Source organism: Bacillus sp. 7_6_55CFAA_CT2 (genome assembly GCF_000238655.1).
GTDB classification, from domain to species: domain Bacteria; phylum Bacillota; class Bacilli; order Bacillales; family Bacillaceae_G; genus Bacillus_A; species Bacillus_A cereus.
Genome location: NZ_JH414711.1, coordinates 375,249 through 432,919, shown reverse-complemented (window position 1 = coordinate 432,919; position 57,671 = coordinate 375,249). Strand labels below are relative to the sequence as shown.

Sequence of the window (57,671 nt, the reverse complement as noted above, 5' to 3'; positions counted from 1 at the left end):
TCTGCTCAAACTTATTCTCTTTTACCTCTTCTAATTTCCCACCTTTATTTTCTTCCAAAGGCGCCGCATACCCGTTCGATGCTTCGAAAGCTACTGGCGATAATAATGTAGATATACATATTCCAGCTACTAATACCCTACTCGTCTTTTTCTTCGACATAATCTGTGTCCCCTGTTCCTTTATTTAGATAAACTACCCTATATATTCATCTAATAAGTAATCCTATTATTTATATAAAAACATTTTATGAATGGACTAACACCTCGCGCACCTGTATATATTACTACCGCATTTCTCTCCATGCATTCGCTTTCTTACATTGTAAAATTTTTATGTAATATGCCCTCCTCACTTCTCTCTATTTGTGATGAGTTCTCTTGCTACATAAAAAAGAGAATAGTAAAAGATATTTTTCAGTATTGTCATCTATACATCTAAAAATAAAAATAGCAATAAAAAATTACATTTTCTTCATATATGACCATCTATAGGTAGTTTTTCCAAATGAATTTTACACGCTTTTACCTTCATTTAATAGCCTCCCTCCAAGAATAATATTACAATTTTGTGAATTTAATCTATTAATCGTAACGTCAGGATTTTATTATATTTATATTATTTTTAAATATAATTTAACCTTTAAAAACACTATTTCTATCCATTTTATTTTTTTCAATATAACTTTTATCCTCACATACAAAAAGCATTGGCATATGCCAATGCTTTTTCATTATCTCTTTTGATTCGGTTTATGCGGTTCATTTGGAGTATATGGCTTATTTGGTTTATTTGGAGCCTCAGCCTTTTTCCAACTTACCGCTAACTCTGGACTTGTTTTTTCTTCACTACGCTCAAGTAATACTACTGCATTTTGAATAGTCGGTGTACCTTTATGCGCAATCCCTTGTAATTTCGTTAAATTTCCTGATACTTTAAAGCTAAATCCACCAGCTGGTGTTTGTTTCGGAATTAAAATGCGGAACTTTTCTCCTACATTAAATTCTGTTTTTGTTTCGCCTTTTTCATTTGCAAATTTCACGCCCGCTGGCGCACCTGTTGCTTGCACTTTATACGTTCCGCTTTTTGCATTTGTTTCTACTGTATATAAACCTGTTTCAAAGAAATCATTTTTTAATACTGCTTCTTGTTCTTCTGTAGGAGTTACACTCATCGTAATTTCTTGTAACTCTTCACTAGCGCTTGCTTTTGCAACGATGTCTTTCGTTACTTTCTCTACATTTTTATTTCGGAAATCTAAATCATTAATATCGATTTGTTTTAACGCATTCCACACTGCAAGCTGCGTTGCGTAATGTGCTTCTCTCCAATCAGAAACACCTAATTCTTGTGGACTCTTTTGTGGATATCCATTCAATAGTACACGGTATACGTTAATATCCACTTTCCCCATTTCCGGTAAATCTTGACCGCTTGGAGATTTCAAATCTACATTTAAGCAAAAAGCAATTTTGCCATCTGCGGTTTTAATAAGCTCTGTTCGAATTGGTTTCTTCTTTGACTTACTATAACTCCAATTCATTTCATACTTTGTATGGTCCATAACTTCTGCAAATGCTTTTTGAAGCGGGAATAACACAAATAAAACACTTAAAAACATAGCTAAAATCTTGAACGATTGCTTTATATTCATGTTTACAGCCCCTTATCACAAACTTAATACTAAGTAGTATTTATTTAGAAACTATTTTTATGCACAAAAAAAGAGTGCTTTTACGCACTCTTCTTTCTTACTTTAATCTTAGAAATCGAAGTTATCAGGATCTGGACCAACGCGGTGATTTTGATTTAACGCATCGATTTTTTCCATATCTTCTTTCGTTAATTCGAAATTAAATATATCGGCATTTGCAATAATGCGGTGTTCTTTCGTTGATTTTGGAATAGTGATTACTCCATTTTGCAGATCCCAACGTAAAATAACTTGCGCTGTTGTTTTATCGTGTTTCTCAGCAATTTCTTGTAATGTTTCATTATCTAATAATTGACCTTGCATAAGTGGTGACCATGCTTCCATTTGAATACCTTGTTCTTTACAGAAAGCTTGTAATTCTTTTTGTGTTAAACGAGGGTGGTATTCTACTTGGTTAATCATTGGTTTAATTTCTGCATCTTTCATTACATCTTGTAAGTGATGAATTTGGAAATTACTTACCCCAATTGCACGTACGCGTTTTTCTTTATAAAGTGTTTCTAACGCTCTCCACGTATCTTTGTATTTCCCTTCTACAGGCCAATGAACAAGGTATAAATCTAAATAATCCAGCTCTAATTTTTTTAAGCTTTCTTCATATGCAGCAAGTGTCGTTTCATATCCTTGATCCGAATTCCACACTTTTGAAGTAATGAATAAATCTTCACGAGAAATGCCTGCTTCTTTTATACCTGCGCGAATTCCTTCACCTACAGCTTTTTCATTTCCGTAAATTGCAGCTGTATCAATGCTGCGGTATCCTGCTTTAATTGCCGATTTCACTGCTTCTACAAGTTCTGGTCCATCCTCTACTTTAAATACACCTAAACCGAACCAAGGCATTTCTACACCATTATTTAATACTGTTTTACTTTGTAAGTTTTTCATTTTATTTTCTCTCCTTTTATTTTACTTGATCTCTTTTTTCTAATGTCATACTCCACGCAGTTAAAACAACAGCACCTACTACCATAATTCCACCTACCCAAGCCGTATGAATTAATCCTAACGAGTTCGTTACAATACCGCCCAAGTAAGCACCAAGAGCAATTCCTGCGTTAAATGCTGCAATGTTAATCGCCGATGCTACATCAACAGCGCTAGGTACAAACCTCTCAGCTAATATAACAACATACACTTGTAGCCCTGGAACATTCATAAATGCGAATAGTCCCATGAAAATAATTGTGATGAATCCAGCGACTTTAAATGGCGCTGTAAATGTTAAAACAAATAATCCAATCGCTTGAATAAAGAACATGTAAAATAACGCTCGAATCGGATTATGATTTGATAATTTTCCCCCGACCATATTCCCAATCGCAATTGCAATTCCGTATACTAACAAAATAATTGTAACGGTACTTGCTTTAAATCCTGTTACTTCTTGTAATAACGGAGATAAATACGTAAATGTTACGAACGTTCCCCCGTATCCTAATGCAGTAATAATAAATACAAGTAACAGTCTTCCATTCGTAATCAGCTTAAATTGATCGCGAAATGATACAGACGTACCTTTTTTTAAATTAGAAGGAATTAGCATACTATTGGCGATTAAAGCAACGATTCCAATGGCCACAATAACAATAAACGAGGCCCTCCAGCCAAATTGTTGACCGATAAATGTTCCAATTGGTACACCTGTAATAGTCGCAACAGTTAAACCAGTAAACATAAATGCTATTGCACTTGCACGTTTATTCTCAGGTACAAGCGCAGCCGCAATTGTAGATCCAATTGACATAAAAATACCATGCGCAAATGCAGATACAACCCTCGCAATAAGTAACACAGTAAAACTTGTTGCTACCGCCGCAATTCCATTACCAATAATGAAAATAATCATAATCCACATTAATAACGTCTTTCGCGACATACTAGCTGTTAATGACGTTAATACTGGAGCACCAAACGCTACTCCTAATGCATATAAAGAAACAGTTAACCCCGCTGTTGTAACAGAAACATGTAAATCCTCTGAGATAGATGGTAATAAGCCGACACTAATAAATTCAGTTGTACCAATTCCAAACGCACTAATTGCTAGTGCTAATAAAGCAAACATACTTCTCCGATTCGTCTGCATAACCGAAGAAGATACTGTATATGAATTCAATTGAACTCCTCCTTAATGCGAGAAATCCAATCATAATAGTATGATAAAAAGGCCTTTTTATCTTCTACAAAAATAACTTTACTGTTGATATACGCTATTATGAATGGCTTTACTCTTTTTTTGAAGAACGCACTTAAAAGTACGATAGGTACCTAAAAGTAACATAGGCACTTTTTAGTACCGTACTACTCATTTCCCTCTTACGTATGCTATTATGGAACATATTCAACATGATAAAAAGTACGTACTTTAAAGTGCTATAGGCACTTTTTAGTAACATTTAATTATTTAGCTTCTTTTGTTGGAGAACTTAAATCTACATTCATCAAAGGAGATTTTTATATGAAGAAATATAATATTCCCGTTGAAGCGACTTTAGAGGTTATCGGTGGAAAATGGAAGGTTGTTATCCTTTGTCATCTAACGAAAGGCACAAAAAGAACGAGTGAACTAAAACGTTTAATGCCTGGGATTACACAAAAAATGTTAACTCAGCAATTACGTGAATTAGAAGACGATGGGGTTATTCAAAGAAAGGTATACAATCAAGTACCACCAAAAGTAGAATATTCACTTACAGAATACGGTTGGTCTTTAGAGTCCATTCTTGATTCTCTTTGTACTTGGGGCGAATGCCATCTTGAAAAAAGCGGTAACACATCGATGCTAATTGTAGAAGGTGAATAATAGGAAAAAGGAAAAAACGAACATGAATTTGTTCATTTTTTCCTTTTTTTCTTTATATGTATATACATTTCTAACTGGAACAAAATATTTTATACGCTTTCATACCTTGTCAGCACTACGTTATACACTTAATATCAAATAATTAGGAATCATTTTTATGTTAACATAGGTGTATATAGTATATAATATAGGATATATATTATATACACTTTCCGGTAACGGAGCTTTTCCATTATGCGGACAAGCCATGTATCGGACAGTTCATAAATAATAAGTAAGACGTTATGGTTTTAGATTTATGTTTGCAGCTTACTTGCTTTCATAAATTTAAAGGCATTTTATTGTGTTTTGTGAAACTTTGTATAAAGTTTCGTAAACGTTTACTATCTTACTTATAAAAAATAAGAGTATTGCTATCGTAAAGGAGAATTGGAGATGCCAGAAACTATGACTCAAACAAAGCCAGAACAAGAAACTGTACAAATTTCTGCTAGCCAAGGACAACTTGATGTACTTGATCAGTTGTTAAAACCTGAGGTACAAGAATCATTAACAACACTAGTAGAACAGCTTCCAAAATTAACTGAGCTTGTTAACATTTTAACTAAGTCTTATGACTTCGCTCAAACTGTTGCTACTGATGAAGTATTAAAAAGCGACACTGTTGGTGCAATTACAGAGCTTGTAGAACCTGTAAAAGATACAGTGAAAAGCATGGCTGCAACTGCAATCGAAGCGAAAGATCGTGCTGAAGAAAGCAACGAAGTTATCGGCCTATTCGGTCTGTTAAAATTACTAAAAGATCCACAAGCACAAAAAATGTTCCGCTTTGTGAACGCATATCTTCAAATTAGTGCAGAACGTAACAATAAATAATTTAACTTATAACAACAATTAGTAAAGACGGGGGATATCATACTATGTCAAAACAAATTGTCATCTTAGGCGCTGGTTATGGCGGTCTTCTTGCCGCTTTAAACGTACGTAAATATTACAGCAAATCAGAAGCACAAGTTACAGTGATTAACCAATACCCAACACACCAAATCATCACTGAACTACACCGCCTTGCAGCTGGTAACGTGTCTGAGCAAGCAGTTGCAATGCCACTTACAAAGCTTTTCAAAGGGAAAGACATCGATCTTAAAATCGCAACAGTTGAGTCATTCTCAGTTGATAGCAAAGAAATCAAACTAGCTGATGGCACTACTTTATCTTACGATGCACTTGTAGTTGCTTTAGGAAGTAAAACTGCTTACTTCGGTATTCCAGGACTAGAAGAAAACAGCATGGTATTAAAATCTGCTGCTGATGCAAACAAAATCTACAAACACGTTGAAGACCGCATTCGTGAATACGCGAAAACGAAAAACGAAGCTGATGCTACAATCGTAATCGGTGGTGGCGGATTAACTGGCGTTGAGCTAGTTGGTGAGCTTGCTGACATTATGCCTAAACTTGCAAAAAGCCACGGCGTAAATCCAAAAGAAGTGAAACTTCTTCTTGTTGAAGCAGGTCCAAAAATCCTTCCAGTATTACCAGACCACTTAATCGAACGTGCAACTACTAGCCTAGAAGCACGCGGTGTTACATTCTTAACTGGTCTTCCTGTAACAAACGTTGCTGGCAATGAAATCGACTTAAAAGACGGTCAAAAACTTGTTGCTAACACATTCGTTTGGACAGGCGGCGTACAAGGTAACCCATTAATCGGTGAATCAGGTCTTGAAGTTAACCGTGGACGTGCAACAGTTGATGCATACCTACAATCTACTTCTCACAAAGACGTATTCGTTGCTGGAGACAGCGCAGTTGTCTTCGCTCCAGACGGACGTCCATACCCACCAACTGCACAAATCGCTTGGCAAATGGGTGAGTTAATTGGATACAACTTATACGCAGCACTAGAAGGCAAAGCATTCGAAGAGTTCGCACCTGTAAACTCTGGAACACTTGCTAGTCTAGGACGTAAAGATGCGGTTGCTACAATTGGAGCAAGCAATACTCCACTTAAAGGCTTACCAGCATCATTAATGAAAGAAGCAAGTAACGTTCGTTACTTATCACACATTAAAGGTCTATTCAGCTTAGCTTACTAATCTGAATATAAGCCCGAATCATGCCCAGCATGGTTCGGGCTATTTTTATCCGTAATTTTCTCTAACTTATTTATTCGGCAGAAGAATAATATAACCCTTTTAATTATCTAAATTTACTGATTATTTTATGTCCAAATTGTGTATACGAAAAGATGGAAGTATTCTTCCTACTCCCATCCTTTCACACAAACTATTCGCCTAACTTCACAAGGCTGTAGTTCTTCTTCCCTTTACGAATAATAATAAATCTTCCATCAAATGAATTTTCTACAGTAACATCCGTACCCACATCTGTTACTTTCTCACCATTCATAGAAATCGCACCATTATTAATGTCCTCGCGTGCTTGTCGTCTAGATGGTTCAATCCCTAAATCGACTAGCCACTCTACGATGTTTTTCGTCTCTTTTGAAGACTGGAATGTTGGCATTTCTTTAAAGCCTTGTTCAATTTCATCAGCTGTTAACGATTTAATATCTCCGCTAAATAACGCTGCTGTAATTTTCTCAGCTTGCAGGAACGCCTCTTCTCCATGAACAAATTTCGTCATTTCTTCCGCTAACACTTTTTGCGCTTCACGTTTATGAGGTTCCGCTTCTACCTTCGTTGCTAATTCATTAATACGCTCTTTCGTTAAGAACGTAAAGTATTTCAAGTATTTAATTACGTCACGGTCATCTGTATTTACCCAGAACTGGTAAAATTCAAACGGTGTCGTTTTTTCAGGATCAAGCCAAACCGCACCACCCGCTGATTTACCAAACTTCGTACCGTCCGATTTTAATAATAACGGAATCGTTAATCCGAATACTTTCGCCTCATGACCTTCTAACTTACGAATTAAATCTAAACCACTCGTAATATTTCCCCATTGGTCACTACCACCAATTTGCAGCTGAACATCCTCTTTCGTGTATAAATGGTGGAAATCCATCGCTTGCAAAATTTGGTACGTGAATTCTGTGAAAGAAATACCTGTATCTAAACGGCTTGCTACAATATCCTTCGCTAACATGCTATTGATGCTAAAGTTTTTCCCGTAATCACGTAAAAACTCAATAATATTTATTTCATGTGTCCAATCATAGTTATTTACCATCTTCACTTCGCTATTTCCACCAAAATCAAATAGCTTTTTCATTTGTGCTGTTAACGCATCTACATTATGCTGAACCACTTCTAACGTTTGAAGCTGACGCTCTGATTGTCGTCCACTCGGATCACCAATTGTTCCTGTTGCCCCGCCAATTAAAATAACAGGATGATGGCCAGCTAATTGGAATCTCTTCATCATCATAAACGGAATCAAATGTCCGATATGCATACTATCACCAGTTGGATCAACTCCGCAATATAGTGAAATCTTTTTCTCTTCTACTAGCTTACGTAAGCCTTCTTCGTCAGTCTGCTGATTAACGGCGCCGCGCCATTCTAATTCATCAATAATATTCATCTTTTGTCATCCCCTTTATTTTTAAAAAACAAAAAAGCCCCTATGTCTACGATAGACATAGGGACGATTATTCACCGTGTTACCACCCAGTTTGCATAAATAGCATAGCTACTCATACCACTCTTAGCAATAATATCGATTGCTAGTCCGCTTAGCATTACCTAAGATACTCCAGAGTGTAATTCGCAAGTTTGTTTGTGCTAGGTTCCAGCAACCCCTAGCTCTCTCGTTAACAGTGACAAACTGCTACTGGGCTCTTTCAACGTATGTTATTTGTTAAATTATTAGCCATTATATTGAATTGAAAACAAATTGTCAACAATACCCAAATGTTATTTTAAAATAATTCATATCTTCATACGTATTTCGTTATTCTTTATCCTCTCCAATAATCCTTACTTCTCGCTCCAACTTCACGCCAAATTTCTCTTCAACTGTCTTTTGTACAAAGTGAATTAAATCGATGTAATCTTGTGCTGTTCCGTTATCAACATTCACCATAAATCCAGCGTGTTTTAAAGAAACTTCTACTCCACCAATTCGCTTACCTTGTAGTCCTGAGTCTTGAATTAACTTACCAGCAAAGTTATTTGGTGGACGCTTAAATACGCTACCACATGAAGGATATTCTAGAGGCTGTTTTGACTCACGTTTAAACGTTAAATCATCCATTTTGGCTTTAATTTCTTCATGTACACCTTCTTCAAGTTCAAATCTCGCTTCAAGAATAATGTAATGGTTGTTCGCAAATACACTCTTACGATATCCAAATTCAAATGCTTCTTTCGTCAAAGTACGTAGCTCTCCATCACCTGTCATTACGACAGCTTCTGTTAATACAAACGAAATTTCACCGCCGTATGCACCAGCATTCATATATAATGCTCCGCCAACTGAACCTGGAATACCACAAGCAAACTCAAGACCCGTTAAGTTATGGTCTAAGGCAATACGTGATACGTCAATAATTGCTGCACCACACTGTGCTACAATCGTCGTTCCTATTACAGTAACACCTGTAATATGAATTAAACTTACTGTAATCCCGCGAATTCCACCATCTTTAATAATGACATTCGATCCATTTCCTAAAAACGTAACTGGAATATTATATTCGTTCGCATATTTAATAACTTCTTGAATTTCATCATAATTTGTAGGCGCAACAAAAACATCTGCTTTTCCGCCAACTTTAATATGCGTATGATTCTTTAACATTTCATCTTGTTTAACATGTCCTTCAGGCAATACCGTACTTAAATATTTATAAACCTCTTGCATATTCATTTTACGATTCCTCTATTTCTATATTCATTTTATCCCGTTATACGGGCCCATAATATCCCCACGTACATGAAAGAACCTAAAGTGGTGGATACAGTGTACCCAAAATCAATTCGAGACACCTATAAACCTCTTAATTTATAAGAGGTGCCAATCATATTAAAATATATATTGCATAATAAAGCAACCCAAATGGACTACTAAACTTGACATGTCATCAGAAAGACAACAATTTGTAAAATATGTGACTTTTTCAAAACACTATCCCTCAGTATCTTACTATACCATATAAAAAGAAAGTGGTATTTTTTTGTACTTTTTACTTTATTTACATCAATAAAAAAGAGCACATCCCACAGAATGTGCTCTTTCTATACTCTTTATATTACTTTTCGTTCTCTTCTTTTTCTTTATCAAACCATAACAGCTCATCGTTATCAACTTCACCATTATAATTGATTAAAATTTCTTCTCCTGCTTTTATATCTTTATAAGCATAGAAGTTAAATGTATGATTCTCAAAAACGATGTCATACGTTGCATTCGGTGTATATGAATGATTAAATAACATACCATATCCTAAAAGGATTGCCGTATGATTGATTCCATACTCAAATGCGTAATCAGCAAGTAACGTTTTCTCAATATGTTCATGCTGTTCATTCGGATAAGAGATAACTGGTGCTGCGTGTATCAACTCACCCTTTTTAATATCACGAGTTGCAAATACACCTCTATTAAATTCTCCATCACTAAGTTCAGAAGTCTTAACTTCGATCATATGCGTCACCTATATAATTCTTTCTTTGAAGTATTTTATTCCGCTATTTGCGGATAGCTTGATTGGTGAGGGCTAATAATCAGTATGTACTAGTCTCACTTTATCTCCTTAAGCTTGGCAGAAAACGCGCAGAAAAGCAATTAAATTCCTATCAAGTATTCGTTTCAATGAAAAAAGAGCACATCACTCGTGCTCTTTCTAAGCAATATTACTTTTCTAAAATATCTTCTAACAACTTCACTTGCTCGCTAACAGTTTGTAACGTCTTCACTGACGTATCATTTCGATGTTTTTCTTCTTCCACACTCGCTAGCACTTCTTCTGTAGCTGTAGAAGTTTGCTGAATTACGTTAGAAGCATGCGTAACATCCTTTACGATATTCGTCGTTTTAACTTGGAAACTTTCTTGTTGAACAACAACCTCTCGCATTACTTCATTAATCGCATCAATAAACTTCCCTAAATCAGTTACATTTGTTAAAACGCTTGCTAACATCTCGTTACATTCTTCTTGTACTCTTTCTGACTTCTCTACTTGCACTTCTACCTTACTTGCTTGATTACTAAACTCCTTCAAAATCCCTTGAATTCTTCCCGCAGAACGATTTGATTCTTCAGCAAGCTTTAACACTTCACTCGCTACAATAGCAAAACCTTTTCCATGCTCGCCTGCCCTCGCAGCTTCAATATTTGCATTTAAAGCTAGCAAACTCGTCTGACTTGAAATATTCGTTATTACATCTACAATTTCATTAATTTGTTTCGATTGCATCATTAAATCTCTAAATATAATTCCAGACTGTGAAACAACATCATTTAAACTTCTCATGTTAGTTTCAAAATTTCTTAGAGTATGTACACTACCTTTTGAAATTTCTAAGCTTTCATCCACATGAGCCGATGCAGTTCTTACTTGAGAGATGATTTTTTCAATATTTCCCTCCATATCATTCAATACTTCTACCGAACGATACATCATCTCTGATTGTGATTGTGTACCAACTGCCACCTCTTCAAAGGCAAAATTAATTTCACTCATCGATTCCATCGACGTGTTCATATTTTGTCTTAAATGATTGAAATTACTATCTAGTTTCACAACTGTTTCTTCAATAAGTCTTTGCGTCTCTTCTAACTCCTGAGCTTTTCTCATTACTTCTTGCTTCTCATCACTTAAACGAAGGAGCAGATTAGAACCGATTTTCGTGACGCCCCACATAGCGATTGTTACAATCGCTAACAAACTTGCGAAATTAGCAGCTTCAGACGAGGCTGTATAAGCAAAAAATTGCTCCGGCCAATAGCTACAAAGGATAAATGTGATCACAACAGCTATCCCGCCAAGAATTAAAATGAGGCGCTCACTTAAGTAAATAAGTGAAACAGCTAATGTAAAATAGACCATTTGAAATACAGCCGGGCTTTCATTAAAAGCTTGTACCATAATGTAAGACATTGTAAGCAACATAAATGTCATGATATATTTATACACTGATTCCATACTTTTTATAAAAGTAAAAAGCGTTCCAAATGCAACGACAGAAATACCACAAATCCAAAATGCTATTGCTCTCTCTGTAAAAATATATCCATAATACCCAATCGCGATTATCCCAAGGAAGAAACTACAAATCGTTATAAACAGTAATAAATGATTTTTCTGTGATTCTTTCTCAAGGTTAGAAAAACAAGTCCTCTTTAACCACTCCATATGAAGCCCCACCTTCTACTTATACATATCAATTACTTCAGTTTAAATACCGCACTTACTGGGTTATGATCGCTATTTTCAAACTTTAAATCTTTCCCTTGTACATTTACAATCTCTACATTCGGTGAAACGATAAAGCCATCAATAATAGTGACGAAATTTTCACCTTCTACATATTTCTTTACATCATCTCTTACAGTCATAACAGACGGATCTACAGCCCACTTAAAGCCACCGTCTGTAAAGTCCTTCGGTAACTCTACTAACCACTCAGGACGCTCTTTCACGAACTTCGGATCACTTAATTGAGCGTTCGAAACCAATTGATTCCAATCTCCACCCATTATTACGTAATCACCATTTTCATAATGCTTGTTCATATATTCTTTTAAATACTCTACTTGCTGTTTTCTAATTTTCCCGCCTTCATCATAAGCAGACAAATGTAAATTTACGAGTCTAACATGTTTTCCATTATTAACAGGAATTTTATATTCCACAATTGCTCGATCTAAATCAAACAAACGCTTTGGCCAAGGCTCCATTCCAGGCAGCTGGAACCTCTTCGCTTCTTGAACAGTGTATTTAGAAAACGTACTTAATCCAGCCTCCGCATATCCCATTGGATTTGTTATTGGCACTGGAACCCATTTCGTATCGTAGTTCTTGCCAAATGACGAAACATAATCAGGTAATCCTTTTTTCAAAAATTCATGTCCATTTACATCAAATGAACGAAGTGACTTTATATCAACTTCTTGTAATAGCGCAAAATCACTATTCTCATTTTGTAAAAACGAAAGCATATTCTTTAAATTAGTTTCCGTTTGCTCTTTACTACTTGAACCAGATCCCTTTCCACCATCCATAAAGAAATCTTGATCCTTATCTAACCCAGCATATCCAATATTAAATGTTGTAACTTTAAACTCATTTCCAGTCGCTAATACGCGCTCCTTATTATTCTCTACCTTCAAGCTTATAACATCAGCAGGCTGTTCTTTAGTAAGTGTCATATAAGCTAGAAATCCTCCTACAATGCCCGCTACTACTAAAACACATGTAAATACGATTTTTAAAAATTTCTTCAAATAAATGACTCCTTTTCACGCAAATTTATTTTTCTTTATTTTCAGTCAAATAAAACAAAACGACACACATAAGAAACATTTTATCATAATTAAAACCGTATATCACTATATTTAGTTGATAAGTAATCGATCCCATTTTAATTACTTAAAAAGCCTTCAGACATCAAAAAAAGAAAAGTTACACCCTCCTCCTCACTGGAAATTAAACGGTATATTTAGTACACTATATGTAATAATCATAGGCGATGGAGTTCGCCATAAACGCTGCTTAGCTAATGACTCCTACCAGTATGGATACTGGTAGGAGTCTATTTTTTTGAGCAAGCTATTTAAAGAGGTGAGAAAATTGATTTATATTATCGTCGGCATTGCTGGTATATTAGGAGCTCTTTCTCGTTATTATTTAGGTCTTAATATCAACACATTTTGGCATCATTCATTTCCATTGGCAACATTACTCATTAACTTAATCGGTTGCTTTTTCTTAGCGTGGCTAACTACTTATATCGCTCGGCTAAACATCTTACCTTCAGAGGTTATCACAGGCATCGGAACTGGATTCATCGGTTCCTTTACGACTTTTTCAACATTTAGTGTAGAAACTGTGCAATTGATCAATCATTCTGAGTGGAGCATAGCCTTCTTATATGTATCATGTAGCATACTTGGTGGCCTCATTATGTCTGGCCTTGGCTATACACTTGGAGATTTCTTAATTAAGAAATCTCTTACGGAAGGTGATTACTCATGATAGAAGCTTTATTAGTCGCAACAGGAGGATTTTTCGGTGCGATTACACGATTTGCAATTAGCAATTGGTTTAAGAAAAGAAATAAAACACAATTTCCAATTGCTACATTCCTTATTAATATAACAGGGGCATTTTTACTTGGATATATAATCGGCAACGGAGTTACTACAGGCTGGCAACTATTATTAGGTACTGGATTTATGGGCGCATTCACTACATTTTCTACGCTTAAATTAGAATCTGTTCAGCTTCTCAATCGTAAAAAGCTATACATCTTCCTTTTATATTTAAGTGCTACTTACATAATTGGTATCCTCTTCGCCTTCCTTGGAATGAAGCTAGGCGGAATATAAAAAAAGCGACTCTATTGAGTCGCTTTCTTTCATAAGAAATATGTCCCGCCATATGGAATGGAAAATAAACCAGCTGGATGTACATCGTAATGTACAATTTGCATCGGAAGTTGTGAATAGGGCATATACTGACTTTGCATCATTTGTGCAAAATATGCTTGTTGCTGCATTTGAATAGTTTGATTCACAGCATGAATTGTCCCTTGTGCCCCAGCCAGCGTAATAGCTGCCCCTACTTGTCTACCATTATAAAAATAATGATTCATCATGATTCATCTCACTTATTCTTTTTCTTCCATATGGTATGTTTCTATTTCATAGTGAGTGTTTTGTCCCTATCTATTGCCCTTTTTCAGCTTTGAAGTAATAAATCCAAATAGCAATATACCAATACCACTAAGGAACAATATATAACTTATCGGTACTAGGAAAAAGAAAGGTTCTTCAAGAAATCCATCCGCTCCTACTTTACTGTTTGAAGCATGTATCGTTAAAGAAATAATCGCTAAAATCATGAAAGAAATAGCTACTACGTATTTATTTTTCATTTCACATTCTCCTCTACTTATGTAATTCTTCTTAAATCGTTAACATCATATTATCTAAAATAACATTAATAGTCAATAATTATTTATTGTTTAACAATAAATAATTATTGACTAGACTAATAAAAAAAGGTTTGCGAAGCATCTTAAATTCCTTCACAAACCTTCTAAATTATAAATATTTACACTTCAAACCTCTTGCTTAATACAATATACATTGCGCAAAATAGCACGAATATCCCAGCATAAATTAACAAAATCTCTACACTAAACATATCCGACAACGGACCAAATATTATCATTCCTAAAGGAAGCGCGCATGAATTCGCAATTTGTACAAGGCTGAACATCCGTCCGTGCATCGATGGTTCTACTTTCTCCTGCAATAACACAGTAACTGGTGTATTGAAGCACGGCATTGTTATACCAGTTAAAAAATTAAATACTAAATACATAATAAATATCGGTGCTATTCCGAGTCCAATCATAAGCAGTCCATATAATGCACAAGCTAGCGCTGTTGTATGCATACGATTACGAAAACCACCCCACGCTGCAATCAATACGCCACCAGCTGCCGCACCCGCACTAAAGGTCATCTCACTAGCAGTAAGTCTCCACATTTCGGCCCCGAAAGAACGAGTTACCATTAAAGGTGTTAAAAAAGCAGCTGGACTTATTAAAATCATGACGATAATCAATAAAACGATTAGCCTTTTAATAAATACATTTTCTTTTAAATAAGTGAACCCTTCTTTAATTCCTTGTAGATTAGATTTTTGCTTACTTTCTACATTCACATGTCCTTCCACATGAATGACAAACATAATACTAATTCCAATCATAGCTGTAATAACATCAATAAAAAATGTTGTTTCAATGCTGGCAATAGAAAGAATCGCAGCACTTGCTGCTGGAGAAAGAAACATAATTAAAGATGTAATACTGCTATTTATTCCATTTACTTTCATAAGATACTCTTTCGGAACGATTTGCGGAATTAATGCATTCACAGCTGGCGTTTGTACTCCTGTTCCAGCTGAACGAATGAGTAACACAATAAAAAGTAACCAAATACTTTTATATCCTGTTAAAAATAAAATTGCTAAGACTAACGTCGCAATCGCTATAATTCCATCCGATAACATAATCATCTTTTTACGGTCATAACGATCAATCCAAACACCTGCAAACAAAGATATCGCAATTTGTGGTAGAAAACCGCAAACAGTTGAAATAGTCAACATCACTCCTGATGATGTTGTAAGGGTGATATACCATATAATCGCGTATTGCACGAGAGAGGAACCGAACAACGAAATAGTTTGAGCGGTCAAAAATAATATAATTTTCGTTTTCCAATTGTTTTCACTCATATGTTTCACACCCCCTTAACTAATCCCGTCTCTATATGAAAGATGCTATCTGCCCAATCAAGATAAAAACTTGCTTCGTGAGATACGAGTATAATGCTGCCCTTAAACTTAATTAACGCCTTTTGCAAAGCTTCCTTCGCTTCTGCATCCAAATGATTTGTCGGCTCATCTAAAATTAAGAAGTTACAAGGTGATAGTAATAATCCACACAGTTTCACCTTCGATTGTTCACCACCACTTAACGTACGAATTTCTTGCGAAACGTGCGTATCCTTCACTCCACACGCAGCTAAATGATGGCGTATTTCCTTCATATTCAGTTTAGGAAACTGTTCTGAAATAATTTGAAGCGGCGTTAAAGAATCATTGCTCCAATTTAAATCTTGCTCATAATATCCAATCTTTATTTGCTCTGAAAAGTGAAACTCTCCAGAAATACTAGCAATATTTCCAACGATTGTTTTTAATAAAGTAGATTTCCCTACTCCATTGAAACCTGTAATAACAAGTTTTTGCCCACCCATTACTGAAAAATTCAACTTTGGTAAGAGAGCGAAGTCGTAACCAACTTCAAGATTATTTACTTCAAGAACTGTCTGAACTGAAATGGGAAGTTCCTGAAAATGAATAGACGGTTTATGATTAAAACTTGGTGGCGCAATTCTTTCCATACGCTGTAATTGTTTTCTACGACCTTGCGCTATTTTTGAATTCACCCCAGCAATATTTCTACGAATATACTCTTCCGTTTTTTCAATTTTCTTTTGCTGTGCATAATATTGGCGAATATAATCTTTTCGCAAATGCTCCTTTTGTCTTACAAAATCTGAGTATTTGCCGTAATACTTCTTAACTGTTCCGAACTCTACATCACATATGCAAGAAGTTACCTTTTCCAGAAAATCAAAATCATGTGATACGACAATAAACGCTCCTTCAAAATTCATTAAATAATTAGCAAGCCACTCCACATGCTCCTTATCGAGAAAATTCGTCGGTTCATCTAGCAATAAAATATTAGGCTCTTCTAATAAGAGCTTTGCTAAAATTACCTTTGCACGCTGCCCTCCGCTTAATTCACCAATCACACGATCCATCCCAATCACATCAATACCTAAACCGGCTGCCACCTTATTCGTAATACTATCTACTGAATAAAAATCACGGGCCTCGAGCAGTTCTTGAATTTCTGCCGCTTTCAATAGTTGATTTTCATCTCCAGTCATCGCACTTTCTTCATATAACTTGTTCATTCTCTTTTCCATTGCATACAAATCATAAAAGGCTCTCTTTAAATATTGTGAAATGGTATAACCCTCATCAATTTCTGCGTATTGATCAAGATGTCCAATTTGAATATTAGGTTGCCACTTTATGTCTCCCTTATCAGGAATAATTTCCCCCACCAATATTTTCATTAATGTGCTTTTTCCTGCACCATTCTGCCCAACAATTCCCATATGCTCCCCTTTATGCAAATCAAAAGAAGCATTCTCGTATAATACTTTATCTATAAAACTATGTGATAAACTTTCAACTTTAAGTAAACTCATTTTTATTCCTCTTTTCCTGAAATTAAAAAAAGCAGAGAGATAGCGTCATTCGACACTAGCCCTCTGCTTCGTGGTTTTTCCTATACTACTCCAATTTACGGTAAAGACTCATCGGAATAATATACACAAAGGGCCATAGACAAAGCATTGTCTATGGCCCCTTAATCTATTTTATACACCAGCTGAAAAACCATAACGAAATAAGCATAGATAAACTATACTTTTTTAGAAAAGTTATTCAGCCGATGAATATAGGGGATTTATACCCCTTGATTAAGCTCCGTACAACGCTTCACCGTATACATTTGTGCGGAGCAAAGTTTTCTAATGAGTTTTACAAATTTTATATAAAGCATATTCTGCACCTTCCTTAATACTTAAAAGGGATTTTAGCATACGGTTTTACGAAGCGTCAACATTACTTCCGAATCTTTCAACTACTTGTTTTCAAAATATTGCTTCTGAAACATACACATTCTTATCGCATTATGATAGTTACCATCAACGAAAAACTCATCGATAAGTTCGCCTTCTACCATAAATCCAACCTTTTTATAAACATGTACTGCTTTTTCATTTTCCTTATCCACAACTAAATAAATCTTATGCATATTTAATACAGCGAAAGCATAATCCATTGCTAAACGCGTCGCCTCTACTGCATAACCATATCCTTGATAATTCGGATCAATAATAATTTGGAATTCTGTTCTACGATGAATATAATCGATTTCTACTAACTCAACTAATCCAACCATTTCATTGTCTTTCTCAACGATAAATCGGCGTTCGCTTTGATCATGTATATGTTTATCGTATAAGTCTTGCAGCTCCACAAATGCCTCATATGGCTCTTCAAACCAATACGACATAATATGCGCATTATTATTCAGTTCGTGTACGAACTTTAAATCTTCTCGTTCCAATGGACGTAACTTCAATTCCTGATTCATTCCTATAACCTCCAAGTATAAGAAACCTCTTCACTTAATTTCTCAATTTTTTTCGATTTCAAACGCCCTAATTTCATTGTAAACTTTCAAGCAACTTGAAGGTCAAGATGTAACAATATTATGCCGAAATTTATAACCAATTAATAAAAAATGTAGGTATTTACAGTAACTTAACGAAAAAAGAACAGTCTTTTTGCTTTCCAAAAAGCTCAGTAAGATAAAATAAAATTATAAATATATCATCGCTAAAAATTAAGAAAAGGAGATGAACCTATGAGAATACAATATAGAAAGTATGCATTACCTGTAATCTCGTTAGTCTTATTTACTCTTATTGGTTGTACTAATAATGAGCAAAAAAACGATAAAAACGAGACATATACTTTTGAGGTTTCCAAAAAACGTGGTGATATTATTGAGAAAAACAATGAAGTTTATAACATAGAAAAATTAGATACTTTCGTAAAAAACTATAATTCAAATAAAGACGATTCAGTTAGAATTACTAAATTTAATAATAAGAACGAGCCTGTTATTATTGATTTGACTGTAAAAAAAGAAAAGGGATCTACCTCCGTCTATTATGACGTTGACTACACAAAAACACATGAGAAACATAATGAAAATCAAGAGATTCAATATTCGAATAACACATGTCAAAAGATAAAGAAAGATATTGAAGACAACAAAGTAACTTATAAATTAGAATGTCCTGACACTATTCATTTGATTACATCCCCAAAATCATAGGGTGGAAAATTACAAATAAAAAAGTAGTGCAAACTTATGTCTGCACTACTACTCTTTTCTCAAATCTCTCATATTTGATATGTATAAAGCAATAACTAAAACAAGAATTGCTCCTGCGTATAATAACGTCTCCATCGGTTCCTCATGAGACACAATAATTAATCGAATTAAGGCCGTAATTCCGATATAAATAAAATAACGTAACGGGAAATGATAATTCGATTTAAAATACTTAATAATTAATGCAATGAACTCGAAGTATAAGAAATAGACGATGATACTTTCAACCAATTTATAAGACGTATACTCTTTTGCTGAAAAAATATACTGCACGAACGTAATTGTCTCATTCACTAAGAAAATTGATAACACAATGGATAATATAATTAAGGCTATATTTAATATCCATTGCAAAACACTAGCTATAACATGATCGATATTAAATGACTTCATTTTCTCTTTAGACTCCCCTTCGTATAAGTACTTATTTATTATAGCAAAATTACGATTGGAAAGAAGTTAAATCATATATTCGTCCTTTGTTGTTGCCAGTGTAGGGGAGATTTAGTGTGTGGAGAATTCTGTTTACAACCATACCCGACGAAACATGGAGAAACTCTTTCAAATTACCGTTCGTACATGTCGTACTAATGAGCAATGCATAATCTCGTATAGCATCCTCATGTGCCACTTTTGAAAAATCTTTACAACTTGTACAACGCCAGCCCTTCTTCACTTTAACCATTGGAATAACTAAGCATTTCTCACATTGTACTCCATTTAACAACTCCTCTTTTTCTATTTTATATTGCTCAAGTATATTTTGTTGAAGTGGAGAATGCTCCGTTATTATTTGATGAATGAGCCTATCTACATTATCTATAACTTTTCTCTTATATTTACTTTCAAACCACTTTATTTTATGAGGTAAATTTGCACTATGAATAATTGTATGAAGAAGATTGTCATCTGAAGATTTTATAATGGTACGAGGCGAGCTAATAACAACGAGAGACTCGATTGGAAGACTAGAGGAAAATCCATGTAAGCTTAACCATTTCTTTAATTGTATTTCTTGCCTTTTTATTTGTAAAACCGGATCTGGAAATCCCTCTGAATTTCCTTCTGTTATTCGGATAAGTTGATTAAACTTTGCATCAAACATTAATGTACCTGCTATATTTTTTATCTCAAGAAAAAGAAGAAACTTTGTGGAAATGATAATAGTATCAATTTGAAAGTATTGATCATGATTAGATAAGCGAACATCATGTAAAACACTATACTCTTTCTCAGAAATAAAACTAAGTGGATAATCAATTGCTTGCTCCCCTTTATACCCCGCCATGTGTTTTGCCAAGTTTTCTCCAATTAAATTTCGTTTTGGATGATGTACAGGTAACCTTCTAAGCAGTGCTTCTAACTGTCTTATATAAATCGGCATTTTTCTTTCTTTCACAATCACCTCAAACACCCCTTTACAAATATATCAACGATTTTTTCAATATATCTATCATAACTCACAATATATCAACGATTTTTCCAATATATCTATCACAACTCACAATATATCAACGATTTTTCCAATATATCGATCGGTCGACAATATCTGACACTACCTCACTCCAATCACTCACAGCATATCCTAGAAAAACACCTTCAGCAAAAACTTAAAATCGTATTTCCTCATAAAAAAACCATAACCCGCTCCTCCAGCAAAGTTATGGTTTTTAACCCTGCAATGCCACTCTATCTATAACTTTGCCGTGAAGTCCACAAAATCCATTTGTACTTATAGCAACTTTCACTTTTTTCACACTGAAACTATATACCCCAAAATCGTTTCACAACGTTATTACTTCCGCATAGCTACAATTTATATAATAACGGTACAGTACAAATAACGTGCTGAATCACTAAGTATGAGGGCATAACGATGAACGAAGCGTTGCTATTAGTAGACATACAAAATGATTACTTTGAAGGTGGCAATATGGAATTACATCAACCTGAAAAAGCCGCACAAAAAGCGAAAGAAGTTTTGAAAGCATTTCGTGAAAAACATAAAACAGTTATTCACGTACAACATATTGCGAACAATGAAGGGGCTACTTTCTTCTTACCCGATACAGTAGGTGTTCAAATTTATGATGATGTACAACCGATTGCTAACGAAAGAATCCTACAAAAACACCACCCCTACAGTTTTTCTCAAAAGTTTTGTACTACAATCGATTAGCTATATTAGCAATTACATTATTATTAGCGGCTTTCCTTCTTCTTTACAATGTATTTTTTGGATTACTCGTAGGCACTACAGCAAACTAGCGATTTTTTATAAGTATGAAAAAATTTTAGGAATTAGTTTATCTTTTTTTAATGTTTTATTTAGAGGCAGTTTATAGTCGAGTATTAACATAAGAAACGTAGCAACTAAGTTCGTATATGACGCACTGCTACTATAATCGCTAACCGTACTACCTAAAATCATAAAATAAGGAGACGATAAAACATGAACAAAAAAACAAAAACACTATCATCCATACTGCTCGGATTCACATTAGCATTAACAGGGTGTGCTGGTACTAAAGCTGAAGAAAATCATGGGAAACAAAAGCAAGAACAAGTTGCTAAAGAAACAAAAAAGGAAAATAAATTAACTAAAGGGCAAAAAATGGCTAATATTCTTAGCGAGACAAATTGGCAAGGTACACGAGTGTATGACAAAGATAAGAATGACTTAACAAAAGAGAATGCAAACTTCATCGGTCTTGCAAAATATGATGCGAAGTCAGGCAGATATGAATTTTTTGATGCTAAAACAGGTGCAAGTCGTGGCGATAAAGGAACTTTCTTTATCACAAATGATGGAAAAAAAGAATATTAATTTCAGAATCAATGAAGTATCAAGCTGTCGTTGACATGACAAAACTAAATAAAAATGTATTTACTTATAAACGAATGGGGAAAGACGCTAACGGTAAAGATGTAGAAGTTTTCGTTGAACATGTTCCATATAAAGAAAAAGAACTTTCTTTCACTGATCCGGACAAGCAGCTGAACACGACTACAGGAGATATTGTTAAAAACGTTGATGGAGATAAAATTTTAGGCGGTACCCTTTGGCACGGAACAAAGGTATTAGACGAAACTGGTAACGATGTAACACAGTTTAATTCGAATTTTATAAGTCTAGCAAAATTTGATGACAAATCTAATAAATATGAGTTCTTCAATAGCGAAACAGGTCAAAGCCGCGGTGATTATGGCTACTTCGATGTTGTACACGAAAATAAAATAAGAGCCCATGTTTCAATTGGAAATAACAAATACGGTGCTGCTCTTGAACTTACTGAACTAAATAAAAATAAATTTACGTATAAAAGAACTGGTAAAGACCAAGCTGGTAACGATATAACTATATTCGTTGAACATGAACCTTATAAAGGTGATATGAAACCACAATTTAGCTTTTAAAAACGTTTGATTAAAGATCCTGTACTGAGTTACAGGATCTTTCTTATTAAGCAAGAGAACGAAAAGACGAAAAACATATAGCTTTTCGTCTGCACAATATTCCCACCTTATAGTTGATGATTTACAAAACTTAAAAACATACCGATACAAAATAAAATTTGTGACCAAGTAAAAAGCGCCCTACTTATAGGACGCTTTTTTTATACTTAATGACTAATACTAGCTGTTGGGTATAATGTTGTTCCTCCAATTGAAACTTTTATTTCATTTGTTAATGGAACATTTTGTTCATTAATAATTGTTCTCCACCATTCCCATGCAAGACCTGTACATTCTCTTGCTACAATTTTTATATTTTTTGAGTTCGGTGGAAGAGGGATAACTGTAGAGTAATGAGCCGTTTTGTCTTTTCCGCTACCATCCCACGTTTTATGTGTTAATACTTCGTTACCCTTTTGGTCAAATGTGAATTCATCCCAAGATACATCAAATTGAGCAACGTAAGCACCGTAATGATCAAGTGTCATTTTAGCACTTGAATATTCTGTAGTTGTCGTCTCAATATAATCTGTATTGTTATGAACAGCAGCAGTTGCATTATCTTTTAAGAAAGTACTTGTATATGAAATTGGGTATGCTGGATTTTTAAGACTTAATTCAGCATTATCTTTAATGATATTTCGGATTTCATTGAAATCTTTAGTAACAACCTTGTTATGCTCTTTCGCATCTCCGCCTAATACTACAGCAGTAAAGGTACTTTCTTCAAAAATATCTTTATACTGTCCACTCGTTTCAACGCTGTTATTCTTAAGTAAGGCTTTAAAAGCAGCTTGTACATCTTTGCTCTTAGATGTTGTTTCTAATTTTACATAAATCGTTCTACCATAAGCTACATTTGAAACCATAACAGGTGGAGCCGAATTACTTACGCCTTTTCGAGTTAACTCGTCAAAAGTAACGCTATTATCAAAAAGGTCGGATGGATTGTTAGGTAGTTCAGCACTTACCGTATAAAATATTTGCTTATACGCCGCTACCATCACTTTTTTCTCTCCATTTGCAACCGCATTAAAATCAATGTTTAGACTGTTATCAAGATATTTAGCGTTAACATTAAGAGCACTTGCTATTTGTGATTTACTATAAACCATAGATTCCGTATACTGCATTCTTGCAGGTAACGTATGTGTTGTAGAATACTTTTCATTCCAAGTAGATACTAAATCGTCTACTGCTCCAGCTACATTACCATATGTCGGATTTTGGACAGTGATTGTATTTTCTTTTCTCATGCCCGGTAAGTCTATACTAATATTCAAAGGCTTTCTCTTAGCCACTAATAAACTTGGTTGATTGTCTGCAAAAGCTTTATTTGCAAGTTGTACAGCTCCTGGATACGTGCGATTCACTACAGAATCAATAATTGAAATATCGACTGGTGACGTTGTAAGTGATTTTTTCTCGCGTTCCACTACTACAAATTTACCATTTGAATTGATACTTTCTTTCGGAACAAAACTTTCTACTTTATCACCATTTACAGCTAAAACCTCTTGATTATTATATTTAAGATTTGCTATACCAGTATCAATGCCACTAGCATTTTTGGTTACATCAGTTGCATTACTTGCTTGTGTTTCTGCGAAGGAAATAGATGAATAATTAATAGTGCATAGACTAACTAATAAACATGCAAGGAACTTTCTTCTTTTAGTGTTTTTCTTAATATTCAGAAAAATCACCCCGTTCTTTTTTTAGTAAAATATGATAATGATTGCTAACTAATAAATTTACATAAATGCTTTTAAAAGTTCTTGAATTAACGGGATTACGCCACCTACAAATTTTAAAACTGCCATTGCGATTTCCATATTATTTCCTCCTTTTTATTGCTACGAAAATGTGATTTATCTTTATGCCCTCATTATAGTGACCCCTTACACTTTTATCAATACACTCTGATATGCAATATTACATATCAAAAAACAAGCTGAATTCTTTTAAAAAGTTATACAGGGATATTTTTTTCGTTTAGTACATACTTGAAAAAGTGAAGCATTCTTCTGCATTTTATGAGTAATCACATAAAAAAAGCTGCTGCCTATAAAATACAGACAGCAGCTTCAACTAGATTAGCTTGCATAATCTACGCAAGCTACGGTATTTTTTACATTTTATAACTAATAAACTGCGATTGGCCCATAAGGACCATTAATAATTTCTATTTTTGTTTCAAAAATATCTGTCAAAAGTGTTGAGTCCATAACCTCTTCTACTGTTCCAAAAGCAGCAATTTGTCCATCTTTCATAGCACAAATTTTATCCGAGTATTTAGCTGCAAAATTTATGTCATGCATAACAGTCAAAATTGTTCTTCCAAATTCATTAGCTGCACGTCTTAAATGCTCCATCATTTGAACAGAACGAGCAACATCAAGGTTGTTCAGAGGTTCGTCCAAAAGTACATATTCCGTCTCTTGGCACAATACCATCGCTACATATGCCCTTTGTCTTTGACCACCAGAAAGCTCATCTAAATATCTATTCTCTAAACTAGTTAAATCTAAGAAATCGATATATTTAGAAATGATAACCTCATCTTCTTTAGTCAATCTTCCCTTTGAATAAGGAAAGCGCCCAAATCCAACTAATTGTCTAACTGTAAGCCTAGTTACAAAATGATTTTCTTGTCGCAATATAGTCAAAACTTTTGCTAAGTCTTTTGATTTGGATTCAGAAACATCCATATTTGCTACCTGAATTTGGCCTTCATCCATATCTAAAAGTCTGCCAATCATCAAAAGTGTCGTGGACTTTCCAGCGCCATTTGGTCCAATTAAAGAAGTAAAGCCTGCTTTTGGTATTTCAATATCCAAAGGTCCTATTTTTACCTTATCAGTATAGAACTTTTTAACATTATCAATTTTTATCATAAAGCCCTCTTCCTTAAAACTATAGTTAAGAATATAATTCCACCAAATAATTCAATAATAACTGAAACTACACCTTGAGCATGGAATACATGATACATTAAAAAGTATGCGCTCGTCATTATTAAAAATCCTATAGCAAAAGCCATCGGAAAAATATATCTATGATCATAAGTTGACGCTGCCTGATAACTCAAAGTTGCCACTAAAAAGCCGTAGAAAGTAAGTGGCCCAATTAGAGCTGTTGAAATAGACATCAAAATAGCTACTAATACAAGCGTATAAATTACACTAGGTTGATATTTAACTCCAAAAGAAGTAGCAACATCTTTTCCTAGTGACAAAACATTCAAATTCTTAGAATGAGCAAAAATTAATACCGCTACAATTATGATCATAGGAATTACAATAGGAAAATATGCAGGATCTGCATGATTAACAGAACCAAATAATCTTGCTTGTAAAATATCAAATTCTGAAGGCGCAAGTAGTTTTCTCATGAAAGTTGACACAGAATTTAGCCCGGTACCAATAATAATTCCAACTAAAAGCATAAGTTGTAAATTCCCGTATTTACCGGAAAGTAACCATCCATAAAGTATCAAACTCATGAAGACCATAACAACAACTTGGAATAAAAATGATCCAATTCCATTAAAATTTATTAACGCACTAGCACCAAAGAAGAATACTGTACTCGTTTGAATTGCTGAATAAAGTGATTCGAAACCTAAAAGCGATGGAGTAATAATTTTATTATTCGTAATAGATTGGAAAGCAACTGTCGACAAGCTATGGCAAACCGCAGCAATAATCATTGCAACAATAGCTACTATCCTTCTCTTAACGACTGGGATAAAAGAAGGTGAATCTAGCGGAACTGGATTGTTATAAACTAAAAGTCCATATGAAGAAAGAAGACCTAAAGCAATCAATGTTATCAGTAAAATCCAATAACGTCTTGCTTCCTTCTTAGACCGAAAAGCGCTAGCTGATCTACTTTCATTATGAAGGCTAGAATCGATTTCGACATTTTCTTTTTTTCTATATTCTAATGTGATCATCGTAGCCTCCTTGGTTTTCTTTGTCTCAATAAAATAGTAATAAACACGACTGCTCCCACTGTTGCAAGTATTAAAGAAACAGGTAATTCAAAAGGCTGTATAATTGTTCGAGAAATGATGTCACAGGCAGTTATTGATCCCATTCCGATCACACAAACCCAAGGTAAATTACTCCTAAGATCATCACCTCTAAACATTGAAACGATATTTGGCACAATTAATCCTAAGAAAGGTAAGTGTCCAATAACAGCTGCAACAATTCCAACTGCAACAGAGATAAGAGCAGTCCCAAAAAGAACAATTCTATTGTAATTAACTCCAAGACTTGTTGCGACATCTTCTCCTAGTCCAGCTAAAGTCAATCTATTAGCATACATAAAAATAAGAAAAGTAATGATAACAATCAGCCATAAATATTCATATCTTCCCACCTGAATGTTAGCAAATGAACCTACAAACCAAGTTTCAATACTTTGCGTCTTTTGAAAAAGGAGTCCTAAAAAAGTAGACACTGCAGAAATTACTGCTCCAAGCATCAATCCAATAATCGGAACAATTAAAGACGAACGAAGCTTAACTCTTCTTAAAAATAAGAAAAAAAATCATAGTTCCTATAAAAGAAAAAATGATTGCACCAGTCATTCTTTGAACTAAAGTCGGGGCAGGAAATAATAAATACACAAAAAGCAGGCCTAAGCCTGACCATTCAATAGTCCCCGTTGTAGTAGGTTCAACAAAGCGATTCTGTGTAATAAGTTGCATGACGAGCCCTGCCATCGCCATCGCAGCTCCAGTAAGCATTAATGCAAACGTTCTTGGAACACGAGTGATGAAAAACATCTCCATTCCGTCCTCTTGTCCACGTATATCATAAACTCCAGTAAACAGTGATATAATCCCTAAAATTATAACAACTATAACTGCTATTATAAAAGGTTTTGTCCATATTTTATTTTGATTATAAAACTGGGGTTGAGAAATATTCTCAACCCTAGAAATCATATTTTTTGACACTGTTTCGTACCCCTTTACACTACTTAGCTAAAGTTTTTGCCATATTTCCAAATAACTCTATATAAGTTTGAATTGATTCATTTGTGTAAGTATCTTCTGGTGCATAAATAACTTGTTTTTTAGAAACAGCAGTTGTGTTTTGAAGAGCAGGTGATTTAGAAATAACATCCTTAGCAGGTGTTGACTTAGCTGCATCAGATGTTGCAGCATCACGATCTAATACGAAAAGCCAATCAGGATTTGTTTGTGCAATAGCTTCAACAGAAACGTCATCACCTTTATGACCTGCAGTAGAATTCGAAACTTCTAATGCTGGAGTCCAACCGAAAATGTCATACATAGGTCCCCAAACGCGACCAGAGTGCGGCGCAGCAAAGCCAATATTTCCACCAGTAACGATAACACTCATAACTTTATCTTTTCCGTTATAAGCAGATTTTGCTTTTTCAATAGATTTATCAAAATCAGCTACTAATTGTTTAGCTTCTTTATCTTTAGCAAAGATTTTACCTAAAGTAGTTGTAGAATCTTTAAGTCCTTTTACTAAGTTTTCTCCAGGCTTAGTAGCCTTCTCAGAAACATCAAAATTAAGATCAATAACAGCTGCATTTGGCACTAATTTTTTGATTTCTTCATAATGATCAGCAAATCTTTGACCAACGATTACAAGATCAGGGTTTGCCGCTGCAATAATTTCTAGATTTGGTTCACGGTGATTCCCAATATTTTGAACTTTTTCATCCTTTTTATATGCTGAATCAGCAGGCATGATATCCTTTGGAGCAGCCGCTAATTTAATTCCCCAATCAGATAAAGTTTCAAAAGTTCTGTTATCCAAAGCAACTACATTCTTTGGGTTTACAGGTACTTTAACAGTTCCATGAGCATCAGTGATTTCAACCGTTTTTGGCTTATCACTACCATTATCTTTATTATTAGCCTTCGAAGTTTCTTTACTTGAATCTGAGCAAGCCACTAACATTAAAGTGAAAATTGCTAGAATACTCACTAATTTTAAAAGCATAGATTTTTTCATATGTATACTCCTTATAGTGTGATTTATTTCGAAAATGATGACATCCATAGATTGAATTAGAAGGTAACTTTTATTCAATTGAATCGCTATTGATAATCATTTTCATTTGAACATCCTGTTAATTAGTATAGTCATTAATTCTGTGAAAATCTTGTGAATCGTATGAATTCATAAAATCAAGCATAAAAAGTAATATGTGCGGTCAGGACTGTTGATTAACCTTCATTAAATACTTTCTCAACAAATACGGGACAGAGACCTTCCCTTACAAAATACGCGCAGTAATAGCTAATATTTCACAGAAACTACTTTATTATCTTATTTTTATCATTCAACCATTGAATAGCCTCTGCCATGTATCGTTTGAATATATCTATCTTTCTTCTCGCACTTTAGCTTTTTTCTTACATACCCAATATATAAGTCTACTACATTCGGATTTACTACTACGTCATATCCCCAAACTTGATTCAAAAGCATTTCACGGCTTAATATCGTATTTTTATTCTTAATTAAAAATACAAGTAAATCGTACTCGCGCTTCGTAAGCGAGAGATTTTTGCCACCTTTTTTCACAATATTGCTAGATGCATCAACAAAGAGATCTTTAAACTGAAAAAAGTTTGTCTCATTTTGCTGGTTATAGTCACTTCTTCTTAAAATAGCTTGAACTCTCGCTACTAATTCTTCCTTCACAAATGGTTTTCTAATATAATCATCTGCTCCTGCTTGTAACCCTGCTATGCAATCCTCGCTAGAAATATTGTTGGTCACAATAATGATTGGTGTCGTTTTAACAAGTCGTATTTGTCTACAAATTTCTGGTCCCGATATACTTAATGAATCCCAATCCAATATGATAATATCCCAATCTTGCTCATATGCTATATTTAAACCTTGGTTTTCATTATGAAGTTTTAAAATGAAATGGCCCTCTTGCGTTAAACCGCTTACGATTTTCTTTGCTGAAGACCGTTCATTTTTAATCACCAACACCTGCTTCACCGATGGTTCACCTCTACTTCAATATAAATTATTTAGATAAAAAAATTATCCCGAAAAAATAATTTAAGATTTATAAATTTAAAACCCCTAAATAATCCATTAAAACAGTTTATTAGGAGAACTCTATATAATCTTACAATAGGTATGGATAAAAACACAAAACATATGGAGATTCGAATAAAGTAAAAAAATAATAACTACTTAACAATTGAGCGTTTACAATCTGCTATAGTATCTACCCGCTTATCATCAATAACCATTTTTTATTCTCTCTTTCAGGGATACCGTCCCATCGACTTCAGCATTCTATAAAACCACAAACAAAAAGAACCATAACCTCACCAACCTGGCAAAATTATGGTTCATATTATACAAAATAAAAAACCACCAAATATGTATTGGTGGAGACGGTGGGAGTCGAACCCACGTCCAAAAATATCGGCACTTAAGCTTCTACGAGTGTAGTCGATATATTAGCATTTCGCGAACTCTTCGGCCTATCGACAGGCTTCCAAGTTGCTAGTCTGGTTATTCTCTTCCTTTGTCCTCAGACGGCGAACTCCGGCGTAGTCCACTTAGTTTGAGTCCCTTACCCTACCACATGGACGATGGAGGGAGGAACCTTTAGTGCAATTAAGCAGCTAAAGAAAGATTGTTTTGTTTGCCAATTATAGGCTTTGACGTTTTAACGAGGCCGATCCCCTCGACTCGCAACCTAAGCTCGAACTATCCCTGTCGAATCCGTAACGTCCCCATGATAAAAATGGAGCATACGAAGAAAATATCGTGATAGCTACTAAGAGCTGTTTTTCAATGTGCAACAACCTTACATAAGTTATTATAACATACGCGCTCCATTTTACAAATGTAAATATCTGTATTACATCTTTTGGCGATCACGGAACGCGCGTGCAATTTCACGTTTAGCTTCTTTCTCTTTTAAATCGTGACGTTTATCGTATTGCTTCTTACCTTTTGCTAAACCAAGTGCCATCTTTGCAAATCCATTTTTTAAATAAATTCTAAGTGGAACTAATGCGTAACCTGTTTCTTTCGCAGCGCCCGCTAGTTTATCAATTTCTTTTTTATGCAGAAGTAATTTTCTCGTACGAAGTGGATCATGGTTGAAACGATTCCCTTGTTCGTACGTATTAATGTGCATATTATGAACCCATACTTCACCATTATGTACACGTGCAAACGCATCTTTCAAGTTTACGCGTCCAGCGCGAATCGACTTAATTTCCGTTCCTTGAAGGACAAGCCCTGCTTCGTATGTTTCTTCGATGAAATAATCATGAAATGCTTTTTTATTCTGTGCAATAACCTTACCTGTACCCTTTGGCATATAACGTCCCTCCTCTATTTTTACTATTGTAACAAATGTTAATAAAAAGCGAAAGTGGCTCACTCAGAATCTTTGGACATTGGAACTCCCGACAGAGAAGCGCTTTTTGCTTCGGCCGAGGGAGTGAAATGGCCAACAGATTCTAGCCACTGTAGCTGGATTCCATTAAAAGCGAAAGTGGCTCGCTCAGAATGTGAGGTGGATGGAGCTTCTGACCTTGAGGCGCTCTTTGCCTCTGGGGAAGAAGCGAAGCCGCCGAACATTCTAGCCACTGTAGCTGGATTCCAACAAAAAGCGAAAGTGGCTCGCTCTTAAGCCACGAAGAAAAAAGAAAAGGCCCCGCTTTTCATCAAAGCGAAGCCACTCTTTTCTTACTTACGCTTTTTCTTTTTCTTCTTGAATCCTGGTACGTTTTCGAAGAATGCTTTTTTCTTCTTACCGTTACCATCTTTTTTTCCTGGCTGGCTAGCAGAAGCGGATGCGGATGCAGATCCTCTTCCTTTTCCTTTACCACCACGGTCAAATTTTCTACCTGTGCCACGTTCACCGCCGCGCTCATTACTGCGCTCGCTACGTCCACCGCGTTTCTTTCTGCCTGTTCTTGGCTGCTCGATAACGACTGGACGATCTTTGAACTTACGGCGAGGTGTGCCTTTCATGCCAACGATTTCAAAGTCGATTGCACGCTCGTCTTTGTTTACGTTAATAACGCGAATTGTAATTTCGTCACCGATGCGGAATACGTTTCCTGTACGTTCTCCGATCATAGCGAAATGTTGCTCGTCATAACGGTAGTAATCATCCGTTAAGTAGCTAACGTGTACAAGACCTTCAATTGTATTTGGAAGCTCTACGAATAAACCGAAGTTTGTTACAGAGCTAATCATACCGTCATACTCTTCACCGATCTTATCAACCATATACTCTGCTTTTTTCATCTCATCTGTTTCACGCTCTGCTTCAACAGCACGGCGTTCCATATTAGAAGAGTGCTCTGCAATCTCAGGTAATTGTTCACGCCATTTTGCTTGCGTTTCGTTGTCGACTTTACCATTAATAATGTATTCACGAATTAATCTATGAACGATTGTATCTGGGTAACGACGAATTGGTGATGTGAAATGTGTGTAGAACTCAGTTGATAAACCGAAATGTCCTAAACTATCCGCATCGTAACGAGCTTGCTTCATAGAACGAAGCATAACTGTTGAAATAACTACTTCTTCTGGCTGTCCTTGAACCATTTCAAGAATTTGTTGCAGCGCACGAGGGTGCACTTCATTCGCACGTCCTTTTACCGCATATCCGAAGTTCGTTACAAACTCGAAGAAACGCTCAAGCTTATCTTCTTTCGGATCTTCATGGACACGGTACATAAACGGTACGTTCATCCAGTGGAAGTGCTCTGCTACTGTTTCATTCGCAACAAGCATAAATTCTTCAATTAACTTCTCTGAAACAGAACGATCACGCATAACAACATCAGTCGGTTTTCCTTCTTCATCCACTAATACTTTCGCTTCTTTAAAGTCAAAGTCAATTGCACCACGGCGCATACGTTTTTCACGTAAAATTTGTGCCAATTGCCCCATCTCTTTAAACATCGGTACGAGCGGCTCATAACGCTTAATTAACTCTTCGTCCTCATCTTCTAAAATGCTTCTTACGTCAGCATACGTCATACGCTCTGTCGTTTTAATCACACTTTGGAAAATCTCGTGTTTAACAACATCACCTAAATTGTTGATTTCCATTTCACAAGATAACGTCAGACGGTCTACTTTCGGATTTAATGAACAAATACCGTTAGATAGACGATGCGGAATCATCGGGATTACACGGTCAACAAGATATACACTCGTCGCTCTTTCCGCTGCTTCAACATCAATTGGAGAGCCTTCTTGAACGTAATGACTTACATCCGCAATGTGAACGCCTAGCTTGTAGTTACCGTTCTCAAGCTTCGTTACTGTAACAGCATCATCTAAGTCTTTCGCATCTGCACCATCAATCGTTACGATCATTTGATCGCGCAGGTCGCGGCGATCTTTTAAATCTTCTTCTGAAATCGTTTCTGGTACACTGTTTGCATGCTCCATCACTTCCTCAGGGAATGCTAAAGGTAAATGATGTTTATGAATGACAGATAAAATATCTACTCCTGGATCATTTTTATGACCTAGAATTTGAATAACTTCACCTTCTGCACTTAAACGATTCTCTGGATAGCTCGTAATTTTCACAACTACTTTATGACCTTCTACAGCACCCATCGATGCGCTTTTCAAGATAAAGATATCACTCGTCCAGCGCTTATTGTCAGGTATAACGAATCCAAAGTTTTTCGATTCTGTATATGTACCAACTAGTTCTTTCGTTCCACGCTCTAAAATGCGTACAATTGAACCTTCTTGACGCGAACCGCTCGATTGAGAACTAAGGCGTGCTAATACTGTATCGCCATGAAGTGCACCGTTTAATTCTGTAGGCGGGATGAAAAGATCATCGTCTCCTGTTTTCTTCTCGTCTGGTACAACGAATGCAAAACCACGTGCATGTCCAATTAATTTACCGCGTATTAAATTCATCTTTTCAGGAAGACCGTAACGGTTGCTACGTGTACGAATAACAAGTCCCTTCTCTTCCATCGTTACAAGTGCCTTTACAAAATCTTTAAAACCCTCAGAACCTTCAATTCCAAATGCCTCTTCTAACTCTTGTATCGTTAGCGGTTTATACGCTTCTTCTCTCATAAATAATAACAACTTATCAATATGTTCTTGTATGATTTCTTCCAAGCAAAAATACCTCCTTTAAAACCTTATATTATTTAGTGTATCCGAAAGATAGGGGATGTATAAAGTGAAACTTCAATACTCCCCTTATGATTTTTACAGTTTTCACAAAAAATTCCTTATGAAAAAAAGAGGCAACTAGATCTTACCAATCTAGTTGCTCCAAGAAGTTATATACATCCTCATGTAGCTCGTCACGTTGTTTATCAAGTGTAATGACATGCGTAGAGTCTTCATACCATTTAATGTCTTTTAACGTAGATTCTACACCGTTATAAATAATGTTAGCACTATCTGTATTAATCATTTCGTCATGACGTGCTTGTACAACAAATGTTGGCGCATAAATCATATCCACATTGTTACGTACGTCAGCAATTAATTGTTGTAATGCTTTTAATGTATTCATCGGTGTCTTTTGGAATTCCAACATTTCTTGTTCAATTTGTTCAGGTGATTTTTGCTCACGTTTTTTATATTCGCGGGCATATGCCAATATACCTTGGTACATCGTTTCTTCGCTCTTAATATACATCGGTGCACACATTGGTACGACACCTAAAACCGGTACTGTATAACCTAATTTTAAAGAAAATACGCCGCCGAGTGACAATCCAACAACAGCAATTTTCTCAAAACCTTTATCTTTTAAAAGCTGATATGCCTCCGTTACATCTTGCCACCAATCTGTAGGCCCTGTATGAACAAGCTCTTCTGGTGGTACACCGTGCCCTTTATAAATTGGCGCATGACAAGTATAGCCTTTCTTTTCTAAGAAACGCCCTAACATACGTACATCAGCTGAGTTCCCTGTGAATCCATGTAGTAATAAAACAGCGCGGTCTCCACCCTCAAATGTAAATGGTTTCGGAGATGCTAATTTCATCATGTATTTCTCCTCTTTCTCTTCTGTAATCTAGTCGTATTCTTTCTATATCTAGTGTACCATATTTGTATTTCTATAATCTAATTAGAAACATCTTTCAAATAGCAAAACAAAAAAAGAAGAACCATTAGTACCATTCACTAACGCTTCTTCTTTCAATTCTATAAATTGAAGTACGTAACACCAATTGTTAATACAAAGAACAATACAGCTAAAACAATTGTAATACGGTTTAATACCGCTTCAATTCCACGTGCCTTTTGCTTACCAAATAATTGCTCCGCACCGCCTGAAATTGCACCTGAAAGGCCTGAGCTATTACTAGATTGCATAAGTACCATAACAATCATTAAAATCGATACAATAATAAGTAAAACTGATAATAACGTATGCACTTGGCGTACCTCCTACAAAGATTCAGTTATTGTAACTGTAGCATAAATTCTATAGAAAAGCGAGAGCTATAGAGGCGCTCTCGCTTTTCTTCTATTACATAAACATCATCGCAAATAACGGTCCAAGTAAACATGTCAAAATTGCTGTTAATGTCATTGTTACCGATCCAATAACACCTTCATGCTCGTTATTTTTCATCGCTCTCATCACGCCCATAATATGAGAAGCACATCCAAATCCGATACCTTTACCAACTGAGTTTGTAACACGGCTCCATTTTAATAAAAGGGGTCCTGTAATCGTTCCAGTAATACCTGCGATAACAACGAAAGCTGCTGTTAAGGAAGGTACACCACCGACTTGTTCAGAAACACTCATCGCAACTGGCATTGTCACCGATTTTGGTAATGACGATAAGATTAAGCTTTTATCCGTTCCCATAAGTGAAGCAATCGCAAAATCACTAGCGATTGCAACTGTTGTACCTACTAATACCCCGCCAGCAATCGGTACAACATATTTTTGCAGAACATGACGTTGTTTATAAAGAGGAATTGCAAATGCTACAACACCGGGTCCAAGTAGCTTTGCAATCCAGCCACCACCACTTTCCATATAATGTTGATATGGTATATCAAGCACGATAAATAGGAAAGCCATTAATCCAGTTGCTACAAGCATTGGAATGGTGAATGGTGTTGGAAATAATTTATAGATTTTTTTAGATAATTGATATAATAGCACCGTAAAAAGAACCCAACCGATTCCGATTAATATTTGGCTCATCGCGACTCTCTTTCCTTCCTATTCGCAAGATATTGTCCTGTATGTCCTGCGACAATAATAATTAAAAATGTACTCGCTACAACTGTAATGAAAAGAGAAATTCCTTTACTCATAAAAAAAGCACCGTAATTCATTAGGCCAAGCGTTGGCGGAATTAATAAAAACGGCATAATAGCAACGAGTGTTTCTGCTCCTAAATCGAACCATTTCACTGGAAGAACTTTTAGGCTAAGTAAAACAAGTAAGAGGAACATTCCAATCAAACTTCCTGGAATCGGAATATTTAACATTTCTTGCACCCAAGTTCCAACCATATAAAACACGTAAAGAGCAGCAATTTGGACAAGAATCTTTGTAAATTTCATGTTCATCATCCCTCATGTTTATACGATCTTCTGTTAATATCTTTATCATAGTATAAATTGTAAAAAGCTGCAATTTATCAACTTGACAGCAAAAACAGCCTATGTTATACGCTTACAACCTTGATATGACTGCATTTCTAAACGAAAATTACGTCAAAAACCTTGACCTAATATAAAAAGTTTTTATTTTCTGAATTTAAAAGACTATTATTTCAATAAAATAATCTTTTTATCCTTAAACTTACATATATATAAAGTGAAACTTTAATCATTGAGGTTTTCCTCATCCCCATTAATTATTATCCCTCACCAAGCGGATTTGTACCGGATAAACAAGATAGGTGGTGAACATATGCCCAAAAAAGTTCTCATTTTTTGTGATCCTGGGATTGATGATACGATGGCTCTCCTCTTAGCATTCTTTATCGATGAAATAGAAATCGTCGGTATCGTTGCTGATTACGGCAATGTTCCAAAAAAAATGGCCGTAGAAAATGCTCATTTTTTTAATAACGAAACAAAGAATAGAAATATCAAGATATTCGGTGGTTCAGAACGTCCCCTTACAGGTGCCCCACCTGCGTTTTTTACGGATGTACATGGGAAACAGGGGCTCGGTCCAATTATTCCAAAGGTGAATGTGACTAACGGAGAAATGGAGAATTTTTTTGAAGTCATTCCTCTTATTGAACAGTATAAAGATGAATTAATCATTGTAAGTTTAGGAAGACTTACCTCCCTAGCAATTTTATTCATCGTATGTAAACAGTTAATGAAGCAAGTTAAATCTTACTACGTAATGGGCGGTGCCTTTTTACATCCTGGTAATGTTACCCCTATTTCCGAAGCAAACTTTTATGGCGATCCTACTGCTGCTAATATAGTCCTTCAATCTACAGCTAACATGTACATATACCCATTAAACGTTACCCAATATTCCGTCATTACACCAGAAATGGCAGAGTATATTGAAGCAAAAAGAAAAGCCCCACTTCTCAAACCTTTATTCGATCATTATTACTACGGATATTATAAAGACGCCCTACCACATTTAAAAGGCAGCCCTTTCCATGACACAATGCCAATACTCGCTTTATTTGATAACTCTATGTTCACGTATCATAAATCACCTATTGTTGTCATGACAGAATCCTCTGCACAAGGAGCAACCATAGGGGAATTTCGCTCTTTAGTGAACCAGAAGCCATTTATTGATTGGCCGGTTCATCAAATCGCAATTGATTTTGACTATAACCGCTTCTTCAAACATTTCATGTCACTTATGACGGGTGAACAATTTTAGCATAAAAAAACAGACCGTGATTTCTCACGGTCTGTCGTTTATTTTCTACAATTATCGTTTGATGTTATAGAAAGATTTGATACCATCGTAAACAGCGATTTCGCCTAGTTCGTCTTCGATGCGTAATAATTGGTTGTACTTAGCAATACGGTCAGTACGGCTCATAGAACCAGTTTTGATTTGGCCAGCGTTAGTTGCAACTGCGATGTCAGCGATTGTAGCATCTTCAGTTTCACCAGAACGGTGAGATACAACTGCTGTGTAACCAGCACGTTTAGCCATTTCGATAGCTTCGAAAGTCTCAGTTAAAGTACCGATTTGGTTAACTTTAATTAAGATTGAGTTAGAGATACCTTTTTCGATACCTTCAGCAAGTTTTTGAGTGTTAGTTACGAATAAATCGTCACCAACTAATTGTACTTTATCACCGATACGCTCAGTTAATAATTTGTGACCATCCCAGTCGTTTTCGTCTAAACCATCTTCGATAGAGATGATTGGGAAGTCTTTGCAAAGCTCTTCATAGAAATCAACCATTTCTGCAGAAGTTAAGCCAGTACGGCCTTCGCCTGCAAGGTCATATTTACCAGTTTCTTTGTTGTAGAACTCAGAAGAAGCAACGTCCATTCCTAAGAATACGTTCTCGCCAGCTTTGTAACCAGCTTTTTCGATAGCTTCGATGATTACTTCTAAAGCTTCACGGTTAGAACCAAGGTTTGGAGCGAATCCACCTTCGTCACCTACTGCAGTGTTAAGACCTTTGTCATGTAATACAGCTTTAAGTGCATGGAATACTTCAGCACCCATACGGATTGATTCTTTGAATGTTGGAGCACCAACTGGTAAGATCATGAACTCTTGGAAGTCAACGTTGTTATCAGCGTGAGAACCACCGTTGATGATGTTCATCATTGGAGTTGGTAATTGTTTTGCATTGAATCCACCAAGGTAACGGTATAATGGAAGACCTACGAAGTCAGCTGCTGCGTGAGCTACTGCCATAGATACACCAAGGATAGCGTTAGCGCCTAGTTTACCTTTGTTTGGAGTGCCATCTAATTCGATCATAGCACGGTCGATACCAGCTTGGTCAGTTACATCGAAACCAGCGATTTCTGGAGCGATAATTTCGTTAACGTTGTTTACTGCGTTAACAACACCTTTACCAAGGTAACGAGATTTGTCACCGTCACGTAATTCTACTGCTTCGTGCTCACCAGTAGATGCACCACTTGGTACGATAGCGCGTCCGAAAGCGCCGCTTTCTGTGTAAACTTCTACTTCTACAGTTGGGTTACCACGAGAGTCAAGGACTTCGCGAGCATAAACATCAATAATTGTTGACATAATAAATTCTCTCCTTTTTATATAAGCAAATTATTTAATAATTGTTTTACCTGTCATTTCTTTCGGTTGTTCCACATTTAAAAGTGTAAGCATTGTTGGAGCGATATCTCCTAAAATACCACCTTCACGAAGCTCTACATCATTTTTTGTAACGATGAAAGGAACCGGGTTAGTTGTATGAGCTGTCATAGGACCGCCATCAGCAGTTAACTCCTGATCAGCATTACCATGGTCAGCAGTAATAAGTGCTACACCATCTTTTGCAAGAATCGCTTCTACAACTTTTCCTAAACATTCGTCAGTTGCTTCTACTGCTTTAATTGTTGGTTCCATCATCCCAGAATGGCCAACCATATCACAGTTCGCAAAGTTAAGAATGATAACATCATGTTTATCATTTTCGATTTCATTTACTAAAGCGTCCGTTACTTCGTAAATGCTCATTTCAGGTTTCAAGTCATACGTTGCAACCTTCGGTGAGTTAATTAAGATACGCTCTTCTCCTGGGAATTCAGCCTCACGACCACCGCTAAAGAAGAATGTAACGTGCGGATACTTTTCAGTTTCCGCGATGCGAAGTTGCTTTAATCCCGCTTGCGCAACAACTTCACCTAAAGTGTTATCAAGGTTCATTGGCTTGAATGCCACGTAACCATCTACAGTTTCACTGAAGTGTGTCATACATACGAATTCTGGAATGTGAGGTACTTTTTCACCACGATCGAACTCACGGAAGTCTTCGTTTGTAAATACACGAGCAATTTGAATTGCACGGTCTGGACGGAAGTTATAGAAGATAACTGCATCATCATCATTGATTGTTGCAACTGGCGTGTTATCTTCGTTAACAATTACAGACGGCAATACGAATTCATCATAGATACCGTTCGCATAAGAGTCTTCTACACACTCTTCTGCTGATTTATAAGTAGGGCCTTCACCATTCACCATAGCACTGTAACATTTTTCTACGCGATCCCAACGCTTGTCACGGTCCATAGAGTAATAACGACCAGAGATAGTCGCGAATTGTCCTACTCCTGTTTCTTTAATTACTTCATTCGTTGCATCGATATAACCTTTTGCTGTTTGTGGTCCAACATCGCGGCCGTCTAAGAAGGCATGGATATAAACTTTCTCCACGCCTTCTTTTGCTGCTAGGCGAAGAAGAGCAAACATATGGTTCATGTGACTGTGCACACCACCGTCAGAAAGTAAACCGAATAAATGAAGTGCAGTACCTTTTTCTTTTACACTTTTAATTGCATTTTGGAAAGTTTCGTTCTTATCGAACTCACCTTCACGAATTGCAACGTTAACGCGTGTTAAGCTTTGATATACTACGCGGCCAGCACCGATATTTAAGTGACCAACCTCAGAGTTACCCATTTGACCTTCTGGAAGACCTACCGCCTCACCACAAGCTGTAAGCGTTGTGTGAGGGAATTTGTTCCAGTAGCCATCAAAATTAGGTTTCTTAGCTTGTGCTACAGCATTCCCGTAAGTTTCTTCACGAAGTCCGAAACCGTCAAGAATGATTAAAGCTGTTGGCTTTCTCATTTTACCGCCCCCAGAAGACCTAAGAACGAAGCAGGCTCTAAGCTAGCACCGCCAACTAAAGCGCCGTCGATGTCAGATTGTGCCATATACTCTTTAATGTTTTCTGGTTTTACGCTACCGCCGTATTGGATACGAACAGCTTCTGCAGCTTCTGGAGAAACAGCTTCTGCAACAACTTTACGGATGTGCGCACATACTTCGTTTGCATCTGCAGAAGAAGAAGATTTACCTGTACCGATAGCCCAGATTGGCTCATAAGCGATAACAGTTGCTTTAACTTGCTCTTCTGTTAAACCTGCAAGTGCTTTTGTCACTTGACCTGCTACTAGATCAAATGTTTTTCCGCTTTCGCGCTCTTCTAAAGTCTCACCACAACATACGATTGGTGTTAAACCATGTTCAAATGCTGCGATAGTCTTTTTGTTTACTGACTCATCTGTTTCAGCAAACATTTCACGACGCTCAGAGTGGCCAAGTACTACATAGCCAACTTTTAAGTCGCTAAGTGCTACTGGGCTAATTTCGCCAGTGAATGCACCATTTTTTTCGAAGTGCATGTTTTGTGCACCTACTTGTAAGTCAGTTCCTTCAGTTGCTGCTACAAGGCGCTCTAAGAATAGAGCTGGAGAGCAAACTACTGCATCAACAGCTGAAGCTGCTGGGATTTGACCTTTAACTTCCTCTACGAAGCTAACTGCTTCAGATAGAGTTTTATTCATTTTCCAGTTACCTGCGATAATTGGTTTACGCATGCTTTGCACCGTCCTTTTTCTTTGGCTGCTACTTATTTGTCGTTAAGACAAACTACACCTGGAAGCTCTTTACCTTCCATGAATTCTAATGACGCACCGCCGCCAGTAGAAATGTGGCTCATTTTATCAGCCATACCGAATTTTTCAACAGCTGCTGCAGAGTCACCACCGCCGATAACAGAGTATGTATCTTCTGCATCTGCTAATGCTTGTCCTACTGCTTTTGTACCTTCTGCGAATGGAGTCATTTCGAATACACCCATTGGTCCATTCCATACAACAAGCTTAGAATTTTTAATTACATCTGCATAAATTTCACGTGTTTTAGGACCGATGTCCACGCCTTCCCAGTTAGAAGGGATAGAGTCGATACCAACGATTTTAGTTGTTGCAGTTTCAGAGAATTCCTCAGTGATTACAACATCAACTGGCATGTAGAAGTTTACGCCTTTTTCTTTTGCAAGTTGCATAAATTCTTTAGCTAGTTCGATCTTGTCGTCTTCACATAGAGATAGACCAATTTCATGACCTAAAGCTTTAACGAATGTGTAAGCAAGTCCACCACCGATGATTAAGTTATCTACTTTGTCTAATAGATGACGAATTACACCGATTTTATCTTTTACTTTCGCACCACCGATGATAGCTGTAAATGGACGTTCTGGGTTAGAAAGTGCTTTACCAAGTACATCTAACTCTTTTTCCATTAATAGACCAGATACTGCTGGTAGGTAGTCTGCGATACCTGCTGTAGAAGCGTGAGCACGGTGAGCTGCACCGAATGCATCGTTTACGAAGATGTCAGCAAGTGCTGCAAATTCTTTCGCAAGTTCTGCATCGTTCTTTTCTTCGCCCGCATAGAAACGTACGTTTTCAAGAACTAATACGTCGCCTTCGTTCATTGCTGCAACCATTTCTTGTGCAACTGGTCCGAATGCTTCGTCCGCTTTTTTAACGTCTTTACCAAGAAGCTCGCCTAAACGTGCTGCTACTGGAGTTAAACGCATTTCTTCTACTACTTGACCTTTTGGACGGCCTAAGTGACTTGCTAAAATAACTTTCGCACCTTGCTCTACTAAATATTGAATTGTAGGAAGAGCTGCACGGATACGAGTTTCATCTGTAATTTTGCCTTCTTTCATAGGTACGTTGAAATCAACGCGGCAAAATACACGCTTACCTTTTAAATCTACGTCACGAATTGATTTTTTGTTCATTGGATTTCCCTCCGACTACTAGTTAGGATTGACAAAACCCACTCAAAAGCTTAACACATTTGCTTTTAAAACGAAAGAAGAGAGAGAGGGAACAAACCCTCTCCCTCGTTTTGTCATTGATAACTTATATAATTAAGAATTAAAGACCTTTTGAAGTCATGTAAGCTGCTAGGTCTACTACGCGGTTAGAGTAACCAGTTTCGTTATCGTACCAAGAAAGTACTTTAACCATGTTACCTTCCATTACCATTGTAGATAATGCATCGATTGTAGAAGAAGCTGTACATCCGTTATAGTCGATAGATACTAATGGCTCTTCGCTGTATCCAAGGATACCTTTTAATTCGCCTTCAGCTGCTGCTTTGAATGCTGCATTTACTTCTTCAACTGTTACTTCTTTGTCAAGTTCAACAACTAAGTCAACTAGAGAAACGTTAGCAGTTGGAACACGTACAGCGCCACCGTTTAATTTACCTTTAAGTTCTGGTAATACTAATGCTACAGCTTTAGCTGCACCAGTAGATGTTGGGATCATGTTTTCAGCTGCTGCACGAGCACGACGTAAATCTTTGTGTGGTAAGTCTAAGATTTGTTGGTCGTTAGTGTAAGAGTGAATTGTTGTCATCATTCCGCGTTTTACGCCGAATTTTTCGTTTAATACTTTAGCGAATGGAGCTAGACAGTTTGTAGTACAAGAAGCGTTAGATACTACGTTGTGGTTAGCTGCATCGTATTGTTCGTGGTTAACACCCATAACTACAGTGATATCTTCGTCAGAAGCTGGAGCTGAGATGATAACTTTCTTAACTGATCCACCTAAGTGTTTCTCAGCATCTGATTTTTTAGTGAAACGGCCAGTAGATTCTACTACTACTTCTACTCCGTAGTCGCTCCATGGTAATTGAGCTGGGTCACGCTCAGCGATAACTTTAATTTCTTTACCGTTAACAACGATGCTGTTTTCGTTAGCAGATACTTCTGCATTTAAAGTTCCGTGAACTGTGTCATATTTTAAAAGGTGAGCTAATGTTTTAGCATCTGTTAAGTCGTTGATTGCTACTACTTCTACCTCAGAGTTGTTAAGAGCTGCGCGGAATACGTTACGTCCGATACGTCCAAATCCATTAATACCAATTTTAGTCATTTGAATTTCCTCCTTGGGGGATTATATTAAAGGGTAAAACCCTTTGTTAACTGTTTTGCTGCACCTTCATCTGTAATTAGAATTGAAGTGTGCCCTTGTTTAATTACAGCCTGTATTGCTTTTGCCTTTGAAGAACCTCCAGCGACTGCAACAACATGAGATACATTTTGTAAGTCCTCTAGTTGCATACCAACTGTTCTTACTTTATGAACAACATTTCCTTCTTCATTAAAGTAGTAACCGAAAGCTTCGCCAACTGCTTCGCTTGCCTGAATCTTTAACCAATCTGCTTCTGAAGTACTTCTGCGACGTGCCATTGTTAACGCATCACCTATTCCATGAATGACGATATTGGAAGATCGAATCAACTCAAGAACTTCTTTCACGGAAGGCTCTGTCACAATAGACGCATATGCTTCGCTACTAACATGGTCTGGAACATACAATAAGCGATAATTACTCATCGTATTTTGCGCCATCTTGGCACAAATGGTATTGGCTTCTAATTCAACACCTTCTCCAATTCCACCACGTGCTGGGACAAACAGCATATGTAAATCTTTGCAATCAAGTTGCATCATGTCCGCAGCAGCAGCTAGCGTAGTTCCTCCAGCCACAGCAACGATATTATTCGCTGTCAGACGGTCTTTTATACAAGTCACACAAGCACGGCCCATCTCCAGTTTGACCCAAGGTGATTCATCACTATCACCAGGGACAACGAAAACTTCATCCAAGTCTAATGTTTCCTTAAGTTGCTTTTCTAAAACCTTTAACCCGGAAATTTCTTTCATAAAGTCTTCCAAAGCAAGAACTAAAGCTGTTCCTTCTTCTGTCAAAGTCATTCCAGAAGAAGCGACGTGAACTAAGTTTTGTTCTTTCAAAACTTGAACTTCACTTCGCAATACTCGTTCTGTCATACCGAGACTTGCTGATAAGTTTCTTCTTCCAATCGGCTGCATGAGCCTAATGTATTGAAGAATTTGCATTCTCGTTTGCATAACAGGTAGCAGATCAGGTAATAATTTTTTTGTGTTCTGAATCCATGAGCGCATATCTTTTCTCCTCACTACATCGGTTCATTTTCCCTCGTGGTCACTTTACGTCCCATAGTGACATTTTGTGTCCCACATAGGTTAAAAAAATAATCCCTGCTACGTGTATTATTGTAACAGGAGATAGAAACTTATTCAACTCTTAACTGCATTCTTTATATAGTTTATTATGACACCTTTGTGAATGTTACCATATTCTACTTGTTTTCCGTCCATTTCTACAACCGGAATCATTAAGTGATATTTTTCTAAAAGGTCATTATCTTCATATATATCTATTTCCTCGATTTGAAAAGAATATTCACATTGTACTTCCTGTAAAACTTGTTTTGCCTTCACGCAAAGGCCACAATCTTTTTTAGTATACAGTACAACTTTCATCTTCTTCACCTATCCGATCGTTTTTCGTAATGACGAAGCTGGGATATGCATTTGTTCTCTATACTTCGCCACTGTTCTTCGAGAAATAACAATTTCATGCTCTTCTTCTAATAATTTTGAAATCTTTTGATCTGAAAGTGGCTTTTTCTTATCCTCTGCCCCAATTAGCGTTTGAATAAATTGTTTTACACGTTTTGTAGAAACTGCTTCATCTTCAGTCGTCGAAACGGCATTGCTAAAGAACGATTTCATCTCAAATAAACCGTGTGGTGTTTGCACATATTTATTTCGCGTCGCACGACTAATTGTCGATTCATGCACACTTAACTCTTCCGCTACCTCTTTTAAAGCGAGAGGTCTTAAATACTCTGGACCTTTCCAGAAGAAATCACGTTGTTTTTCCATAATAATAGTCATTACTTGCAGCAATGTCTGTTTTCTCTGCTTCAAACTGCGCATAATCCACTGCACATGCTGATACTTTTCTGATACGTAAGATGCTACTTCACTTTCACTATTATTAAGAAGCGCACTATATTCAGAATGAATTTCAATTCTCGGCATATTTCTCTCATTCATTTGTAAAACGAGGCGATCGCCATCTTTTTTCACCGCCATATCAGGTACAATGTAAAGTGGTTTATCTGAAGAAAACGCAAGACCTGGTTTTGGTTGTAATGACGTTATACAATTTACCGCACTCTGTAATTCCTCATTACTACATTTCAACACTTGAACGAGCTTTCGCCAATCTTTCTTCACGAAATAAGCGAAATGATCTTCTACAACCTCTTCTGCTAATCCATTACGCCTTTGTAAGCGCTTCAATTGTAAGGTTAAACATTCCTGAATATTACGCGCCCCTACCCCTGCTGGCTCCAGTGATTGGACAAGCTCTACAGAACGGTCGACTACATGAATATGTGCAGAAAGGAGCTCTGCTAACTCTTCATTCGTTTCTTGTAAATATCCATTTCCATCCATGTTCATAATAATGAAAGAAGCTACTTTTCGCTCTTCTTCATCTATTTTATAATACTGTATTTGATTTAATAAATGTTGCTGAATCGTTGTAGAATCCACACTGTAGATCTCCATCTGATTCTCGACTTGTTTGCTGGTACTTTTACTGTTGTTAGAGCTCTTTTTCTTCTCCCTCTCAAAACCACCTAACTCAATAAGGGGATTCTCTAACGATTGCTCATACAAAAACTCCGATAATTCTTGTACATTATACTGGAGCATTGTAATCGCTTGCCTTAACTCTTGTGTCATTGCCAAACGTAAGCTTTGTTCTTGTAAAAGACTTGCCTTCAAACTAATCTCCCCCTTGTTTCTATTGTACAATAAGTTTGGTAAAAGGAGAATCCTCACGCAGACACCCATTCCAAAATATTATTAATTTATATGTATTAATGAGATTTACAACTTACAACCGAAATTTGAATAATATTGAAAGAAAATAATAAAGTGAAACTTTAATCAGTGGGGGGTTTTGTCCATCCCCACTGATTATTATCCCTTACCAATCGGGCTTTTACGGGCAGTCCGATCCCCACCTAACTTCTTTGCTTCCGCTGAATTTTGAGGTGGGGGTCTTACTGCCCGTTAATGCTGGATAAACTTTTTATAACCACATACTAATAGTAACTCTTAATTTTATATATAACAACATTAAATTTCTCTCTGTTCAATTCCAAAATAAAAAGAGCAGTTTAGGTATAGTGACGCTTCACTATGCCTAACTACTCTTTTATGATTTTTATTAAGGAAGAAACCTTTTATTCAACGCTAAGGAACTTTGATTCCTAATTACATAGGAATCATAGAGATAATCATTTGATTCACTAGACGCTCCTTGAATTCCCCTCATCTCTTCCACAGACAACTCAACTATTTTTTTCACGCTTCTCTCGCCACTACTATCCATCATTTTTTGTTTTCTTTTCGAAAAAAATCTCATTATTTATTCCCCCCTACAATTAATTATTTTTTAACAATTGACTAAATTTAAGGCTCTTACCACTTCTTAACACGCCTTTCGGATAGACCTTCGCTGCAAACATAGCAATTAAGCTGATACTAGCTAATAATACAACCATAGATGTAATAATTTCTAAACTCCCAACGGATCCATTAATAATCCTAACTACCATACTAATTGGAGCTGTAAACGGTACATATGATGTCACTCTTGATACTAGCCCTTCAGGGTTATCAAGTACTACTAATAACTCCACCACTAAGCTTCCCATCAATATAAGAGTAATTGGCATCGTTGTTCCAGATAATTCTTCTGGCCTGCTTACCATAGAACCAAACACTGCGAAAAGTGCCGCATAAACGAAGTAACCGAGAACAAAATATAACAAGAAATATGCAGCGTGCTCACCTGTAATCATATTTACATCAATATTCACTCCAAAAAACGAATCCGATACCTTAAAAATTCCAGATTTAATATATAGCGCCATACTAAAGAAGAAGATAAATAACTGTGTCAAACTAGCAAGACCGACTCCTAAAATTTTCCCGAAAACCATATGGACAGGAGATACTTTTGTAACCATCACTTCCATAACACGTGAGGCTTTCTCTGATGCAACTGCTGTCGCGATAGCATTTCCATATGAAGTGATCGCTAAGTACATAATCGCTACTAATAAATATACTAGTAAAAATGAACTTGTTTCTTCATTATTTAAGTTTTGCTTTGTCGCTTGCACGTTCATCGTCAATGATTTCACAGCCTCTTCTGATAACTGCTGCTTAACTACCGCACTTTGAAAATACTGATTTTGTACAAATACCTGTGCACTTTGAATCAACTTAGGATTATCTAGCTTCATAAAGTAATCTAATACTGGTTCAGCACCCGCACCCTCTTTTAATATAAAGAGCGCTTCGACTTTCTTATCTAACAATTGTTGCTTATATTGATTTAATTTTGTTTTATCTCCTAAAGACCAATCCCATTCTGGCAGAGCTTTACTAAGATTAGATTGATCCACCGTAACATTGGGTGCTTCAGAAATAAATACAACCTTTGCTTTTTCTTTCTCCCCAGAAAACTTTTGTACTAAAGTTGGAAAAGAGAATAAGAATATCCCTCCTCCTATTAATAACAATGTCATCCCAATAAATATTTTCGTTCTCACACGGTCCCAGTATGTTTGCCCTAAAACAATCCAGAAATTCCTCATTACTTATGCACCCGCCTTTTCAACAAAGATTTGATGTAAAGAAGGTTCTTTAATAGAAACATCTCGGATATATTGTTTAGTTTTAATATCTTCAAGCAGCGAAAATGCATCCTCTCCATCATTAACTTTAATCATGAACGTACGATTAACTTTTTCAAAATTGAAATTTTTCTCCTTAAGAATAGGTTCAATATCCCCTTCCGTTTGCAACGCCATATATTTATATTGATAACTTTTCTTAATATCTGACAAAGCACCCGATAATACAAGTTGACCGTTTTTCATAATACAAATTTCCTCACAGAACGTTTCTACACTGTCCATTTGATGACTACAAAAAATAATCGTTTTTCTTTGCGCAATTAACTCAAGCACAACATTTTTTAACATCTCTGCATTTACAGGATCCAATCCACTAAATGGTTCATCTAGTATGATGAATTCCGGATTATGCAATATCGCTGAAATCAATTGGATTTTTTGTTGATTTCCCTTTGACAATTCCTCTGTTTTCTTCTTTAAATGTGGTGTCATTTCTAATTTTTCTAGCCATTGTAACGCATGCCTTTTTGCAAGATTAGCTGGCATTCCTTCTAACTTGCCGAAATACACCAATTGCTCCACTACATTCATTTTCGGGTATAATCCACGCTCTTCTGGTAAATAGCCAATAGATAGGTCTTTCTTTGAAAAAGGGCGATTATTCCATAGAATTTGGCCGCTATCCGGTTTGATTAAATCTAAGATCATACGAATCGTTGTCGTCTTACCAGCACCATTTCGGCCCAGCATCCCTAAAATTCCACCTTCTTCTACACGTATATTTAAATCATTAACGGCTTTATATTCACCAAATGTTTTATTTAATCCTTGAATTTCAAATGCCACCCTTAACAGCTCCTTTTAGCTTTTTACGAAATAAATAACCGCCATTCCTAATACAATCCCGCCTACCATCAACAAAAACTTTTTCATAACTATTTCCCCTTTCATTTACTTGTTAAGTTGTATCTTTATCATAGACTTCTTTCTGATGCTATTGTCCGCAATCCGTACTGTATTTACCGTAAAAAAAGCGAACCACTCTTATGTGGTTCACCGCAATTTCAACAGATGAAGTTGATTGTATGAAAACTTCTTAAATGTTATTATAAAAATATTCAGAAATTAAATGATGTACCTACAAAGAGAGGTGTCCAAACCGTTGCAGATACAACGTAATTTCATTTTCATTTCATGTGTAACTATCCTGTATTTTTGTTTACAAGGCTATATCTTATATAAAATAAACCAACCATATAGTGGAGTTCTTATTTCTAAAACAGACTCAGCTACATACACAATAGAAAAAATTAAATCCTCCGGTTGGGCTTTTCATACGGACTTAAAAGAAGGAGATATAATCTATTCGATTAATAAAGAAAAGCCTCATTTAGGAATACTTCCTGGATATCAAAACCAATCACTAAATGCATCAGAAATACAAGTTAAAAAAGATGATATCACCCAAACTTATAAAGGAACACAACATTTCATTGATTATCGTGACAAAATCATTTCTGTATACTTCCCCTTCCTACTCGCTTTTATTTGTTTAGGGTTATCTATTTTTCTTTATACAAAGAAGCCTTTGAACCGGGAAAAATTCTTTTTGATCACGTTTCTATTCATGACTTCCTCAAGTCTTCTAATTGCAGTTGAATCTGGTAAAGGTGATTTTATCGCCCTCATTATTTTAAGTATTGTATTTCAAGGTACACCTATGTCTCTCATTTTATTGTTGAATGAATTATTTAAGAAAAAGCAACTATACGTCATTTCTATGAGATTTCTAAAAATCGACATTGCAATTGGCATTATTTTATTATCACTCTCTATTTTAATGATGTTCATTCCATTTCCCGTAGTTAATACCGATGGATTAGAACTAATTTACCTTTCAATAAATATTATCTTTTGCATATACTTTTTAATCCGTGCCTATATCAAATATCACAATACAGTACATAAACCATTTTTAAAATTAATGCTCACGATTCATTCCATTGCCTTCTTTCCGTTCGTTACACTCTATGCTCTTCCAGATGCAATATTCAGTACACCGATTCTCTCAGCAGATATTGGAGCTATGTTCCTAATCGCTCTTCCAATCGGTTATTTTTATTTAGTAGCGACTAAGCAGATTTTTGATATAGATTTTGTATTTGATCGTTTACGATATTACGCATTTCTGTCACTAATCCCAACTCTATTAATTGCAATCATTACGAGCTGGAGCATTTATTACAAAGACAATTTTCTCTCTCGACTGCTGCAAAGTTTTATTATTATTTTCCCGTTAAACATTCTATTTCTCATATTAAAAGAAAGATTAGATTTTACATTCCGTAATTACCTCTTTCGGACTAAAACAAACTTATACGTAAACATTGAACAGTTTACCGCACAGCTATCATCTATTATGAAAACAGAAGAGTTAGAGAAAAAATTCACTAATGAAATCGTTTCGATGTTGAAACCTTCTTTTGTTCAATTTGTTCAATATGATATGAAAGACAACACATATACACAATGCAACGGATATGGACAAACGAAAGATTTCACACTTTCTAAAAAGAAAAAATGGAGTATGGCAGCATTACTAATTAATGATTTATTAGAGGATGATGGATGCATCGGTATTTACTTATACTCTACTAAACATATAAAGCACTACATCTGGATTGGAACAAAAGTGAATAATATTAAATATAATACGCATGAAAAATCATGGTTCATCACTGTCACGACATACGTCCGTCTTATTTACGAAAACTTGTATACCATTAATGAAATTATTCATTCTCTAGAGCAGGAGAGTTTAGAATCCAAAACAAATTCTGCAAGCTTATCACGCCTACTCTTTCAAATTTCTGAACAAGAAAGGCGCCGACTCGCTTCAGATTTACACGACTCTGCATTACAAGATCAAATCGTATGGTACCGCAAACTAGACTCTTTACTAAAAAACAAATCCGTTCCACTAGAATTAAAAAATGAACTAAAAAAAATCCACTTCGGTATGCACGATGTAATACAACAAATTCGCGACACATGTAATGAATTGCGTCCATCACTTTTATCAGATGCTGGTTTAATTGGTGCATTAAGAGAATTGCTAGCCCAAACACAATTACGTGTGCAGTTTCAAATTCAATTTGATCACGAATCAATTCAAGAACATCATTACGATTTTGACAAAATTTTATCTTTATATCGTATCATTCAAGAACTACTAACAAACGCAGATAAACATTCCGAGGCAACCATCGTATCGATTTTTTTATGGGAAGAGAATAACTGTATTTTCCTAGACTACCGAGACAACGGCAAAGGTTTTAATATAGACACTCCCTACTCTCCTAATCAGCATATGGGACTTTCCGGTATAAAAGGAAGGCTTCAATCAATTGGTGGAGAAATACATATAGTATCCGAAGCTAAAAAAGGACTTCAAATAAACATTACAGTTCCGAGGTGGTAAATAATGATTCGAGTATTAATCGTAGATGATCATCAAATTGTAGGCGAAGGAACAAAGAACATGATTGAATTAGAAGAAGATATGCAAGCGGAATATATTTTAAATGAACAAGAAGCACTTATAAAAAGTGACGCTACACCTTTTGACGTATACCTCTTAGATATGAATATGCCCAATTGTAGTGGTATTGAACTCGCCCAGAAAATATTACATATTCAAACAGATGCAAAAATCATTTTATATACAGGTTTTGAATACGTATCCCAATTCAATTTATTAATAAACTCTGGTATCAGCGGCATTATTAGTAAATCAGCTTCTCAACAAGAGCTATTAATGGCAATTCGTGCAGCTGTAAACGGATATACTTTACTTCCTATTTCGTTATTACGTCAACTACGTAAAGACGATATAATGACTCAACAACTTGAAAATAAAACCGCTCTTCTTACACAAAAAGAATTAGAAATCTTAGAATCCGTCTCTAAAGGAAGTAGCAATAAACAAATTGCTGATGAACTGTACATGAGTTCAAGAGCTGTAGAATACAACCTAACAAAAATCTTCAAAAAATTAAAAGTAGGATCACGCTCCGAAGCTTTAACAGAAGCAATGAGACAAGGCATTTTGAAAGTACACATATAAAATGAGACTTCCATCAGTTTGTTTTGTTTAACCCTCAAATAATGAGATAAATAAAAAAGTCCTAACCTACAAAACGTAAGTTAGGACTTTTTGACGCGCCCAGAGGGATTCGAACCCCCGGCAGACGTGGTACCGGAAACCACCGCTCTATCCGACTGAGCTATGGGCGCATGATTATAGAAAACACTTCATTTTCTTCTCATAATAATAGCAATAAAATCCATCTAAATCAATAAAAATATCCCCGTAATACCTTATGCATCTTAGCTAAGAGCATATAAAATCCATTCCACCCCTAAATTTTCCAATCATAAATTCTCCCCAACTCACAAATTATAATCTTTGAATTGATATTCCAAAGGGGGCTTCATTCAATGACTGTAATTACAAAATTAAAGCAAACTGTTTCTGGATTAAAAAGTGCCCAAGCTAGCTTAGAGGGATTCGCTCTTGATACGGATAACCAACAAGCTAAGCAACTTTTCCAAACAGCTGCGCAGCAAACACAAACGATTATCGATTCTTTAAACCCACGTGTTGAAGAAGTCCAACAAGAAGAACCACAATACTCACAGCAATAACGAACCAATCTTGCTGTGAAATAGAAAAAGGATGATATGCAGTCATCCTTTTTCTATCACATTACATATTGCAATAGAAATGGAATGATAATTATGCGAAAACTCGGCCTCATAACCGCATTATTTGCACTTCTATTTAGCTCTTTTACCGGATGTGATAATAGTCCTTTAGATAAAAAAGTGAAAGAAGAAGCAAAACGAACGGAGAAAGAAAAAGGTCCAAAGTTAACAAAGACGAGTACGGAATCCTTTAATCAATCTATATCACAAGGAGCGAAGAAAAGAGCTCTCGCTATGGATGAAATTATAAAAAGCACAGCAGTGAATTCAAATTTAGATCTCTACATAGCAGTTACACCTGAGCATCACGAAAGGTTTGGATTAAAGCCGTTGCGCAGCAAACTTCAAAAGCAACTAAGTGATGAGCACCCTACTTTCGATGTTCGTGTCAGTACAGATAAAAAAATCTTTATGTTACTCGAAAAACTCGAAAGAAAAATTAAGGAAAAAGAAGTATCTAAAGATGAAATTAATAAACAATTAAAATTCATTGGTAAAAAAATGGAGTCTAACACTTAACGCTTTTTAAAAGAAAAGGAAGGATTGCAATGTCTAGTAAAGATAAAAACTTAACCCCTGTACAACAGGAGTATAAAAAATTCGAACAAGAACGCGAACCGAAACGACCTGTCTTAAAAAATTGTATAAAAGCCTTTTTCGTCGGTGGTTTTATTTGCTTCATCGGACAACTCATTTCTACTTTTTACATCACATATTTTGATTTCACTGAACGCTCAGCAGGCAATCCAACAGTCGCAACGCTCATTTTCATCTCCATGTTACTAACTGGATTTGGTATATACGATCGGTTTGGACAGTTTGCCGGTGCTGGTACAGCTGTACCTGTTACTGGATTTGGTAACTCTGTTATTGCCGCATGTATTGAGCATCGAACGGAAGGATTTGTCCTTGGCGTTGGCGGCAATATGTTTAAACTAGCTGGTTCTGTTATTTTATTTGGTGTATTTTCCGCTTTCGTCATCGCACTTATTAAAACTATTCTCGTTCAATGGGGAGGGCTATAAATGTTACAAGGACACCGAACGTGGGTATTTGAAAACAAACCAGTCATTATCTCAACAGGGGTTGTCGGTGGACCATTTGAAGCAAAGGGGAACATCCCAGAAGACTTCGATATCCTTCATGAAGATTTATGGCTCGGACAAGATTCCTATGAAAAAGCACATAAGATTTTATTCGAAGAAGCTTGTAGTCGCGCTACTGAAAAAGCAGAGCTTCGTAAAGATGATATTCAATTCGTACTCGCAGGAGATTTAATTAATCAAATTACTCCAACAAGCTTTGCTTGCCGCACACTTGGGACTCCTTATCTCGGATTATTCGGGGCTTGCTCTACTTCTATGGAAGGTTTAGCACTTGGGGCAAGTATCGTAAATGCAAAAGGTGCAAAATATTTATTAACTGGAGCTTCAAGCCATAATACAGCTGTAGAAAAACAGTTCCGCTACCCTACCGAATACGGTGGACAAAAGCCGCCTACTGCACAGTGGACAGTAACCGGAGCAGGAGCCGCTATTTTAAGCGATACTGGACACGGTCCAAGAGTAACCTCTGCAACAATCGGCCGAGTGGTTGATATGGGATTAACGGATCCATTTAATATGGGAGGCGCAATGGCTCCAGCTGCAGTTGATACAATTGAAGCCCATTTACGTGAACGTCAAATTGATGCCTCTTACTACGATTTAATCGTAACAGGCGATCTCGGACATGTAGGACGCGAAATTGCTTATGACTTACTACATAAACACGGAACGAAAGTAACGAGCGAACAATTTCAAGATTGCGGAATTATCATTTATAGAGAAGGACAACCTGTCATAGCTGGTGCTAGCGGACCTGGATGTTCCGCAACAGTCGTATACGGTCATTTATTAAACCGAATGAAAAGAGGAGAGTTCAAAAAAATACTTGTCGTTGCGACAGGCGCTTTACTATCTCCACTTACATTCCAACAAGAAGAAACGATTCCGTGTATCGCTCACGCCGTTTCGATTGAATTTGGAGGTGCAACGCAATGATTTTTTTCTGGGCTTTCGTCATTGGCGGACTTATATGTGTAATCGGCCAACTTATGTTTGATGTCGGCAAACTAACACCTGCTCATACAATGGCAACACTCGTTGTTGCTGGAGCTATATTAGATGGATTTAATTTGTATGAGCCATTAATTGATTTCGCTGGAGCCGGGGCAACTGTACCTATTACAAGCTTTGGTAATGCCCTCGTTCATGGCGCAATGGAAGAAGCTGCAAAACATGGCATCGTTGGCGTTATTACCGGCATGTTTAAAGTAACGAGCGCCGGTGTATCAGCGGCTATTATTTTCGGCTTCATTGGAGCATTGTTATTCAAACCGAAAGGATAAGAGGTGTTTATATGACTGTTATCGCTAGCGTAAAAACTTGCCTTGCTAGTGTAAGGGGCGCTCAAGCAAGTTTAAGCTCCCTTTCATTAAATTCACAAGACGAAGAATCAAAACGCGTATTTCATGAATGTATGTTAGAAATGGACAGCGTCATCGCTGATTTAAAGGATAGAATTTCAGTATTAGAACGTGAAGAACCTCAATATAAAGGGTTTTAAGTAGACTGGAGGAAACGACTATGTCTCACCTGCCGGAATGGACACTTGTCATTCTTCGCTCTGTATTCATATTAATTATTTTATTCGCTATTACGAAATGGTTAGGCAAAAGACAAATCTCTCAGCTTTCCTTTTTTGAATACATAGCCGGAATGACGATTGGTGACATCGCTGCCCAAGTATCTACAGGGCTCGATTCAAAATTTTTTCACGGCGTCTTTGCGATACTCATTTTCGCTGTGGTACCTTTTTTAACAGGAATCCTCTCTTTAAAGAACAAAACAGCTCGGGACTTCTTTGAAGGGAAATCTACCGTATTAATAAAAGACGGAAAGATACTCGAAGATAACTTAAAGAAAGAAAAATATACGAGTGACGAATTACTGGAACTTCTCCGCGGAAAAAGTGCGTTCAGCGTAGCTGAAGTCGAATTTGCTGTCTTAGAACCGAGCGGAGAATTAAATGTATTATTAAAGAAAGATTCCCAGCCACTTACAGCAAAAGACATCGGTTTAAAAGTACCAAACGAGAAAGAACCACAAACTGTTATTATGGATGGAAATGTACTAGATGAACCTCTTTCAGCAAGCGGACATAACCGCGCTTGGCTACATTCAGAATTAGAAAAACTCGGTGTTGTTATTGAAAATGTCTTCCTCGGTCAAGTGGATTCATACGGACAACTTACTATCGACATTTACAATGACAAACTCCAAATGCCTTCTCCTCAAAACAAACCTTTATTATTAGCATCTTTAAAAAAATGTCATGCTGATCTTGAACTATTTTCCCTAGAAACAAAGTCGAAATCAGCAAGCGAAATGTATAGTAAAAACGCGAAACAAATCGAAAAGATTTTAAATAAAGTAACCTATCTTTTAAAAGACTAATTATCGAAAGAACGCTTCAGTTAAAAGGCGTTCTTTTCTTTTTTCTCCAGTTTTCATAACGTTTAAATTTATGTAATTCGGTTATGATGTTGAAGATACATAAGCAGGGAATTTCGAAAACATAGCGAATATTTCATGGTACAACTACATATTTTTTTGATTTAAAGTGGTTTCGTTTGACCTTTATTGACCATAATTGTATTATAAGACTAAGAAAGCTTTATAAGGAGGAAATAACAGATGAATTTAATTCCTACAGTAATTGAACAAACAAATCGTGGAGAACGCGCTTACGATATTTACTCTCGACTATTAAAAGACCGCATCATTATGCTTGGTAGTGCAATTGATGACAACGTAGCTAACTCAATCGTTTCCCAGCTTTTATTCTTGGAATCTCAAGATCCAGAAAAAGATATTCACATCTACATCAACAGCCCTGGTGGTTCTATCACAGCGGGTATGGCAATCTATGATACAATGCAGTTTATTAAACCACAAGTATCAACAATCTGTATCGGTATGGCAGCATCTATGGGTGCATTCTTACTTGCAGCAGGTGAAAAAGGAAAACGTTATGCACTTCCAAACAGTGAAGTAATGATTCACCAACCACTTGGTGGAGCACAAGGTCAAGCAACTGAAATCGAAATCGCTGCAAAACGTATCCTATTCTTACGTGAAAAACTAAACCAAATTCTTGCTGACCGCACTGGTCAACCACTTGAAGTACTACAACGCGACACAGACCGCGACAACTTCATGACAGCAGAAAAAGCTTTAGAATACGGTTTAATCGATAAAATCTTTACAAATCGTTAATTAATTTAAAGCGTAAGCGGCTCGTTCAGCTCTGACTGGCTAAGGTTCTTTCGCATAAAAGGTGCTTTTTGCCTTCTTATGCGGAAGGTTCTTAGACACGAAGAGCTAGCCGCTAGAGCTGGATATAACTAAAAGCGGAAGCGGCTCGTCCAGCTCTGACTGGCTAAGGTTCTTTCGCATAAAAGGCGCTTTTTGCCTTCTTATGCGGAAGGTTCTTAGACACGAAGAGCTAGCCGATGGAGCTAGATACATAAAAAA

The 57,671-nt window shown here is 36.2% G+C and carries 56 protein-coding genes, 1 tRNA gene, 1 other RNA gene, 3 pseudogenes, 1 riboswitch and 1 other annotated feature (1 of these 63 only partly in view); of the genes and pseudogenes, 20 read left to right on the top strand and 41 right to left on the bottom strand.

The window, feature by feature from the left end; translation table 11 throughout:
• The 4 genes from HMPREF1014_RS22745 to HMPREF1014_RS22730 all read right to left on the bottom strand — a co-directional run.
• Positions 1-160, bottom strand: partial view of a putative mucin/carbohydrate-binding domain-containing protein gene (locus HMPREF1014_RS22745; RefSeq protein WP_000038395.1) — the 5' portion only. 3,047 nt of this gene lie to the left of the window's left edge; only the first 160 of its 3,207 coding nucleotides appear in the window; the start codon lies at positions 158-160; its stop codon lies off the left edge, out of view.
• 571 nt (positions 161-731) lie between these two features.
• A complete protein-coding gene (locus tag HMPREF1014_RS22740) occupies positions 732-1,652 on the bottom strand; it encodes a thioester domain-containing protein (RefSeq protein ID WP_001022514.1) in 921 nt (306 codons plus the stop codon).
• Positions 1,653-1,760: 108 nt separating this feature from the next.
• Positions 1,761-2,600 (bottom strand): glyoxal/methylglyoxal reductase, encoded by an 840-nt coding sequence (gene pgoN / locus HMPREF1014_RS22735; protein WP_000793549.1) that lies wholly within the window; start codon positions 2,598-2,600, stop codon positions 1,761-1,763.
• A gap of 16 nt (positions 2,601-2,616) precedes the next feature.
• Positions 2,617-3,801 carry an MFS transporter gene (locus HMPREF1014_RS22730; protein ID WP_179943795.1) on the bottom strand — a complete coding sequence of 395 codons (1,185 nt, stop codon included), beginning with the start codon at positions 3,799-3,801 and terminating at the stop codon, positions 2,617-2,619.
• A 372-nt stretch (positions 3,802-4,173) separates the two neighbouring features.
• Here HMPREF1014_RS22730 and HMPREF1014_RS22725 point away from each other — a divergent pair, with 372 nt between their 5' ends.
• From HMPREF1014_RS22725 to HMPREF1014_RS22715, 3 genes are all read left to right on the top strand, one after another.
• Positions 4,174-4,518, top strand: a complete 345-nt coding sequence (locus HMPREF1014_RS22725; protein ID WP_000760475.1) for a winged helix-turn-helix transcriptional regulator — start codon at positions 4,174-4,176, stop codon at positions 4,516-4,518.
• A 435-nt stretch (positions 4,519-4,953) separates the two neighbouring features.
• Complete coding sequence (locus HMPREF1014_RS22720; protein WP_001115311.1) at positions 4,954-5,394, top strand: DUF1641 domain-containing protein; 441 nt, start codon at positions 4,954-4,956, stop codon at positions 5,392-5,394.
• 44 nt (positions 5,395-5,438) lie between these two features.
• Positions 5,439-6,617, top strand: a complete 1,179-nt coding sequence (locus HMPREF1014_RS22715; protein ID WP_000043201.1) for an NAD(P)/FAD-dependent oxidoreductase — start codon at positions 5,439-5,441, stop codon at positions 6,615-6,617.
• A 190-nt stretch (positions 6,618-6,807) separates the two neighbouring features.
• On the opposite strand, the gene tyrS is transcribed toward HMPREF1014_RS22715, so the two are convergent.
• From tyrS to HMPREF1014_RS22690, 5 genes are all read right to left on the bottom strand, one after another.
• Entirely contained in the window at positions 6,808-8,070 is a 1,263-nt protein-coding gene (gene tyrS, locus HMPREF1014_RS22710) for a tyrosine--tRNA ligase (protein ID WP_001021101.1), read from the bottom strand.
• 56 nt (positions 8,071-8,126) lie between these two features.
• Positions 8,127-8,342: a binding site (T-box leader), on the bottom strand.
• 97 nt (positions 8,343-8,439) lie between these two features.
• On the bottom strand, positions 8,440-9,357 hold the full coding sequence (gene murB, locus HMPREF1014_RS22705; RefSeq protein ID WP_001057101.1) for a UDP-N-acetylmuramate dehydrogenase: 918 nt from the start codon (positions 9,355-9,357) through the stop codon (positions 8,440-8,442).
• 382 nt (positions 9,358-9,739) lie between these two features.
• Positions 9,740-10,135, bottom strand: a complete 396-nt coding sequence (locus HMPREF1014_RS22700; RefSeq protein ID WP_000573649.1) for an SET domain-containing protein — start codon at positions 10,133-10,135, stop codon at positions 9,740-9,742.
• A gap of 208 nt (positions 10,136-10,343) precedes the next feature.
• The gene (locus tag HMPREF1014_RS22695) at positions 10,344-11,846 is read right to left on the bottom strand and encodes a DUF4077 domain-containing protein (RefSeq protein ID WP_000455086.1); all 1,503 of its coding nucleotides are present in this window, start codon (positions 11,844-11,846) and stop codon (positions 10,344-10,346) included.
• Positions 11,847-11,878: 32 nt separating this feature from the next.
• Positions 11,879-12,937 (bottom strand): endonuclease/exonuclease/phosphatase family protein, encoded by a 1,059-nt coding sequence (locus tag HMPREF1014_RS22690; protein WP_000714052.1) that lies wholly within the window; start codon positions 12,935-12,937, stop codon positions 11,879-11,881.
• A gap of 232 nt (positions 12,938-13,169) precedes the next feature.
• Positions 13,170-13,229: riboswitch (Fluoride riboswitch) on the top strand.
• 54 nt (positions 13,230-13,283) lie between these two features.
• Here HMPREF1014_RS22690 and crcB (HMPREF1014_RS22685) point away from each other — a divergent pair.
• Together crcB (HMPREF1014_RS22685) and crcB (HMPREF1014_RS22680) are read left to right on the top strand one after the other, a co-directional pair.
• Positions 13,284-13,688: a fluoride efflux transporter CrcB gene (crcB, locus tag HMPREF1014_RS22685; RefSeq protein ID WP_000639312.1), complete on the top strand. Its 405-nt coding sequence runs from the start codon at positions 13,284-13,286 to the stop codon at positions 13,686-13,688.
• Positions 13,685-14,041: a fluoride efflux transporter CrcB gene (crcB, locus tag HMPREF1014_RS22680; RefSeq protein ID WP_000568585.1), complete on the top strand. Its 357-nt coding sequence runs from the start codon at positions 13,685-13,687 to the stop codon at positions 14,039-14,041. Before crcB (HMPREF1014_RS22685) ends, crcB (HMPREF1014_RS22680) begins: the two co-directional genes overlap by 4 nt.
• 29 nt (positions 14,042-14,070) lie before the next feature.
• Here crcB (HMPREF1014_RS22680) and HMPREF1014_RS22675 read toward each other — a convergent pair whose 3' ends face one another.
• The 5 genes from HMPREF1014_RS22675 to speG all read right to left on the bottom strand — a co-directional run bounded on the left by HMPREF1014_RS22675 (position 14,071) and on the right by speG (position 18,468).
• Positions 14,071-14,310, bottom strand: a complete 240-nt coding sequence (locus HMPREF1014_RS22675; RefSeq protein ID WP_000980957.1) for a DUF3947 family protein — start codon at positions 14,308-14,310, stop codon at positions 14,071-14,073.
• 66 nt (positions 14,311-14,376) lie between these two features.
• Entirely contained in the window at positions 14,377-14,589 is a 213-nt protein-coding gene (locus tag HMPREF1014_RS22670; protein WP_000792610.1) for a DUF3955 domain-containing protein, read from the bottom strand.
• A gap of 179 nt (positions 14,590-14,768) precedes the next feature.
• The gene (locus HMPREF1014_RS22665; protein ID WP_001293751.1) at positions 14,769-15,962 is read right to left on the bottom strand and encodes an MFS transporter; all 1,194 of its coding nucleotides are present in this window, start codon (positions 15,960-15,962) and stop codon (positions 14,769-14,771) included.
• Between the two features lie 5 nt (positions 15,963-15,967).
• The gene (locus HMPREF1014_RS22660) at positions 15,968-17,515 is read right to left on the bottom strand and encodes an ABC-F family ATP-binding cassette domain-containing protein (protein ID WP_000054854.1); all 1,548 of its coding nucleotides are present in this window, start codon (positions 17,513-17,515) and stop codon (positions 15,968-15,970) included.
• Between the two features lie 437 nt (positions 17,516-17,952).
• Positions 17,953-18,468 carry a spermidine N1-acetyltransferase gene (speG, locus tag HMPREF1014_RS22655; protein WP_001071095.1) on the bottom strand — a complete coding sequence of 172 codons (516 nt, stop codon included), beginning with the start codon at positions 18,466-18,468 and terminating at the stop codon, positions 17,953-17,955.
• 273 nt (positions 18,469-18,741) lie between these two features.
• Between speG and HMPREF1014_RS22650 the strand changes: the two genes are divergently transcribed.
• Positions 18,742-19,218: a DUF4362 domain-containing protein gene (locus tag HMPREF1014_RS22650; RefSeq protein WP_001222626.1), complete on the top strand. Its 477-nt coding sequence runs from the start codon at positions 18,742-18,744 to the stop codon at positions 19,216-19,218.
• A 48-nt stretch (positions 19,219-19,266) separates the two neighbouring features.
• Here the strand turns inward: HMPREF1014_RS22650 and psiE are convergent, their stop codons facing one another.
• The gene (gene psiE, locus HMPREF1014_RS22645) at positions 19,267-19,671 is read right to left on the bottom strand and encodes a phosphate-starvation-inducible protein PsiE (protein WP_000834708.1); all 405 of its coding nucleotides are present in this window, start codon (positions 19,669-19,671) and stop codon (positions 19,267-19,269) included.
• Between the two features lie 49 nt (positions 19,672-19,720).
• Positions 19,721-20,677, bottom strand: a complete 957-nt coding sequence (locus HMPREF1014_RS22640; protein WP_002184034.1) for a nuclease-related domain-containing protein — start codon at positions 20,675-20,677, stop codon at positions 19,721-19,723.
• Between the two features lie 477 nt (positions 20,678-21,154).
• Here HMPREF1014_RS22640 and HMPREF1014_RS31915 point away from each other — a divergent pair.
• Together HMPREF1014_RS31915 and HMPREF1014_RS22630 are read left to right on the top strand one after the other, a co-directional pair.
• Positions 21,155-21,427 (top strand): annotated as a pseudogene (locus HMPREF1014_RS31915) (isochorismatase family protein); the annotation flags it as partial.
• Positions 21,428-21,730: 303 nt separating this feature from the next.
• Positions 21,731-22,695 (top strand): annotated as a pseudogene (locus HMPREF1014_RS22630) (DUF4822 domain-containing protein).
• A 206-nt stretch (positions 22,696-22,901) separates the two neighbouring features.
• Here HMPREF1014_RS22630 and alo read toward each other — a convergent pair.
• The 8 genes and pseudogenes from alo to smpB all read right to left on the bottom strand — a co-directional run bounded on the left by alo (position 22,902) and on the right by smpB (position 31,095).
• Positions 22,902-24,440 (bottom strand): anthrolysin O/cereolysin O family cholesterol-dependent cytolysin Alo, encoded by a 1,539-nt coding sequence (alo, locus tag HMPREF1014_RS22625; RefSeq protein WP_000576728.1) that lies wholly within the window; start codon positions 24,438-24,440, stop codon positions 22,902-22,904.
• Between the two features lie 438 nt (positions 24,441-24,878).
• Complete coding sequence (locus HMPREF1014_RS22615) at positions 24,879-25,631, bottom strand: iron ABC transporter ATP-binding protein (RefSeq protein ID WP_000590071.1); 753 nt, start codon at positions 25,629-25,631, stop codon at positions 24,879-24,881.
• The gene (locus HMPREF1014_RS22610; protein WP_000631246.1) at positions 25,628-26,692 is read right to left on the bottom strand and encodes an iron chelate uptake ABC transporter family permease subunit; all 1,065 of its coding nucleotides are present in this window, start codon (positions 26,690-26,692) and stop codon (positions 25,628-25,630) included. Before HMPREF1014_RS22610 ends, HMPREF1014_RS22615 begins: the two co-directional genes overlap by 4 nt.
• A pseudogene (locus HMPREF1014_RS22605) lies at positions 26,689-27,706 on the bottom strand (ABC transporter permease). Before HMPREF1014_RS22605 ends, HMPREF1014_RS22610 begins: the two are co-directional and overlap by 4 nt.
• 19 nt (positions 27,707-27,725) lie before the next feature.
• Positions 27,726-28,742: a siderophore ABC transporter substrate-binding protein gene (locus HMPREF1014_RS22600; RefSeq protein ID WP_000749435.1), complete on the bottom strand. Its 1,017-nt coding sequence runs from the start codon at positions 28,740-28,742 to the stop codon at positions 27,726-27,728.
• Between the two features lie 327 nt (positions 28,743-29,069).
• The gene (locus HMPREF1014_RS22595) at positions 29,070-29,747 is read right to left on the bottom strand and encodes a response regulator transcription factor (RefSeq protein ID WP_000815809.1); all 678 of its coding nucleotides are present in this window, start codon (positions 29,745-29,747) and stop codon (positions 29,070-29,072) included.
• A gap of 399 nt (positions 29,748-30,146) precedes the next feature.
• Positions 30,147-30,501: a transfer-messenger RNA gene (gene ssrA / locus HMPREF1014_RS30665) on the bottom strand.
• 126 nt (positions 30,502-30,627) lie between these two features.
• Positions 30,628-31,095, bottom strand: a complete 468-nt coding sequence (gene smpB, locus HMPREF1014_RS22590) for an SsrA-binding protein (protein ID WP_001123919.1) — start codon at positions 31,093-31,095, stop codon at positions 30,628-30,630.
• A 123-nt stretch (positions 31,096-31,218) separates the two neighbouring features.
• On the opposite strand from smpB, the gene HMPREF1014_RS30660 reads away from it, so the two are divergent.
• A complete protein-coding gene (locus HMPREF1014_RS30660; protein WP_142241204.1) occupies positions 31,219-31,410 on the top strand; it encodes a hypothetical protein in 192 nt (63 codons plus the stop codon).
• Between the two features lie 56 nt (positions 31,411-31,466).
• On the opposite strand, the gene rnr is transcribed toward HMPREF1014_RS30660, so the two are convergent.
• From rnr to HMPREF1014_RS22560, 5 genes are all read right to left on the bottom strand, one after another.
• The gene (gene rnr / locus HMPREF1014_RS22580; protein ID WP_000391080.1) at positions 31,467-33,893 is read right to left on the bottom strand and encodes a ribonuclease R; all 2,427 of its coding nucleotides are present in this window, start codon (positions 33,891-33,893) and stop codon (positions 31,467-31,469) included.
• A 142-nt stretch (positions 33,894-34,035) separates the two neighbouring features.
• On the bottom strand, positions 34,036-34,776 hold the full coding sequence (estA, locus tag HMPREF1014_RS22575) for a carboxylesterase (RefSeq protein WP_000761986.1): 741 nt from the start codon (positions 34,774-34,776) through the stop codon (positions 34,036-34,038).
• Positions 34,777-34,937: 161 nt separating this feature from the next.
• Positions 34,938-35,171 carry a preprotein translocase subunit SecG gene (gene secG, locus HMPREF1014_RS22570; RefSeq protein WP_000557264.1) on the bottom strand — a complete coding sequence of 78 codons (234 nt, stop codon included), beginning with the start codon at positions 35,169-35,171 and terminating at the stop codon, positions 34,938-34,940.
• A gap of 94 nt (positions 35,172-35,265) precedes the next feature.
• Positions 35,266-35,958 carry an LrgB family protein gene (locus HMPREF1014_RS22565; protein ID WP_000078304.1) on the bottom strand — a complete coding sequence of 231 codons (693 nt, stop codon included), beginning with the start codon at positions 35,956-35,958 and terminating at the stop codon, positions 35,266-35,268.
• A complete protein-coding gene (locus tag HMPREF1014_RS22560; RefSeq protein ID WP_000673222.1) occupies positions 35,955-36,323 on the bottom strand; it encodes a CidA/LrgA family holin-like protein in 369 nt (122 codons plus the stop codon). Before HMPREF1014_RS22560 ends, HMPREF1014_RS22565 begins: the two co-directional genes overlap by 4 nt.
• 352 nt (positions 36,324-36,675) lie before the next feature.
• On the opposite strand from HMPREF1014_RS22560, the gene HMPREF1014_RS22555 reads away from it, so the two are divergent.
• Entirely contained in the window at positions 36,676-37,626 is a 951-nt protein-coding gene (locus HMPREF1014_RS22555; RefSeq protein WP_001125056.1) for a nucleoside hydrolase, read from the top strand.
• Positions 37,627-37,677: 51 nt separating this feature from the next.
• Here HMPREF1014_RS22555 and eno read toward each other — a convergent pair whose 3' ends face one another.
• The 11 genes from eno to HMPREF1014_RS22500 form a co-directional block, all read right to left on the bottom strand.
• Positions 37,678-38,973: a phosphopyruvate hydratase gene (gene eno, locus HMPREF1014_RS22550; protein ID WP_000103951.1), complete on the bottom strand. Its 1,296-nt coding sequence runs from the start codon at positions 38,971-38,973 to the stop codon at positions 37,678-37,680.
• 30 nt (positions 38,974-39,003) lie between these two features.
• The gene (gene gpmI, locus HMPREF1014_RS22545) at positions 39,004-40,533 is read right to left on the bottom strand and encodes a 2,3-bisphosphoglycerate-independent phosphoglycerate mutase (RefSeq protein WP_001231158.1); all 1,530 of its coding nucleotides are present in this window, start codon (positions 40,531-40,533) and stop codon (positions 39,004-39,006) included.
• Complete coding sequence (tpiA, locus tag HMPREF1014_RS22540) at positions 40,530-41,285, bottom strand: triose-phosphate isomerase (protein ID WP_001231038.1); 756 nt, start codon at positions 41,283-41,285, stop codon at positions 40,530-40,532. The genes gpmI and tpiA overlap by 4 nt, the downstream gene beginning before the upstream one ends.
• Before the next feature lie 32 nt (positions 41,286-41,317).
• Positions 41,318-42,502, bottom strand: a complete 1,185-nt coding sequence (locus HMPREF1014_RS22535; protein ID WP_001036350.1) for a phosphoglycerate kinase — start codon at positions 42,500-42,502, stop codon at positions 41,318-41,320.
• Between the two features lie 139 nt (positions 42,503-42,641).
• Positions 42,642-43,646, bottom strand: a complete 1,005-nt coding sequence (gene gap / locus HMPREF1014_RS22530; protein ID WP_000161236.1) for a type I glyceraldehyde-3-phosphate dehydrogenase — start codon at positions 43,644-43,646, stop codon at positions 42,642-42,644.
• Between the two features lie 26 nt (positions 43,647-43,672).
• Positions 43,673-44,701, bottom strand: coding sequence for a gapA transcriptional regulator CggR (cggR, locus tag HMPREF1014_RS22525; RefSeq protein WP_001258185.1), 1,029 nt, complete (start codon positions 44,699-44,701; stop codon positions 43,673-43,675).
• Positions 44,702-44,836: 135 nt separating this feature from the next.
• Complete coding sequence (locus tag HMPREF1014_RS22520) at positions 44,837-45,082, bottom strand: glutaredoxin family protein (RefSeq protein WP_000869730.1); 246 nt, start codon at positions 45,080-45,082, stop codon at positions 44,837-44,839.
• A gap of 9 nt (positions 45,083-45,091) precedes the next feature.
• A complete protein-coding gene (rpoN, locus tag HMPREF1014_RS22515) occupies positions 45,092-46,399 on the bottom strand; it encodes an RNA polymerase factor sigma-54 (RefSeq protein WP_000647955.1) in 1,308 nt (435 codons plus the stop codon).
• A 448-nt stretch (positions 46,400-46,847) separates the two neighbouring features.
• On the bottom strand, positions 46,848-47,045 hold the full coding sequence (locus HMPREF1014_RS22510) for a hypothetical protein (RefSeq protein WP_001210632.1): 198 nt from the start codon (positions 47,043-47,045) through the stop codon (positions 46,848-46,850).
• A gap of 19 nt (positions 47,046-47,064) precedes the next feature.
• Positions 47,065-48,285 (bottom strand): ABC transporter permease, encoded by a 1,221-nt coding sequence (locus HMPREF1014_RS22505; protein ID WP_001243609.1) that lies wholly within the window; start codon positions 48,283-48,285, stop codon positions 47,065-47,067.
• 3 nt (positions 48,286-48,288) lie between these two features.
• Positions 48,289-49,173 (bottom strand): ABC transporter ATP-binding protein, encoded by an 885-nt coding sequence (locus HMPREF1014_RS22500; RefSeq protein ID WP_000863490.1) that lies wholly within the window; start codon positions 49,171-49,173, stop codon positions 48,289-48,291.
• 283 nt (positions 49,174-49,456) lie between these two features.
• Between HMPREF1014_RS22500 and HMPREF1014_RS22495 the strand changes: the two genes are divergently transcribed.
• Together HMPREF1014_RS22495 and HMPREF1014_RS22490 are read left to right on the top strand one after the other, a co-directional pair.
• Complete coding sequence (locus tag HMPREF1014_RS22495; RefSeq protein WP_236723016.1) at positions 49,457-51,808, top strand: ATP-binding protein; 2,352 nt, start codon at positions 49,457-49,459, stop codon at positions 51,806-51,808.
• A 3-nt stretch (positions 51,809-51,811) separates the two neighbouring features.
• Positions 51,812-52,453, top strand: a complete 642-nt coding sequence (locus HMPREF1014_RS22490) for a response regulator transcription factor (protein ID WP_000621762.1) — start codon at positions 51,812-51,814, stop codon at positions 52,451-52,453.
• A gap of 94 nt (positions 52,454-52,547) precedes the next feature.
• Here the strand turns inward: HMPREF1014_RS22490 and HMPREF1014_RS22485 are convergent.
• A tRNA-Arg gene (locus tag HMPREF1014_RS22485) sits at positions 52,548-52,623 on the bottom strand.
• A gap of 204 nt (positions 52,624-52,827) precedes the next feature.
• Here HMPREF1014_RS22485 and HMPREF1014_RS22480 point away from each other — a divergent pair.
• From HMPREF1014_RS22480 to clpP, 8 genes are all read left to right on the top strand, one after another.
• A complete protein-coding gene (locus HMPREF1014_RS22480) occupies positions 52,828-53,034 on the top strand; it encodes a DUF1657 domain-containing protein (protein WP_000216166.1) in 207 nt (68 codons plus the stop codon).
• Between the two features lie 93 nt (positions 53,035-53,127).
• Positions 53,128-53,613, top strand: coding sequence for a YhcN/YlaJ family sporulation lipoprotein (locus HMPREF1014_RS22475; RefSeq protein ID WP_001228546.1), 486 nt, complete (start codon positions 53,128-53,130; stop codon positions 53,611-53,613).
• Positions 53,614-53,642: 29 nt separating this feature from the next.
• Entirely contained in the window at positions 53,643-54,119 is a 477-nt protein-coding gene (spoVAC, locus tag HMPREF1014_RS22470; protein ID WP_000095399.1) for a stage V sporulation protein AC, read from the top strand.
• Positions 54,120-55,136 (top strand): stage V sporulation protein AD, encoded by a 1,017-nt coding sequence (gene spoVAD / locus HMPREF1014_RS22465; RefSeq protein ID WP_000938972.1) that lies wholly within the window; start codon positions 54,120-54,122, stop codon positions 55,134-55,136.
• Complete coding sequence (spoVAE, locus tag HMPREF1014_RS22460) at positions 55,133-55,483, top strand: stage V sporulation protein AE (RefSeq protein ID WP_000575919.1); 351 nt, start codon at positions 55,133-55,135, stop codon at positions 55,481-55,483. Before spoVAD ends, spoVAE begins: the two co-directional genes overlap by 4 nt.
• Before the next feature lie 11 nt (positions 55,484-55,494).
• A complete protein-coding gene (locus tag HMPREF1014_RS22455; RefSeq protein ID WP_000215909.1) occupies positions 55,495-55,701 on the top strand; it encodes a DUF1657 domain-containing protein in 207 nt (68 codons plus the stop codon).
• 20 nt (positions 55,702-55,721) lie between these two features.
• The gene (locus HMPREF1014_RS22450; protein ID WP_000018924.1) at positions 55,722-56,591 is read left to right on the top strand and encodes a DUF421 domain-containing protein; all 870 of its coding nucleotides are present in this window, start codon (positions 55,722-55,724) and stop codon (positions 56,589-56,591) included.
• Positions 56,592-56,831: 240 nt separating this feature from the next.
• The gene (gene clpP / locus HMPREF1014_RS22445; RefSeq protein WP_001049162.1) at positions 56,832-57,413 is read left to right on the top strand and encodes an ATP-dependent Clp endopeptidase proteolytic subunit ClpP; all 582 of its coding nucleotides are present in this window, start codon (positions 56,832-56,834) and stop codon (positions 57,411-57,413) included.
• The last annotated feature ends 258 nt before the right edge of the window (positions 57,414-57,671 follow it).

Coding starts and splice junctions, on each gene's coding strand:
- HMPREF1014_RS22730 (WP_179943795.1), bottom strand. CDS start 3,801: ATGCAGACGAATCGGAGAAGTATGTTTGCTTTATTAGCACTAGCAATT.
- HMPREF1014_RS22490 (WP_000621762.1), top strand. CDS start 51,812: ATGATTCGAGTATTAATCGTAGATGATCATCAAATTGTAGGCGAAGGA.
- HMPREF1014_RS22505 (WP_001243609.1), bottom strand. CDS start 48,285: ATGAGGAATTTCTGGATTGTTTTAGGGCAAACATACTGGGACCGTGTG.
- HMPREF1014_RS22455 (WP_000215909.1), top strand. CDS start 55,495: ATGACTGTTATCGCTAGCGTAAAAACTTGCCTTGCTAGTGTAAGGGGC.
- speG (WP_001071095.1), bottom strand. CDS start 18,468: ATGAATCAGGAATTGAAGTTACGTCCATTGGAACGAGAAGATTTAAAG.
- HMPREF1014_RS22610 (WP_000631246.1), bottom strand. CDS start 26,692: ATGATCACATTAGAATATAGAAAAAAAGAAAATGTCGAAATCGATTCT.
- tpiA (WP_001231038.1), bottom strand. CDS start 41,285: ATGCGTAAACCAATTATCGCAGGTAACTGGAAAATGAATAAAACTCTA.
- HMPREF1014_RS22660 (WP_000054854.1), bottom strand. CDS start 17,515: ATGAGTTTACTTAAAGTTGAAAGTTTATCACATAGTTTTATAGATAAA.
- HMPREF1014_RS22725 (WP_000760475.1), top strand. CDS start 4,174: ATGAAGAAATATAATATTCCCGTTGAAGCGACTTTAGAGGTTATCGGT.
- eno (WP_000103951.1), bottom strand. CDS start 38,973: ATGTCAACAATTATTGATGTTTATGCTCGCGAAGTCCTTGACTCTCGT.
- HMPREF1014_RS22615 (WP_000590071.1), bottom strand. CDS start 25,631: ATGATAAAAATTGATAATGTTAAAAAGTTCTATACTGATAAGGTAAAA.
- crcB (WP_000568585.1), top strand. CDS start 13,685: ATGATAGAAGCTTTATTAGTCGCAACAGGAGGATTTTTCGGTGCGATT.
- pgoN (WP_000793549.1), bottom strand. CDS start 2,600: ATGAAAAACTTACAAAGTAAAACAGTATTAAATAATGGTGTAGAAATG.
- HMPREF1014_RS22475 (WP_001228546.1), top strand. CDS start 53,128: ATGCGAAAACTCGGCCTCATAACCGCATTATTTGCACTTCTATTTAGC.
- HMPREF1014_RS22715 (WP_000043201.1), top strand. CDS start 5,439: ATGTCAAAACAAATTGTCATCTTAGGCGCTGGTTATGGCGGTCTTCTT.
- spoVAD (WP_000938972.1), top strand. CDS start 54,120: ATGTTACAAGGACACCGAACGTGGGTATTTGAAAACAAACCAGTCATT.
- HMPREF1014_RS22700 (WP_000573649.1), bottom strand. CDS start 10,135: ATGATCGAAGTTAAGACTTCTGAACTTAGTGATGGAGAATTTAATAGA.
- HMPREF1014_RS22565 (WP_000078304.1), bottom strand. CDS start 35,958: ATGAGCCAAATATTAATCGGAATCGGTTGGGTTCTTTTTACGGTGCTA.
- HMPREF1014_RS22560 (WP_000673222.1), bottom strand. CDS start 36,323: ATGAAATTTACAAAGATTCTTGTCCAAATTGCTGCTCTTTACGTGTTT.
- HMPREF1014_RS22535 (WP_001036350.1), bottom strand. CDS start 42,502: ATGAACAAAAAATCAATTCGTGACGTAGATTTAAAAGGTAAGCGTGTA.
- spoVAE (WP_000575919.1), top strand. CDS start 55,133: ATGATTTTTTTCTGGGCTTTCGTCATTGGCGGACTTATATGTGTAATC.
- murB (WP_001057101.1), bottom strand. CDS start 9,357: ATGAATATGCAAGAGGTTTATAAATATTTAAGTACGGTATTGCCTGAA.
- HMPREF1014_RS22450 (WP_000018924.1), top strand. CDS start 55,722: ATGTCTCACCTGCCGGAATGGACACTTGTCATTCTTCGCTCTGTATTC.
- estA (WP_000761986.1), bottom strand. CDS start 34,776: ATGAAATTAGCATCTCCGAAACCATTTACATTTGAGGGTGGAGACCGC.
- HMPREF1014_RS22650 (WP_001222626.1), top strand. CDS start 18,742: ATGAGAATACAATATAGAAAGTATGCATTACCTGTAATCTCGTTAGTC.
- HMPREF1014_RS22675 (WP_000980957.1), bottom strand. CDS start 14,310: ATGATGAATCATTATTTTTATAATGGTAGACAAGTAGGGGCAGCTATT.
- HMPREF1014_RS22600 (WP_000749435.1), bottom strand. CDS start 28,742: ATGAAAAAATCTATGCTTTTAAAATTAGTGAGTATTCTAGCAATTTTC.
- tyrS (WP_001021101.1), bottom strand. CDS start 8,070: ATGAATATTATTGATGAATTAGAATGGCGCGGCGCCGTTAATCAGCAG.
- HMPREF1014_RS22495 (WP_236723016.1), top strand. CDS start 49,457: ATGATGTACCTACAAAGAGAGGTGTCCAAACCGTTGCAGATACAACGT.
- HMPREF1014_RS22670 (WP_000792610.1), bottom strand. CDS start 14,589: ATGAAAAATAAATACGTAGTAGCTATTTCTTTCATGATTTTAGCGATT.
- spoVAC (WP_000095399.1), top strand. CDS start 53,643: ATGTCTAGTAAAGATAAAAACTTAACCCCTGTACAACAGGAGTATAAA.
- gpmI (WP_001231158.1), bottom strand. CDS start 40,533: ATGAGAAAGCCAACAGCTTTAATCATTCTTGACGGTTTCGGACTTCGT.
- HMPREF1014_RS22740 (WP_001022514.1), bottom strand. CDS start 1,652: ATGAATATAAAGCAATCGTTCAAGATTTTAGCTATGTTTTTAAGTGTT.
- gap (WP_000161236.1), bottom strand. CDS start 43,646: ATGACTAAAATTGGTATTAATGGATTTGGACGTATCGGACGTAACGTA.
- cggR (WP_001258185.1), bottom strand. CDS start 44,701: ATGCGCTCATGGATTCAGAACACAAAAAAATTATTACCTGATCTGCTA.
- psiE (WP_000834708.1), bottom strand. CDS start 19,671: ATGAAGTCATTTAATATCGATCATGTTATAGCTAGTGTTTTGCAATGG.
- HMPREF1014_RS22510 (WP_001210632.1), bottom strand. CDS start 47,045: ATGAGATTTTTTTCGAAAAGAAAACAAAAAATGATGGATAGTAGTGGC.
- clpP (WP_001049162.1), top strand. CDS start 56,832: ATGAATTTAATTCCTACAGTAATTGAACAAACAAATCGTGGAGAACGC.
- smpB (WP_001123919.1), bottom strand. CDS start 31,095: ATGCCAAAGGGTACAGGTAAGGTTATTGCACAGAATAAAAAAGCATTT.
- HMPREF1014_RS22520 (WP_000869730.1), bottom strand. CDS start 45,082: ATGAAAGTTGTACTGTATACTAAAAAAGATTGTGGCCTTTGCGTGAAG.
- HMPREF1014_RS22665 (WP_001293751.1), bottom strand. CDS start 15,962: ATGAGTGAAAACAATTGGAAAACGAAAATTATATTATTTTTGACCGCT.
- HMPREF1014_RS22480 (WP_000216166.1), top strand. CDS start 52,828: ATGACTGTAATTACAAAATTAAAGCAAACTGTTTCTGGATTAAAAAGT.
- HMPREF1014_RS22720 (WP_001115311.1), top strand. CDS start 4,954: ATGCCAGAAACTATGACTCAAACAAAGCCAGAACAAGAAACTGTACAA.
- HMPREF1014_RS22695 (WP_000455086.1), bottom strand. CDS start 11,846: ATGGAGTGGTTAAAGAGGACTTGTTTTTCTAACCTTGAGAAAGAATCA.
- HMPREF1014_RS22555 (WP_001125056.1), top strand. CDS start 36,676: ATGCCCAAAAAAGTTCTCATTTTTTGTGATCCTGGGATTGATGATACG.